Source organism: Streptomyces sp. WZ.A104 (assembly GCF_002382885.1).
Taxonomy (GTDB): domain Bacteria; phylum Actinomycetota; class Actinomycetes; order Streptomycetales; family Streptomycetaceae; genus Streptomyces.
In genome coordinates this window covers 1-56,974 of record NZ_NWVL01000042.1, presented here as the reverse complement: position 1 = coordinate 56,974, position 56,974 = coordinate 1, and the positions used below count along the sequence as shown (strand labels likewise).

The 56,974-nt window shown below is 68.3% G+C and carries 53 protein-coding genes, 1 tRNA gene and 1 pseudogene (1 of these 55 cut by a window edge); 22 read left to right on the top strand and 33 right to left on the bottom strand.

Going from position 1 to position 56,974, the window contains the following annotated elements; genetic code table 11:
• Positions 1-104, bottom strand: the 5' end (the start) of a protein-coding gene (locus tag CIB93_RS22315; RefSeq protein WP_096629240.1) for a sugar ABC transporter ATP-binding protein. The gene continues 1,498 nt to the left of window position 1, outside the view; the window shows 104 of its 1,602 coding nt (coding positions 1-104); the start codon lies at positions 102-104; its stop codon lies beyond the left edge, outside the window.
• Entirely contained in the window at positions 101-1,117 is a 1,017-nt protein-coding gene (locus tag CIB93_RS22310; RefSeq protein ID WP_096629238.1) for a LacI family DNA-binding transcriptional regulator, read from the bottom strand. The genes CIB93_RS22315 and CIB93_RS22310 overlap by 4 nt, the downstream gene beginning before the upstream one ends.
• Before the next feature lie 824 nt (positions 1,118-1,941).
• Between CIB93_RS22310 and CIB93_RS39000 the strand changes: the two genes are divergently transcribed.
• Entirely contained in the window at positions 1,942-2,190 is a 249-nt protein-coding gene (locus CIB93_RS39000) for a transposase (protein ID WP_257002316.1), read from the top strand.
• Here the strand turns inward: CIB93_RS39000 and CIB93_RS22295 are convergent.
• Together CIB93_RS22295 and CIB93_RS22285 are read right to left on the bottom strand one after the other, a co-directional pair.
• Positions 2,181-3,365: a low temperature requirement protein A gene (locus CIB93_RS22295; protein WP_257002314.1), complete on the bottom strand. Its 1,185-nt coding sequence runs from the start codon at positions 3,363-3,365 to the stop codon at positions 2,181-2,183. The genes CIB93_RS39000 and CIB93_RS22295 overlap by 10 nt on opposite strands.
• Positions 3,366-3,810: 445 nt before the next feature.
• Entirely contained in the window at positions 3,811-4,575 is a 765-nt protein-coding gene (locus CIB93_RS22285; RefSeq protein ID WP_096629259.1) for an SDR family oxidoreductase, read from the bottom strand.
• Positions 4,576-5,304: 729 nt separating this feature from the next.
• On the opposite strand from CIB93_RS22285, the gene CIB93_RS38995 reads away from it, so the two are divergent.
• Both CIB93_RS38995 and CIB93_RS22275 read left to right on the top strand, forming a co-directional pair.
• A complete protein-coding gene (locus CIB93_RS38995; RefSeq protein WP_257002313.1) occupies positions 5,305-5,427 on the top strand; it encodes a hypothetical protein in 123 nt (40 codons plus the stop codon).
• 689 nt (positions 5,428-6,116) lie between these two features.
• The gene (locus CIB93_RS22275; protein ID WP_257002312.1) at positions 6,117-8,195 is read left to right on the top strand and encodes an MMPL family transporter; all 2,079 of its coding nucleotides are present in this window, start codon (positions 6,117-6,119) and stop codon (positions 8,193-8,195) included.
• 271 nt (positions 8,196-8,466) lie between these two features.
• Here the strand turns inward: CIB93_RS22275 and CIB93_RS22270 are convergent, their stop codons facing one another.
• The 7 genes from CIB93_RS22270 to CIB93_RS22240 form a co-directional block, all read right to left on the bottom strand.
• Positions 8,467-9,057 (bottom strand): class F sortase, encoded by a 591-nt coding sequence (locus CIB93_RS22270; RefSeq protein ID WP_179500204.1) that lies wholly within the window; start codon positions 9,055-9,057, stop codon positions 8,467-8,469.
• Positions 9,058-9,179: 122 nt separating this feature from the next.
• Positions 9,180-10,829 (bottom strand): DUF4331 domain-containing protein, encoded by a 1,650-nt coding sequence (locus CIB93_RS22265; RefSeq protein ID WP_257002311.1) that lies wholly within the window; start codon positions 10,827-10,829, stop codon positions 9,180-9,182.
• Positions 10,830-11,114: 285 nt separating this feature from the next.
• Positions 11,115-11,615: a hypothetical protein gene (locus tag CIB93_RS22260; protein WP_143660076.1), complete on the bottom strand. Its 501-nt coding sequence runs from the start codon at positions 11,613-11,615 to the stop codon at positions 11,115-11,117.
• Between the two features lie 115 nt (positions 11,616-11,730).
• A complete protein-coding gene (locus CIB93_RS22255; RefSeq protein WP_143660075.1) occupies positions 11,731-13,020 on the bottom strand; it encodes a hypothetical protein in 1,290 nt (429 codons plus the stop codon).
• Between the two features lie 553 nt (positions 13,021-13,573).
• On the bottom strand, positions 13,574-15,271 hold the full coding sequence (locus CIB93_RS22250) for a nickel transporter (RefSeq protein ID WP_096629226.1): 1,698 nt from the start codon (positions 15,269-15,271) through the stop codon (positions 13,574-13,576).
• Entirely contained in the window at positions 15,268-16,620 is a 1,353-nt protein-coding gene (locus tag CIB93_RS22245) for a tetratricopeptide repeat protein (RefSeq protein WP_096629224.1), read from the bottom strand. Before CIB93_RS22245 ends, CIB93_RS22250 begins: the two co-directional genes overlap by 4 nt.
• Before the next feature lie 108 nt (positions 16,621-16,728).
• Positions 16,729-18,330: a DUF4331 domain-containing protein gene (locus CIB93_RS22240; RefSeq protein ID WP_096629222.1), complete on the bottom strand. Its 1,602-nt coding sequence runs from the start codon at positions 18,328-18,330 to the stop codon at positions 16,729-16,731.
• Between the two features lie 660 nt (positions 18,331-18,990).
• Between CIB93_RS22240 and CIB93_RS22235 the strand changes: the two genes are divergently transcribed.
• Positions 18,991-19,866: a DUF4394 domain-containing protein gene (locus CIB93_RS22235; protein ID WP_096629220.1), complete on the top strand. Its 876-nt coding sequence runs from the start codon at positions 18,991-18,993 to the stop codon at positions 19,864-19,866.
• Between the two features lie 235 nt (positions 19,867-20,101).
• Positions 20,102-20,401: a transposase gene (locus tag CIB93_RS39655; protein ID WP_096629219.1), complete on the top strand. Its 300-nt coding sequence runs from the start codon at positions 20,102-20,104 to the stop codon at positions 20,399-20,401.
• 98 nt (positions 20,402-20,499) lie between these two features.
• On the opposite strand, the gene CIB93_RS22225 is transcribed toward CIB93_RS39655, so the two are convergent.
• Positions 20,500-21,308, bottom strand: a protein-coding gene (locus CIB93_RS22225) for an IS5 family transposase (protein WP_373558787.1) whose coding sequence is annotated in 2 segments (ribosomal slippage) — positions 20,500-20,960 and positions 20,960-21,308 — 810 coding nt in all. Because the reading frame shifts where the segments join, the coding sequence is not laid out codon by codon here.
• Between the two features lie 31 nt (positions 21,309-21,339).
• Between CIB93_RS22225 and CIB93_RS22220 the strand changes: the two genes are divergently transcribed.
• Positions 21,340-21,801 (top strand): DDE-type integrase/transposase/recombinase, encoded by a 462-nt coding sequence (locus tag CIB93_RS22220; protein ID WP_179500202.1) that lies wholly within the window; start codon positions 21,340-21,342, stop codon positions 21,799-21,801.
• Between the two features lie 30 nt (positions 21,802-21,831).
• On the opposite strand, the gene CIB93_RS39460 is transcribed toward CIB93_RS22220, so the two are convergent.
• Entirely contained in the window at positions 21,832-21,996 is a 165-nt protein-coding gene (locus CIB93_RS39460) for a hypothetical protein (protein ID WP_306454825.1), read from the bottom strand.
• Positions 21,997-22,353: 357 nt separating this feature from the next.
• Positions 22,354-22,857: a DUF4383 domain-containing protein gene (locus CIB93_RS22210; RefSeq protein WP_096629215.1), complete on the bottom strand. Its 504-nt coding sequence runs from the start codon at positions 22,855-22,857 to the stop codon at positions 22,354-22,356.
• Positions 22,858-23,158: 301 nt separating this feature from the next.
• Between CIB93_RS22210 and CIB93_RS22205 the strand changes: the two genes are divergently transcribed.
• From CIB93_RS22205 to CIB93_RS22190, 4 genes and pseudogenes are all read left to right on the top strand, one after another.
• A complete protein-coding gene (locus CIB93_RS22205; RefSeq protein ID WP_096629214.1) occupies positions 23,159-23,740 on the top strand; it encodes a fasciclin domain-containing protein in 582 nt (193 codons plus the stop codon).
• Between the two features lie 145 nt (positions 23,741-23,885).
• On the top strand, positions 23,886-25,484 hold the full coding sequence (locus tag CIB93_RS22200) for a molybdopterin-dependent oxidoreductase (protein WP_096629212.1): 1,599 nt from the start codon (positions 23,886-23,888) through the stop codon (positions 25,482-25,484).
• A gap of 810 nt (positions 25,485-26,294) precedes the next feature.
• Positions 26,295-26,921, top strand: a pseudogene (locus CIB93_RS22195) (DUF4394 domain-containing protein); the annotation flags it as partial.
• Positions 26,922-27,499: 578 nt separating this feature from the next.
• A complete protein-coding gene (locus CIB93_RS22190) occupies positions 27,500-28,156 on the top strand; it encodes a fasciclin domain-containing protein (RefSeq protein WP_096629208.1) in 657 nt (218 codons plus the stop codon).
• Positions 28,157-28,404: 248 nt separating this feature from the next.
• Here CIB93_RS22190 and CIB93_RS22185 read toward each other — a convergent pair whose 3' ends face one another.
• Entirely contained in the window at positions 28,405-28,713 is a 309-nt protein-coding gene (locus tag CIB93_RS22185; protein ID WP_096629207.1) for a hypothetical protein, read from the bottom strand.
• Between the two features lie 492 nt (positions 28,714-29,205).
• Here CIB93_RS22185 and CIB93_RS22180 point away from each other — a divergent pair, with 492 nt between their 5' ends.
• Together CIB93_RS22180 and CIB93_RS22175 are read left to right on the top strand one after the other, a co-directional pair.
• Positions 29,206-31,308: a condensation domain-containing protein gene (locus CIB93_RS22180; protein WP_257002309.1), complete on the top strand. Its 2,103-nt coding sequence runs from the start codon at positions 29,206-29,208 to the stop codon at positions 31,306-31,308.
• 88 nt (positions 31,309-31,396) lie between these two features.
• Positions 31,397-31,942 (top strand): hypothetical protein, encoded by a 546-nt coding sequence (locus tag CIB93_RS22175; RefSeq protein WP_096629205.1) that lies wholly within the window; start codon positions 31,397-31,399, stop codon positions 31,940-31,942.
• On the opposite strand, the gene CIB93_RS22170 is transcribed toward CIB93_RS22175, so the two are convergent.
• A complete protein-coding gene (locus tag CIB93_RS22170) occupies positions 31,899-32,690 on the bottom strand; it encodes an IS5 family transposase (RefSeq protein WP_096629203.1) in 792 nt (263 codons plus the stop codon). The two genes, CIB93_RS22175 and CIB93_RS22170, sit on opposite strands and share 44 nt — an antisense overlap.
• Before the next feature lie 276 nt (positions 32,691-32,966).
• Here CIB93_RS22170 and CIB93_RS22165 point away from each other — a divergent pair, with 276 nt between their 5' ends.
• The 6 genes from CIB93_RS22165 to CIB93_RS22135 all read left to right on the top strand — a co-directional run bounded on the left by CIB93_RS22165 (position 32,967) and on the right by CIB93_RS22135 (position 38,986).
• Entirely contained in the window at positions 32,967-35,624 is a 2,658-nt protein-coding gene (locus CIB93_RS22165) for a condensation domain-containing protein (protein WP_373558786.1), read from the top strand.
• 5 nt (positions 35,625-35,629) lie between these two features.
• A complete protein-coding gene (locus CIB93_RS22160; protein WP_096629202.1) occupies positions 35,630-36,466 on the top strand; it encodes a hypothetical protein in 837 nt (278 codons plus the stop codon).
• A 470-nt stretch (positions 36,467-36,936) separates the two neighbouring features.
• Positions 36,937-37,143 carry a hypothetical protein gene (locus CIB93_RS22155; protein WP_096629200.1) on the top strand — a complete coding sequence of 69 codons (207 nt, stop codon included), beginning with the start codon at positions 36,937-36,939 and terminating at the stop codon, positions 37,141-37,143.
• A complete protein-coding gene (locus CIB93_RS22150) occupies positions 37,127-37,651 on the top strand; it encodes a DUF6879 family protein (RefSeq protein WP_096629199.1) in 525 nt (174 codons plus the stop codon). The genes CIB93_RS22155 and CIB93_RS22150 overlap by 17 nt, the downstream gene beginning before the upstream one ends.
• Positions 37,635-38,471 (top strand): helix-turn-helix transcriptional regulator, encoded by an 837-nt coding sequence (locus CIB93_RS22145; RefSeq protein ID WP_096629197.1) that lies wholly within the window; start codon positions 37,635-37,637, stop codon positions 38,469-38,471. The genes CIB93_RS22150 and CIB93_RS22145 overlap by 17 nt, the downstream gene beginning before the upstream one ends.
• A 293-nt stretch (positions 38,472-38,764) precedes the next feature.
• Positions 38,765-38,986 (top strand): hypothetical protein, encoded by a 222-nt coding sequence (locus tag CIB93_RS22135; RefSeq protein ID WP_096629196.1) that lies wholly within the window; start codon positions 38,765-38,767, stop codon positions 38,984-38,986.
• A gap of 149 nt (positions 38,987-39,135) precedes the next feature.
• Here CIB93_RS22135 and CIB93_RS22130 read toward each other — a convergent pair whose 3' ends face one another.
• The 9 genes from CIB93_RS22130 to CIB93_RS22090 all read right to left on the bottom strand — a co-directional run bounded on the left by CIB93_RS22130 (position 39,136) and on the right by CIB93_RS22090 (position 45,681).
• Complete coding sequence (locus tag CIB93_RS22130; RefSeq protein WP_096629194.1) at positions 39,136-40,545, bottom strand: DUF3987 domain-containing protein; 1,410 nt, start codon at positions 40,543-40,545, stop codon at positions 39,136-39,138.
• Positions 40,542-40,763: a hypothetical protein gene (locus CIB93_RS22125; RefSeq protein ID WP_257002308.1), complete on the bottom strand. Its 222-nt coding sequence runs from the start codon at positions 40,761-40,763 to the stop codon at positions 40,542-40,544. The genes CIB93_RS22130 and CIB93_RS22125 overlap by 4 nt, the downstream gene beginning before the upstream one ends.
• Positions 40,764-40,939: 176 nt before the next feature.
• Positions 40,940-41,659: a histone-like nucleoid-structuring protein Lsr2 gene (locus tag CIB93_RS22120; protein WP_096629191.1), complete on the bottom strand. Its 720-nt coding sequence runs from the start codon at positions 41,657-41,659 to the stop codon at positions 40,940-40,942.
• 218 nt (positions 41,660-41,877) lie between these two features.
• Positions 41,878-42,336 (bottom strand): HNH endonuclease, encoded by a 459-nt coding sequence (locus tag CIB93_RS39650; RefSeq protein ID WP_373558785.1) that lies wholly within the window; start codon positions 42,334-42,336, stop codon positions 41,878-41,880.
• A gap of 318 nt (positions 42,337-42,654) precedes the next feature.
• On the bottom strand, positions 42,655-43,005 hold the full coding sequence (locus tag CIB93_RS22110; protein WP_257002307.1) for a hypothetical protein: 351 nt from the start codon (positions 43,003-43,005) through the stop codon (positions 42,655-42,657).
• A gap of 114 nt (positions 43,006-43,119) precedes the next feature.
• Positions 43,120-44,028, bottom strand: a complete 909-nt coding sequence (locus CIB93_RS22105; RefSeq protein WP_096629188.1) for a hypothetical protein — start codon at positions 44,026-44,028, stop codon at positions 43,120-43,122.
• A gap of 15 nt (positions 44,029-44,043) precedes the next feature.
• Positions 44,044-44,397: a hypothetical protein gene (locus CIB93_RS22100; protein ID WP_179500201.1), complete on the bottom strand. Its 354-nt coding sequence runs from the start codon at positions 44,395-44,397 to the stop codon at positions 44,044-44,046.
• Positions 44,398-44,425: 28 nt separating this feature from the next.
• Positions 44,426-44,704, bottom strand: coding sequence for a helix-turn-helix domain-containing protein (locus CIB93_RS39645; protein WP_373558789.1), 279 nt, complete (start codon positions 44,702-44,704; stop codon positions 44,426-44,428).
• Positions 44,705-45,522: 818 nt separating this feature from the next.
• Complete coding sequence (locus CIB93_RS22090; protein WP_096629253.1) at positions 45,523-45,681, bottom strand: helix-turn-helix domain-containing protein; 159 nt, start codon at positions 45,679-45,681, stop codon at positions 45,523-45,525.
• Between the two features lie 140 nt (positions 45,682-45,821).
• Here CIB93_RS22090 and CIB93_RS22085 point away from each other — a divergent pair, with 140 nt between their 5' ends.
• The 3 genes from CIB93_RS22085 (at position 45,822) to CIB93_RS37495 (ending at position 47,662) form a co-directional block, all read left to right on the top strand.
• A complete protein-coding gene (locus CIB93_RS22085; RefSeq protein WP_096629185.1) occupies positions 45,822-46,394 on the top strand; it encodes a hypothetical protein in 573 nt (190 codons plus the stop codon).
• A 32-nt stretch (positions 46,395-46,426) separates the two neighbouring features.
• Positions 46,427-47,284, top strand: coding sequence for a site-specific integrase (locus CIB93_RS22080; RefSeq protein WP_096629184.1), 858 nt, complete (start codon positions 46,427-46,429; stop codon positions 47,282-47,284).
• A 63-nt stretch (positions 47,285-47,347) separates the two neighbouring features.
• Entirely contained in the window at positions 47,348-47,662 is a 315-nt protein-coding gene (locus tag CIB93_RS37495; protein ID WP_143660074.1) for a hypothetical protein, read from the top strand.
• A gap of 88 nt (positions 47,663-47,750) precedes the next feature.
• Here the strand turns inward: CIB93_RS37495 and CIB93_RS22075 are convergent.
• A tRNA-Leu gene (locus CIB93_RS22075) sits at positions 47,751-47,838 on the bottom strand.
• Positions 47,839-48,011: 173 nt separating this feature from the next.
• Here CIB93_RS22075 and CIB93_RS22070 point away from each other — a divergent pair.
• Positions 48,012-49,316: a DUF2254 domain-containing protein gene (locus CIB93_RS22070; RefSeq protein WP_096629182.1), complete on the top strand. Its 1,305-nt coding sequence runs from the start codon at positions 48,012-48,014 to the stop codon at positions 49,314-49,316.
• A gap of 81 nt (positions 49,317-49,397) precedes the next feature.
• On the opposite strand, the gene CIB93_RS22065 is transcribed toward CIB93_RS22070, so the two are convergent.
• From CIB93_RS22065 to CIB93_RS22035, 7 genes are all read right to left on the bottom strand, one after another.
• On the bottom strand, positions 49,398-50,498 hold the full coding sequence (locus CIB93_RS22065) for a sugar phosphate isomerase/epimerase (RefSeq protein WP_096629181.1): 1,101 nt from the start codon (positions 50,496-50,498) through the stop codon (positions 49,398-49,400).
• Positions 50,499-50,572: 74 nt separating this feature from the next.
• Positions 50,573-51,994 carry a nucleotide pyrophosphatase/phosphodiesterase family protein gene (locus CIB93_RS22060; RefSeq protein ID WP_096629179.1) on the bottom strand — a complete coding sequence of 474 codons (1,422 nt, stop codon included), beginning with the start codon at positions 51,992-51,994 and terminating at the stop codon, positions 50,573-50,575.
• Entirely contained in the window at positions 51,991-53,166 is a 1,176-nt protein-coding gene (eboE, locus tag CIB93_RS22055) for a metabolite traffic protein EboE (protein ID WP_096629178.1), read from the bottom strand. The genes CIB93_RS22060 and eboE overlap by 4 nt, the downstream gene beginning before the upstream one ends.
• 6 nt (positions 53,167-53,172) lie before the next feature.
• Positions 53,173-54,030: a TatD family hydrolase gene (locus CIB93_RS22050; RefSeq protein ID WP_096629176.1), complete on the bottom strand. Its 858-nt coding sequence runs from the start codon at positions 54,028-54,030 to the stop codon at positions 53,173-53,175.
• The gene (locus CIB93_RS22045; protein ID WP_096629175.1) at positions 54,030-54,677 is read right to left on the bottom strand and encodes an EboA domain-containing protein; all 648 of its coding nucleotides are present in this window, start codon (positions 54,675-54,677) and stop codon (positions 54,030-54,032) included. Before CIB93_RS22045 ends, CIB93_RS22050 begins: the two co-directional genes overlap by 1 nt.
• Positions 54,671-55,543, bottom strand: coding sequence for a sugar phosphate isomerase/epimerase (locus CIB93_RS22040; protein WP_096629173.1), 873 nt, complete (start codon positions 55,541-55,543; stop codon positions 54,671-54,673). The genes CIB93_RS22045 and CIB93_RS22040 overlap by 7 nt, the downstream gene beginning before the upstream one ends.
• Positions 55,540-56,974, bottom strand: a 1,435-nt coding sequence (locus tag CIB93_RS22035; RefSeq protein WP_373558784.1) for an SCO3242 family prenyltransferase, incomplete at its 5' end; no start/stop codon positions are given. The genes CIB93_RS22035 and CIB93_RS22040, both read right to left, overlap by 4 nt.

Below are 56,974 nucleotides of genomic sequence, written 5' to 3'. Positions count from 1 at the left end.
TCGACGCTGTCGAGCGCCACCACGCCGGGGAAGGTCTTGCGCAGACCCTCGATGCGCAGCAACTCGTCTGGTGCGGCCACCAGTTGCTTGTCCGGTGCGGTCACCGGTCGCTCCTCTGGTTCGGTGCGGCCCCGCCGCACGAGCGGCGTACGACGAGGCGGGCGGGCAGGGTGACGGACTGCGGGGTCCGCCCTTCGATCAGGTCGGCCAGCGCGCGCACGGCGGCCCGTGCCAGGTCCGCGGTCGGCTGGGCGATGGCGGTGATCGGCGGATCGGTGTGGACGAACCATGGGATGTCGTCGAAGGCGGCGAGCGCGATGTCGTCGGGGACCCGCAGCCCCCGCGCCCGGATCGCGTCCAGCGCGCCGAGCGCCATCAGGTTGTCGGCGGCGAACACGACCTCGGGCGGCTCGGGCAGGGCCAGGAAGCGTTCGGTGGCGCGGTGCCCGCTGGCCGCCTGGAAGTCGCCCTGTCCGATATAGGCGTCGGGCAGGGCGAGCCCCAGCGCCCGCATGGCGTCCCGGAAGGCCTCGACGCGCTCGTTGCCGGTGGTGGTGGCCGCCGGCCCGGCGATGATCGCGAGCCTCCGGTGACCGAGACCGTGCAGATGGGCGACGAGGTCCTTGACCGCGCCCGTACCGTCGGCCCGGACGACGGGGACGTCGATGCCGGGAATCCAGCGGTCCACGAAGACCATCGGCGTACCGCTCAGGGCCACCTCCCCCATCAGCGGGGAGCCGCCGTCGGCGGGCGAGACGAGGAGCCCGTCGATCCTGCGGTCGATGAGCGTGCGGATGTGGTGGTCCTGGAGTTCGGGCCGCTCGTCGGCGTTGCCGATGATCACGCTGTAACCGAGCGCGCGGGCCTCCTCCTCGACGAAGCGGGCCAGCTCGGTGAAGTACGGGTTGAGCACGTCGCTGATGACCAGACCGAGGGTGCGGGTCTGGGCCGTGCGCAGCGAGCGGGCCACCGCGTTGGGCCGGTAGCCGAGCTCCTCCACGGCGGCGAGAACGCGGGTGCGCGCCTCCGCACTGACGGACGGATGGCTGTTCAGCACCCGCGAGACCGTGGCGACGGACACGCCCGCCTCGGCCGCGACATCCTTGATGCTCGCCATGTCCGGACCACCTCCTTGTGGTTTCCGTACACCTCGAATCCCCTGGGCAGCCCGGTCGCGCGACGCCATGGAATCGATTACACGGATGATTGGAATCGATTACATGGCCGAAAACAAGACCCCACCTCGCGTCCGAGACCGGATCGTGACAGGGGCGCGGTCACACCAGTGGCGGCTCGCGCGTCGGGGGCGGCTCGCGCGTCGGGGGCGACTCGCGTCAGGGGTGGCTTGCTTCAGGGGCGGCTCGCGCCAGGGGTGGCTCGCGTCAGAGGTGGGGGGGAAACGCAGGAGACCCCAGCTGACCTGGGGTCTTCAGTGGCGTCCGAGGGGGACTTGAACTCTCCCCTCCCGCTGTTTCGGGCGGTTTCAGACCGCTGCTGGCCATGCGTTGGTCACGCGGCCAACCTTCCGCTCACTCTGGGGAAGCCGAGTACCTTTCGGCGTCGGGCCCGTCCCGTGGAGCGGTCGAGCAGGCGAAGCTCCCAGGGTCCGGTGTTCACGTCGAGGTCCTTCCCGAACCCGACCCACTTGCCTGCCATGCGTCGGCCCGGACTGCCTCATGATTTCGTTCTCTTGCTCCAGCAGCCGGATGCGCTTGCGGGCCTCGGCCAGCGCGGCCACCTCACCCGACGCCGCTGCCGGCCTGATGCCCTCGTCGATGCCTTCGCCGACATCTGGCGGCGTCAAGCAGTCGGAAGGCCCGTCCACTGGCAGCAGCACGCCGACGTTGCTGGGGTCACCGAATCCGGCGGACGGGCTCGAACTCGTCCGCGGGGTGGCCGAGCGGATGCTCCGGGAACTGATCGAGGCCGAGCACTGCGAGGATTGGCGCGGAGCGGAACGAGCGCACCGACACCCGGACCGCGTTACGCAATGGCCACCGGGACAAGAGGCTGACCACTCAGGCCGACGACCTGGACCTCGCGTTCCCCAAGCTCCGGTCGGGGAGTCGTGATCGACGCCTTGCCGTGACACCGATGCCCGCAGGGAGGGTCGCGCGGTCTCGTTCGGAGCACCACACTCCGCAGGGGGGAATCGCGGGGCGTCAGCCGGTGGGTTCGTCTCAGGCGTGACGAGTCGCGGCAGCGGCGCGTGCCCCCACGAGGAGGGTTGCGGCGATGAGGACTGTCGTGAGGACTCCGGTGACGAGCACGGGGGTGGGTGAGAAGGTCGCGGCCAGGATCGCGAGGACGGCGCTGGGGTGAATGATGTCGTTCGTGTTGCGTACGTCGGAAGCCCGGTGGTGCAGGAGCCAGACGACGGTGATGTAGACGGCGACGGGGATGGTGTAGGCAGCTGCGGCAGTGCGGTCGGTGAGGTGGCCGTGGCCGGTGGTGTGGGCGACGTTGAGTGCGAGTCCGGCGCCGACGGCTGCGGCGGAGGCGAAGACGGCGTAGTGGCCGTAGCCCCACATCAGGGCGGAGCGCAGGCTGGTGAGCCTTCGGGGCGCGTCCTGGGCGAAGTAGTACCACCACAGGGCGAAGACGGTGAGAATGCCGCCGACGACGAGGGTGGCGATGTCGCCGAGCGCGGCGTCTCCGTCGAGGGCGGTTCGGACGGCAACCGTGGCCGCGGTAATCGACTCGCCGAGGACGATGATGGTGAACAGGCCGTAGCGTTCCGCGATGTGGTGCGGGTGCCACGTGGTGATGGCGGCCCGCTCGGCCCAGGCGGGGACGGCGAGTTCGGCCAGGGCCAGGACCGCGAACACAGCAAGGCCCCCGTCGCCGGGAAGGAACAGACGCCCGACCCAGCCAGCCTGGACCACGAGGATTCCGGCCGCGTAGCGCAGGCAGGTGGTACGGCGGTCGGGGTCGGAACGCGCGGCGCGCAGCCACTGGGTGACCATCGCAAGGCGCATGACGACATAGCCCCAGGTAATGACGGTGAAGTCCTGGCGCTGGAGGGCTTCGGCCGCACCGGCGGCCATGATCAGAGCGCCGGTGATCTGGACCAGGGTGAGGAGCCGGTAGGGGACGTCATCGTTGTCGTAGGCGGAGGCGAACCACGTGAAGTTCATCCAGGCCCACCAGATCGCGAAGAACACCAGGGCGTAGCCGAGGATGCCGTGGCCGATGTGTCCTTCGGCCAGTTCGTGCTCGAACGCCACGGCCGCCTGGGCCACGGCGGCGACGAAGCACAGGTCGAAGAAGAGTTCCAGGGCGGTCGCGCTGCGGTGCTTCTCGTCCCGTGGGCGGGCGATCATCGGCCGGTACCAGGCGTCGGCGATGAAAGGTGTCTGGCTCATGGGCGTGTGATCCCTGCGGTGCGGTGAGGAGCATGGTGGCGTCGGCGGGGGTGGTCCGATTCAGGCTTGACCGGTCTCGAAGCGGGTTGGTCCTGCCGACGGTTGTGGTAGGCCCGACCGGGTACGCATGCGTTCCCAGGTGGACTTGCAGGTGACCACCAGGGACCGCCCATCGGGAGACAGGCTCTCCATGCCCATACGGCCGTCCCGAGAAGAGGATCTCCCTTTCGGTCCAGCCGTTGGTGCCTTGGCCTGTCGCGTCGTCGGACATGGTGGCGTCCAGCGCGAGGTCGGCAGGGAACGCGGCCTTGTCGCCGGCGTTGACCGCGGCGACGAACGCGGCCACGACGGGGGCCGGGAACTGGAAGACCTGGGAAGCCTCCGCAAGCATCGGACGTGAGGGCGGCGGCCGGACAGCATGGCGCCGCCGCCGCAGTGGTGCCGGTCAGCGGGTGGTGTAGCCGCCGTTGAGGAAGATCGTCTGGCCGTTGGCCCACCAGCCCTCGGTCAGCAAGTGCCGCACCCACGGCACGATGTCCTCGATCTTGGTGAGGTCGCCGTTCATCGCGGAGGACTTGTGGTAGGCGACGGAGTCGTCATCCTCGGCGGGATAGAAGAATGCCGTGTCCATCGGTCCCGGAGCGATGGCGTTGACCGAGACGTTCCGGCCGAACAACTCCTTCGACAGGGCACGAGTGAAGTGCTCGACCGGCGCCTTGCTGCCCGCGTACGACGAGTACAGGCCTGTGTACGCGGCGAGCAGCGACGTGACGATGGTAATGATCTTCCCACCGTCCTCGATCCGCCGGGCGGCCTCACGCATCACGAAGAACGCCGCCTTGGAGTTGACCGCGAACATGCGGTCGTACTCCTCCTCCGTGATCTCGGTCAGCGGCTTCTTCAATACCATGCCAGCGGTGTTGATGCTGTAGTCGAGCTTTCCGAACCGGTTCACGACCTCGTCGAGGACCCGCTCCACTTCGGCGACCTTCGTCAGATCACCCTGAATCGCGAACGCCTGGCCCGGCCCCTCGTTGATTTGTGCGACGACATCCTCGGCCTTGGCCCGAGAGGAGTCACTGTTGTAGTGCACCGCGACCCGGGCGCCCTCCGCGCCGAGGGTGGTGCTGATCAGTCCGCCGAGGTTGCGGGACGCGCCGCCGACGAAGGCGACCTTGCCGTTGAGCGTCTTGTCCGGGGTATTGACCATGGATGCCTCCTGCGTTGCGCCGAACGGGAAGGGCAGGGCTCCCCCGACGAACACCAGGGCCATGCCATGCTCAACGAAAACACCGCAGCAAACCGCGCGCATCTTTAGCTGAGCTGCCCCGAGTTTCGTGGAGTCCGGTGATTTTGTTTCAGGCGGACTGCGGGGTTCGCTCCTGGCTCCGCCAGAAGGCTTCCTCGTACTCGCCGGGCGGGACGTTTCGCCGGTCGGTGAGCTGCCATCAGCGGCGGGCGGCGTCGCTCACCGCAGACCTGCAGGACTGGCCGGGGTCTACGCGAACCTGCGGCGGCTGCCGGAAGGGCGTGTGGTCATGCGGCAGCACCTCGGCCGGAGAGCGGCAGCCGCGCCGGCCGATCACCGGCCGCCGCTGCGCTGCTCAGGGGGCTCGAAGAACAGGCCGTGGCCGCGAACGCCGCCGATACGTCAGGGCAGCCGACTTCACCCGGGCCCACCAGTTCGTCGACCGCTCAGGGAACATCCCCCTGATCCGAAGCATCCCTCGCCCCGGCCAGAACTGTCATCGAAGATTTCTGGGACGGCTCGGCCGCCGTCGACGCCACACCGATCCGAACCTTCTCCAGTGGCGTCAGCGCCAAGAACCCGAAGACCGCCACCGGCCCCGACAGCCTGGTACGTCCACAATGGCAACCCCCGCGGCCCGCAGCCGACCCGTGTCCGGCGCGGTGAAGCCCTGGGTATGAATGGTCCCTCGTGAAGTGGAACACAGGGGCCATCGAACTGGGCCGGGTCGTGGTCGGAGAGGGCAACACCTACCGTCTCCGGAAGCTCGCCGCCTCCGGTGCGGGCCGGCTCGGCCTGTCATCCCTGGTCTGACCTGGGGAATCTCTCGGCTGTTGATCACGCGGTTGGTCACGCCAGAGCCTGGAAAAGCAAAAAACCCCTGATCAACAGGGGTTTTAGCTGGTGGCCAACCGACACTATCCGCTGGCCTGCGCTGATGGGCCCCTCTGAAGGTGATCGTTCCCCGCCGTAGCAAGATCAGTTCCCAGACGTCGTGGTAGCCGGTGTGCGCGGCGTTGTGCTCTTCGCGTCCGTGCTGCTCGCGAGAGGTTTCTCTGTACCCGTCTCGCCGCCTCACGCTCGCCCTTTCGTGCGGGGAACGCGATCTACAGATCTACTCGCTTGATGGGATGGCACCGGGGGGCCGCGGCATCGGGCACTCGTCGGTCAGTTCGAAGCGTGGCGGTCGACGCGGGCGACTCAGGGAGTTGTGGCACGGCAGGGCCTGCCGTCTGCGACCTCGGTCCGCCGCTCAGCCTTCTACGCCTTCTACCGGCATTGGAAGGGTGCGGCGTTGACCCTCAGGTGCTTCACAGGAGGAGCCCGCGAGGATGCTGCCCTGTGGGCACATCGATTCGGGAAGTTTGGGCTGTTCGGGTGGTATCTGGACGCAGGGCCCATCCTGCCGGGTTCTGGCGCCGAACTGCTTTCGTACATCCATCCCACAGGGGTTCGCGGGCTTCGGCGTGCCGCCGGGCGGCGTCGGCCGCCATGATCGGGAGGTGGCCGTCGTCGTGCGGAGGTTCACCCGGGCAGGGTCGCTGGCCGTGCTTCTGTTATGGCTGGTCTTGGCCATCGCTACCGGCCCCTACACCGTTCGTCTGGGGGAGGTGGCACGGGCCGGTCCGGAGGTGCAGCTGCCCGCCGGTGCGGAGTCCGAGCAGGTGGCCCGCGTGCTCAACCCGTCCGGCGTGGCCGAGCCATTGCCCCTGGCCGTGGTCTGGGTCCCCCGTCAGGAGGGTGCGCGGATCACGCCGGGCCAGGAGGCTGTGGCACGTGAGGTCACTGCCCGTGTTGCCGGCCCGTCTCTCGTTCCGGTTCTCGCCGAGGACAGCCGGGCCATGATCGTCGTGGTCCCCGGGGGGCCTGCCGATCTGCGCGACCGGCTCGCGACCGTCAGGGAGGCGGCCGCGTCGGTCAGTGGAACGACTGTGCACCTGGCGGGTCCCGCGGCCGCCCAGGTGGACCTGGATGATGCTTTCGCGAAGATCGACGGGACGCTTCTGGCCGTTGCTCTGGGCGGCGTCCTGGTGATTCTTCTGCTCGTCTACCGCAGCGTGCTGATGCCGCTGCTCGTGATCGCGGGCGCGCTGCTGGCCCTGGCAGCAGCATGTGCTGCCCTGTACGCACTGGCTCGGTCGGGCCTGTTGCCGATCGACGGTCAGACTCAGGGAATCGTGTTCGTGCTGGTCGTGGGAGCGAGTACCGACTACGCGCTGCTGCTGGCTGCGCGCCACCGCGAAGAACTCGCCGGGCAGCCGGACGCCGCTGCGGCGATGGCCGCCGCGTGCCGGGCCACCGCACCACCGGTCCTGGCCAGCGCCGGCATCATCGCCTGCGCCATGATGACACTTACTCTCAGCGACCTGCCCGCCGAACGGGTACTGGGTCCGGCCGTGGCGATCGCCATGGTTTGCTGCGCCGCCGTGTCGCTGACCTTCCTCCCGGCGCTTCTGGTCCTGTGCGGCCCACGGACGCTGCGGCCTCCTAACGGGCGGGGAGCCGGGAGCCGTTGGACGGCCACTGCTCGTACGCTCGCGCATCGCCCGCGCCGCGTATGGGTGGGCAGTCTTCTGCTGCTGGCAGCGGGAGCGGCCTGCGCGCCGCTCCTCGCGCCGAGCGGCGTTCCCCTGCACCAGGCCCTGCCGGCCGGTGCGCCCTCCGTGGCCGGGCATGAGGTCCTTAAGCGCCACTTTCCAGCCGGGACAGCGAGCCCTCTGACCATTGTGGCCCCTGCTTCCGGGGCCTCCGGCGTACGCAACCAGGTTGCGGCGACTCCCGGCGTGGCGGCCTCCGCCATTGTCCCGTCCGGAGCGGAGGGCAGGGCGCTGATCCTGGCAACGCTGAGCGACACACCGGACAGCGCCCGCGCCCGTGAGACGGTGACCCGGCTCCGGGCCTCCCTGGCCGGTACAAAGGTACTGGTCGGCGGGCAGAGCGCGCAGCACGCGGACCTCCAGGAGGCATCCGTGCGTGGCCAACGGCTGATCACACCGTTGGTGCTCATCGTGGTCCTGGTCCTGCTCGTCCTGTTACTGCGCTGCGTGCTGCTGCCGTTGCTTCTGGTCGCAGCGGCCTGGGCCAGTCTGTTCACCGCCTTCGGCACAGCGGCGCTTGTGCTCCGTCTGGTCACCGGCGCCAGCGTGACCGAGCCCGCGGTGATGCTGTTCTCCTTCGTCTTCCTTGTCGCGCTCGGAGTGGACTACAACATCTTCCTCGTCCACCGGATCCGCAGTGAGGCAGTACGGCACGGTACGGCTGCCGGGGTGCGTACGGGGCTTGAGACCACCAGCGGCGTCATCAGCGCCGCCGGGCTCATCCTGGCCGCCACCTTCGCCACCCTGACGGTCATGCCCTTGCTCTATCTCGCCCAGATCGGCTGCATCGTCGCCATCGGGATCCTGATCGACACACTTCTCGTACGCCTCTTTCTCGTGCCGGCCCTCATCCTCGATCTCGGCCGCCGCGCCTGGTGGCCGACGTTCCTTCCCGGCGACCGGCCCCGAACCGGTACCACTGCCGCCTCAGACCCGCACCCTGGCGACCAGGGCCGCCCTGCGGTCTCCAGACCTACGTCCTGAACGCAGGCCAGGCGAGAGAGCTCAGTTCCTCGGGAGCCGGTCATGGACGCCGACTGCCGCATGCCGCGCGGGAGCAGCCTCGTGCGGTGAAGTGTCTGTGCGTTCGAGGAGAACGACGAGTCGCGCTGGAAGTGTCCCCGCACTGGTGGTCTGGAGCGCGCCCTGTCCCGCCCGGAACAGGCGCCTGCTGGTCTCGCCCGCCACCGGCGGCGCTGGTGCGCATCACCTGTCTGGGGTCCGAGGACTTTTCGTCCCGGTACTCGCCGCTGGTTCACGCTGTGGTGGCGTAGATGACGAGGTTGCTGCGGTACTCGCCGCGGGCTCGGTCGTAGGTGCCGGAGCAGGTGATGAGGTGGAGTGCGGGCGGGCCGGTGGTCGCGTAGACCTTGCTGTCGGGGAAGGTGTCCTTCGCGTACTGGCGCAGTGCCTGGACGGTGAAGGTGATGTGGGAGCGGTCGTCGCTGGCGACAGTGATTTTATCGCCCGGGCGGAGTGTGGAAAGGCCGTGGAAGGCGCCCGGGCCGGTGGCAGAGTCGACATGACCGACGACTATGGCCGCTCCCGAGTTACCGGGTATCGGTCCGTCGCTCCACCAGCTGACCGTTGAGGGGTCTGGGGGGACACCGAGACGGCCGTCCTGCTGGACCCGCACGCCCGTTAGGGGCTGGTCGAGGCCGATGGCGGGTATGCGGATGCGCACCGGGGGCGCCGCGCTTGCCTGTTTCCCGGGCTCGGCGGCCTCGGCGGGTCCGGTGTGCACCGGCACACTGCCCAGGGCGAGAGGGCCGGGTGCCCGTGCAGTCTCCGTCACCAGTTCGGATATGCCGAGACAGGCCGAGGCTATGCCGAAAGTGATGGCCAAGGCCCCGACGGCTCTTTTCAGGGGGACAGTTGGGCCGAGCCGCAGGAGGTGTCTGCCTGGGTGGTGGCCCGGTCGCCCGCCCCGCCAGGAGCGGGGCGGGCGACCGGAGAAGAGCGGGCTGTTCATGCCTGGCCGACGCCGCGTCGTCGGCGCAGGGCAAGCACTCCGGCCATGGCCAGGAGTGCCCCGCCGCCCAGGGCGGTGACGGGTACGACGGGGAAGCCGTCGCCGGAGGCGAGGCCGCCGAGGCCGGCGCCGACGCCGCCGTCGGGGTGGAGCGAGTCGGCCTGGTTGACGGCCGCGGTGTTGGGCAACGCCACGTACGGGAAGGTGTCACCCGGCTCGCGGTAGGGGGTGTCGACGGCGTCGCCCGCTGCCAGGGCGGGCACGAGCTTGCCGGTCTGCGCGGCGCCCTGGAGGGCTTGGAGTTCGATGTCGACGACGTCGTCGTTGAGTCGGCGGCCGTTGGGGAATCCGGCCAGGTCCTTGCCGAGGACGCCGAGGCGGTTGGGCTTGGCCGCGGGCGGGACGGACATGTTCAGACGCAGCATCTCCGCAGGGACGACGGCGGCCTTGTCGACGTCCTGGTTGAGGCGCTGCGAGTTGAGGTCCGCCTTGATGGGGCCGCACTCCTTGCAGATCCCGGTAAGGAAGATCTCGACGAGGTCGTTGCGCGGGGTAGCGGGGGCCGGGATCTTGTAGATGCTCTCGACGAGCTTGGGGACGATGGGGTCCTTGACCTTGTCGACGACCGGGGTGATCGTGGCGTCCTTCTCCGGGCTCAGCGCGTTGAAGGCGTCCTTGAACTTCAGCGGCACGACGACCTCGTTGACGAGCGGGTTGCCCAGCCGGGAGACCTGCCGCCACTCGTCGGCATTTCCGTCCTTGGCGGGCTCCCCCTGCGCCTCCTTCGCCTTCGCGTCCTCGGTGCCCTTGCCACCGGCGCCCGTGACGTCGGCTCCTCGGCGGTCGGTGGTGGACCACACGCCGATGACGGGGTTGCGCTTCGTGTCGCCCTTGAGTGCCAGCGTCGACTTGGGCACCTGGACGGCGAGAGTGTTGACGTTGTAGCCGGCCAGCGTGTTGTGGCCGGTCTCGGAGAGGTCGCCCCCGTACAGGAGGTCGAAGATCCGCAGGTCCAGGAAGAACGGGTCGGACGCCTGGCCGGCGAAGGCCGTTCCGCCGCCCGGCAGCGGAACCACGGCCTCCTTGCGCAGGGCGGCGTAGTCGGGCATCGACGCATTGCCGACGTTCGAGGGTGCGACCGGGGAGTCCTTCAGGAGCGTCTTGGTGGTCCCGCTGCTGTCAGTGACCTTCAGGCTGTAGGTCTGCCGGAAGTTCAGGGTCTCGTCGTTCACCGACTTCACGACACCGGTGTTGTAGAGGAACTGGTCGGCGTCGTCGCGGACGTGGTCGGTGAACTCCCACGTGTACGTCGTGTCCGGCTTGCCGTTGCCGTCCGCGTCGATCTTGATGTTGTAGCGGGCGTCCTCGGCGAACGGGTAGAAGTTCGGTCCGCCGCTGGGCTCCTGGAACGGGAGCCAGTTGGCCACCAGGGTGACGGTGTCGGGCTTGTCCGGGCTGGTGAAGGCGTAGACGTCGGTGTTGTCCGCCCTCGGGTCTCCGGCGATCAGCGGCGCCTCACGGTGGCTGGAGGCCGAACTGGAGGCGGGAGTGAGGCCGGTGACCGCCGCGGCGGTCAGCAGGGCCAGTGCGCCGGTGGCGGCGAGGGTGCGCTCGGCCCGGCGGGATGCGGGGCGGCGTCGGAGCATGCGGGGAGCGTGCATGGGGGTCCGTTTCCGGTGAGAGCCGCTTGCCCTCCGGAGAGTCCAGGCGGGGCGGCTGGGAGCTGAAGCTTCCAAGCGCCGTCCGGGCCCGCAGGAGCTCGCCCTGGAGCGACAAGGATCGCGCGGTAAAAGTCCCATAATGTGACGCTGGGCTGCACCCAGGTCACCATGCGTGTGCTGCGCCCGCAACGGCGGCGGAGCCGAACGGGGGCGTGTACTGGCCAGAGCCCGGCCCGGCGTGGCGGGGTGGAGTCGCGGCGCGACGGAGGCTCAGGCGTGCGCCATTTCTCCCGCGGTGGCAAGGGGTAGGGAGTGCAAGGCGTGCACCAGGCCGGGCCAGGCGGAGACGTGTGCGGCGACGGCGGGATCGGTACGTTCCAGGAACGCGAGATGGCGGACGGCGTGCGCTACGACGTGGCCGACTTCCAGGTCCGGAGGGGACGGGTGGCCCGGCCTGGATGAGCGGGCAATCCTGTGCGGTTCCGGGAGCAGGGTGCCGGGCTGGTCCGGGGCGGGGTCCGGGTGGACGAGGTAGGTCAGGGTGATGCCGCCCTCGCGAGTGGCCCGCCAGCTGGTCGAGTGCACCAAGTGCGTCTCGTCGTGTTCGCCAAGGAGCGCGAGACCCCTCGCGGCATGGTCCGGGCTCACCCCTCTGCCGAGTGCCGTGATCAGCCGGCGATAGGTGAAGCCCTCGCGTGGATCGTGCCGCAGCAGCACCACTTCGACGGCGACCGGCGGCACATCAGGCGCTTCGTGCGAGGCGAGCGGCATCGTGCACGGCTCCAACGTCGGCGGGAGAGTCCGGAGGGGAGGGGCCCCTCTGCCGATCTTATTGCAAAGCCTATGCAAGTGCGCAAATCGACTTAAAGGGGTCCACTGGTTTTCTCTACGCCTGCGAACGCGTGCCGGTCTGCTGGTCGTCGGTCTCTTCCTCCCACCACCATTGGCTACTCTCTGCGGTGTCGGTCAGCCGGACGCCGCCGGCTGCCAGGGCTTCACGCAGCTCGTCCGCCAGGTCGTAGGCGCCGTCCGCACGCAGCCTCCTGCGCAGGCCGAGAAGGGGCACCAGGATCCGCCCGAGGGTGTGCTCCGGCTCGCTCAGACCACGCCCGGCGTCCTGGGCGAGGCGGCGGATCATGCCGTGCAGGACCGTGCGGGCCCACTCTCCGCCCTGGTCCTCCTCCATGTCGGCGCTCCACGCGGCGATTACCGACTCAAGCTCCACCGCCGCCTCGGCCATGGTCCGGGCGTCCCGCGCTTCCTGCGCTGAATCGAACCGCAACTCCGCTGCCGCAACGGCCTCCTGCAGTGTCGCCGCACCGCCGGTGCCGGCCGTGGCGGCGTGGCGGGCGGCGCCGGCACCCTCATCGGTTTCGGCAGGACGGCGAGGCAAGGGAACCACTGCGGGTTGCGTTCCTGCCACCAAGTCGCGCAGTTGCTCCACGGGCAGCGTGGTGCCGCCGGGCACCAGGACGCTCGCTCCCCGCCGCCGGATCGTCATGACACCCCGCCCCCACACACGTACCAGCGAGGTACCGAGATCGACGATGACAGCCGTGTGCTCATCGATGCCGAGGACGGCGCTCTCGTCGGGGAGTTCGTGCTCCAGGACGGTGAGGCGGGGCTCGCCCAGATAGCAGAAGCGGGTGTCGTGCGTGCCTCCCTCGGCGTTGTCGTAGTGCGGGATCACCGCGACCGGCAGGCCGAGCACCCCGAGCAGATCAAGCCCGGTCAGCCACGCGGGAGGATGCCCGGCTTTGTACACCTCGTAGACGGGCAGCGCCGCGAATCCCACCGTGCACGCCGCTGCGGAGGCCATCACCGTCACGCCGTGCCCGCGTGCCACCCGTTCGCGCAGGATCTCGCCCAGGCGCAGGGTGTGCCACCGGTTCAGCGCGTACGAGGGGCTGCCGGGCCCCGAGAACACCCAGTCCGCCCTGCGCACCAGGTCACGGACCTTGTCCGCGCCGCCATCGCCCGGCGTACCGCTCGAAGGGGCGTCCGCGCCGCTGTCCGGAGCGACCACTGTCGCGAGGCTCACGGAGCGTCGGAAGTATTCGCGGGCACGGTTGGAGATGTCGTCGCGGTTGACCTGGAATCCGTACGGTGTCTCCAGGATCACCGCATCAGCGTCGCCGCCCAGGTGCGCGACGAGTTCCCGGTGCAACGTGACCATGGTCGGGCTCGTCTCGCCCGAACCCATCAGAGCCAGAACACCCCCACGAGCATCCACATCCCACCCCTCCCCCTCCGCTCAGGGTGAGCGGACCCCTATCCGTACCCCAAGCGCACCGCCCACATGCCGCCGCGCACCCCTCACCGGCCGCCGACACGCACGGAAAGAAGTGGCAAGCAGATCGGAAACCGCCCGGGTGCGTACCGGGCGGCGTTCTCCCCTGCTTCTCCGGACTCAGCGAGGGACGTGGACCATCCGGCCGCTCTCCCTGCCGTTCTTGCCCTCCTGGCGGCCTGCGCCCTCGTATGCGTCACCCGCCGACTGTGCCGGAGCAGCCCAACGTCGACGCGCTCGAAAGCGCGCCTCGGCCTGCTGGTTGCCGTCGGCGGGCTGCTGTTCACCGCAGCCTGCTGCTGAGTCCGAAGGTGGCGCAGGGCCAGTTCTGGTTCATGCTCTCCGGCTTCATGCGTGGCTGCCGTCTACGCGGTGAAGGGGCACGCGCTTGCTTCGCGCCCCGCCGCGGCCCCGAGACGTGATCCGTGAAGGCCCTTCGCTACCCGTTCCCCGTGGCGGCCCGCAGGGTAAGGCCGAGGCCTACGCAGACGACGAGGAGCGCGGTGATGACGGGGCCGGTCCGTACCAGCTTCCGGAGGAGGGGGTTGCGGCGCAGAGTTCGAGTCCGGTCATGGCTCTCGATGCGTTCACGCAGGCGGACGAGGAGGAGTCCGGCGAGGGTGAGCGTGGCGGCCATGCCGAGGCCGTAGCCGATGACGAGGAGGACACCGAAGGCGGTGCGCCCCAGGGCCACCGCGCCGAGGAGCACGACCAAAGCGGAGGGGCTGGGGACGAGTCCGCCCGCGATGCCCATGCCGACGAGGCCCGACCTGCTTGCACGCCGGGTGCTCTTGGGGGGTGTCGACGTGCTCGACGGAAGGTGCTCGTGGTCCGGCGGGGCGAGGGTGGCGACCCTGACGTCCGGCCGGAGGTCCGCGGCTGGTGCGGTGCCGGGCTCGGTGGGCGATGCGACGGGCCCGTGATCGTGCGGGCCGTCCGGCCCGTGGTCGTGGCCATGATGGTGGCTGGCGTCACCATGGCTGTGGCTGTGGCTGTGGCCCGGCCCGTGGTGATGGTGGTGGCCGCCGTCACTGTGGCTGTGACCGTGGTGCGGTCCGTGGTGGTGGTGGTTGTGTTGCGGCCTGCCACGAACGGCTCCGTTGAGGAGCCACAGGCCGATGCCTGTGACGAGGAGTCCGCTGGCGGCTCCGAGCCACATCAGGACGGATTCGCCGGCCAGGTGGGTGGAGACCGGCAGAGCGAGACCGAGAACGAGGACACCGGCCGTGTGCGTGAGGGTCACCGTGGCGCCGACGGTGAGCGCGTCGCGTCTGGTGCCGCGGCGGCCTGCGAGGTAGGCGGCCATGATGGTCTTGCCGTGGCCGGGCATCGCCGCGTGGGAGGCCCCCAGGACGATGGCGAGGAGCAGAGCCAGCAGTCCCACCGGGAGCGTGATCTCGCGGGCCCCGACGAGGGCGTCGAAGGCCCCGGTCACCTTGGCAAGCGCCGCGCTGATCACGCCCGCGCCGGGGAGGTCCGCCACCGCCGGCAGGGTCGCCCCCTGTCCGGGCTCGGTGTTCAGTGCCGCTGTGCGCTGGTCGAGCGCGGAGGCGAGGGGATCTTCCGGGTACTGGCGCAGTTCGCGGGTCGCGGACGTGGCGGGAACGTCGCTCCGGGTGATGCTGAGGCCCTGGCCTGTGGCGGTCATTTCGTGCCAGCCGACGCGTCGGGTGTCGTAGTCCGTCTCAGCCCGGATCTCGGCGGGTGCGCCCAGCTCGGCCGGGGCGCTCAGCCGGCAGGTGAGGCGACTGGTCTGCAGACCCGCCTCGCCCTTCTGGTACTCCAGGGCGGCCGAAGACCGACTCCAGTCCACTGCCGTTCCGTCCACGTTCAGGTGGAGCTGCCCGCTCAGCGAGGAGCAGGTCTTCTCAGCGTAGGCGCGCGATTCGCCGTCGCTGATCGTGCCGTCGCGGTCGGCGTCGACGGTGGGGCGTTCCTGGAGGGCTGCGATCTCCGCGCGGTCCACCACGATGTGGGCGTCGATCCGGTCGGGCCGAAGGACGAGGCCCGTGTGGTGGTTGACGCTGAAGTTACCCAGGGGGTGGGCGGTTGCGTGGGGGGCTGCTGCCACGCAGGCGAGGGCGGCGAAAGCGGTGGCGGCCAGGGTAGTGACGGTTCGGCGCAGGGTGTGGTTCATGGTGTGGTGTCGATTCGCTGGAGCAGGGTGCGGGCGGCATCGGCGTGCAGAGGGTGGAAGGCCGGCTCGCGCAGCGCCTCGGTCAGGTCGCGGCGCGCTGCCTCGGTGTCGCCGAGGGAGTGGTGGATGGCGGCACGGTGGTAGCGGAAGAGCGCGCTGCGAGTGCCCTGGGCCAGGGCCTTGTCGGCCTGGGCGAGGGCTTCGGCATCCCGGCCTGCCTGGTGCAGAGCCCAGGCGTACGCGTCGTGGACGGCGACGAACGGGCGTGTGCGAAGGGTCTGTTCGGCCATGGTGAGGGCCCGCTTCGGGTTGCCGTGGTCGGCTTCGAAGAGGATCGCGTCGGTGTCCGCCGGGTCGCCGGCCGCTTCCCGGATGCGGTCCTGGGCGCGCAGGAGTTCATAACTCTCTTCGGCCCGGGCGCCGTTGCCCAGTGACTGCTCCAGTTCGCCCAGGCCCAGCAGGTAGTGGGGCAGGGGGGCGATCGCGATGGCCGCCCGGTAGTCGGCAAGAGCCTTGGCGGTGTCACCCAATGCCAGGTGCGCGCGGGCCCGGGTCTCCAGGAGCGCCGAATCGCCCGGGGCGGCTCTGAGCGCGGTCTGTGTGCGGGTGAGGGCTGCCCGGGGGTTGGCGTTCTGGAGATCCAGGGTGGCCAGGACGTTGTGGGCGAACGCCCGCTCGTCCCCCGTGGCCGCTGCCGCCAGGGATCTGCCCATCAGGGCGCGGGCCCGCTCGGTGTCTCCCTTGAGTTCGAAGGCGTAGGAAGCGCGGGCGAGGGAGGCGGCGTCCGGCCGCAGATCCGCCATCTTCTGCACGGCGGCGTCGGCTTCGTCGTAGCGGCCGAGCTGGGTGTACGCGTCGGCCAGGACCCCGTAGGCGGAAGAGCTGTACGGGCCGCTCGCGGTTGCTTTGCGGGCCCATTCCAGTGCGGTGGGGAAGTCGTGGCGGGCAGCGGCCAGGGCGCCCATGGCGATTTCCGCGTCCGTGTTTCCCTCGCGCTGGACGGAGAGCGAGGTGCGCAGCGCCTTCTCGGCCCGGTCATAGGTGGCCGGATCAGCGGTGGTACGCGCTTGCTGGACGTAGGCCATTCCCAGGGCGGCCCAGCCGCCTGCGTCTTTCGGCAGCCGGGTCACGCGCGCCTGGAGCGCCTCGATCGACCCGCTCGGCGCACCGACGGGCTGGCCGTGGGCCGAGGGTGGCGAAGAGGTGGTGCCGCCGGGTGTCAGCATGACCGCCCCGACGGCGAACATCGTCGCACCGAGGGCCAGGGTGATCGCGATGTTCCGCACTCGACGGCCACCTCGTGCCCGTGGTGGCGGCGCGGACTGGGAAGTGGTGTGGTCCGGATGCACGAAAGGTCCTCCCCTTGTGTCGGGCGTCGACGGCGCGGGTGCCCGGGCCGGTGCAGCGCTGCCCTGGCCCGGGCACTGTGAACGCCGTGCGTGTGTGGCGCTGCCGGGTCAGCTGTCCTTGTTGCGACGGCGCAGGCGGAAGCCGCCGATGCCGAGGAGCAGCGCACCGGCGCCGGCGAGCGCCGCGGCCTGGGTGGTCTCCATGGCGGGGCCGGCCGGGCGGTTATGTGCCGAGGTCTGCTCGGCGTTGCGGCCGGCCGCGTCAGGGCCGCGGTTGACGTGCTTGGTGTGGGGCAGCGCGACGTAGGGGAACGAGGCGCCGAAGGGGACCTCGTTGGTGTCGACCTTGTCGCCTTCCGCGAGCGCGGGGACGAGTTCGCCGGTCTGGGCGGCGCCCATGACGGCCTGGAGCGAGATGTCGATGACGTCGTCGGCGAGGCGGCGCCCGTTCGGGAAGCCTGCCAGGTCGCCCGCGAGCACTCCGAGGCGCTGCGGTTTCGCGGTGGGCGGCACCGTCATGTTCAGGCGCAGCTCCTCCGCCGGGACGATCCTCTTGAGTGGCGCGTCCTTGTTGAGGCGGTGCGCGTTCAGGTCGGCCTTGATCGGACCACAGGCCTTGCAGATGCCCGTCAGGTAGATCTCCGCGAGGTCGTTGCGGGGCGTCTTGGGGGCGGGGATGCCGTAGACCTGCTGGATGAGCTTGGGCAGGATCGGGTCGTACACCTTGTCGACGACCGGCTGGACGGTGCGGTCCTGGCTGGGGTTGAGGGTGTTGAAGGCGTCCTTGAACTTCAGCGGGACGACGACCTCGTTGACCAGCGGGTTCCCGAGGCGGGAAACCTGCTTCCACTGCTGCCCGGCAGCCTTGTCACGGGAGTCGTTGACTGTGACGCCCCCGCGGTCGGTGGTCGACCACACGCCGATGACCGGGTTGCGGGAGGTGTTCCCGTTCAGGGCGAGCTGCTTCTTGGGGACCTGGATGGCGATGGTGTTGACGTTGTAGCCGGCCAGGGTGTCCTGGCCTCGCTCGCTCAGGTCGCCGCCGTACAGCAGATCGAAGACGCGGAGGTCGGCGAAGAAGGGGTCCTCGGCCTGGCCCGCGTACGTCTTGCCGCCGCCCGGCAGACCGAAGGTCGCCTGCTTGCGCAGGGCCGCGTAGTCGGGCATCGACGCCTTGCCGGTACGGGACGGGGCGGCCGGCACACCCTTCAGGACGGTCCGGCTCTTTCCTCCGGTGGTGACGACGAGGTCGTAGACCTGGCGGAAGTTCAGGTCCGGGTCGTTCAGCGAGGTGACCGGGCCGGTGTTGTAGAGGAACTGGTTCGCGTCGTCGCGGTAGCTGCTGCGGAAGCGCCAGCTGTAGGTGACATCGGCGACGCCGTCACCGGTGTTGTCGATCTTGATGTTGTAGCGCAGGTCGTCGCCGAACGCGTAGAAGTTCGGGCCGCCGTTGGGCTCCTCGAACGGGATCCAGTTCGCCACCATCGTCACGGTGTCGGACTTGTCGGGGCTGGTGAACGCGTACACGTCGGTGTTGTCCGCCCGCGGGTCCCCGGCGATCAGGGGGGCCTCACGGTGGCTGGAGGCCGCGCTGAGGCCGGGGGCGAGGGTCATCGCTCCGAGCCCGGCGGCCAGGGTGGTGCTGCCGAGCACGAGCAGGGACTTGTCCAAGACGCGCCGCGAGCGCGGCCTGGCCTTCGAAAGCTTCACGGCATTCCTTCTGTCTGCTGCCCCTGCCTCTCACCGCGGCCGTGAGGGCATGCGGTGGCCAGGGGGGTGGGCTGATGGGATGGCGTGCGGCACCGCGCCGGAACATCTCGCGCCGACCGTGCCGACGGAAAGGACGCACGCAACAACCGGCAGGGCCGGGACCCGGCCACACCGTCAAGCGTCGCTCCGCCGTAGACAAGCACGCCGAAACCCCATTCCGGGCCGACCAACCTGACGTCGTCACGTCAGCCGCGGGGGCCGATTCAGACGAAAGGCCCGGTGGGAGCGGCAAAGCAGCGGAAAAGGTGCCGCGCAGAAATGACGACGACACAGACGCCCGGCACTGGGCCGAAAGAGTCACGCAGCTCTTGCTGCAATCTATGTGCAACAGCCACCGCCTAGCAGTATCACTGGCACAGCGCGGCGGTGTCGCTGGAGCACCGCGCTGAGGAGGGGACCACGGCAGTCGGCCGTGCACTCATCCCCGCAAGTCGGCGGCCGCACATACCGAAGGCACGATGAGATGCCAACCGCCCACCCGTCGCACGACTCCAACGGAGTGAACCCGAACGCCTCACCCAATCCGCGCGTGCCACAGCCTCGTACGACTTACGACTCGCCGACTTTTCGCGTCGGCGCCCTCTCTTCTCCGGGAGAATCATGCGTAAGCGCAAGACCGCTATCGCCGCCGTATCCCTGGCCGTGGCAGCGGCCCTGGCCGTCCCGGCACTGGCCACCGCGGACGGCCGCCACGGGCACGGCCCGGACCACGGAGCACACAAGGCGCTCACCGCCATCGGACTCACCGCCGACCAGCACCTGGTCCAGTTCGACGTCGACCGGCCCGCCAAGCCGATGAACATCGGCAAGGTGTCCGGACTGCGCGGCGACACCAAGATCGTCGGCATCGACTTCCGCGTCCAGAACGAAAAGCTCTACGGCGTCGGCGACAAGGGCGGCATCTACACCCTCAGCACCATCAACGCCAAGGCCATGAAGGTCTCCCAGCTCACCGTTACCCTCTCCGGCAAGCACTTCGGCGTCGACTTCAACCCCGCCGCCAACCGGCTCCGCGTCATCAGCGACACCGGCCAGAACCTGCGCCACAACATCGACGACAACGCCGCCCCGCTCTCCACCATCGCCGACGACACTCTCACCAACCCCACCACACCGCCCACCACCGCCCGCGGCGTCACCGCCGCCGCCTACACCAACAACGACCTCAACCCCGCCACCGCCACCACCCTCTTCGACATCGACACCACCACCGACCGCGTCTCCCTGCAATCACCCGCCAACGCCGGCACCCTCGCACCCACCGGCAACCTCGGCATCAACGCAGGCCCCGACGCCGGCTTCGACATCCACACCTCACCCAAGGACGGCACCAACCACGGCTTCGCCACCCTCAAAACCGGCGAAACCATGCGCCTCTACCACGTCGACATCCTCACCGGCGCCATCCAGGACCTCGGCGCCTTCCCCCGCCCGAAGCAGGTCACCGACCTCGCCCTGCCCATCGACCAGGGCTGAGCCGACCGAGGGGGCCCGTGCGGTGGTCCGACACAGTCGGACCACCGCACGAGTTCACCGCACCCGGTGCTCGCTCTCACACCTGTGATTACGTGACAGCGCAGCCCGGTGCACGCCGGGGCGCCTGCGGGCGGCCGATCATGACTCTCCGTGGGGGTAGCAGGAACGTGAATTTTCCCCTTGATTGTGGACACCTGGAGACTGGGACCTGAGGTTCCAGAGGAAGTAGCACCAGGTGGAAAGCAAGTGCACGAAGCGGTACACCGAGGAGTTCAAGCGGGACGCGATCGCGCTCGTCGACTCCTCGGGCAAGACGGTCACGGCTATCGCCCGGGAATTCGGCATCAGCTCGGAGTCTCTGCGCGGCTGGTACCGCCGGGCCAAGGCCGACCGGGGCGAGGGCGCCCCGGGTCGAGCTGACCAGCGCCGAGCGCGAGGAACTGCACCGGCTGCGCAGAGAGAACCGCGAGCAGCAGCAGACGATCGAGATCCTGAAAAAGCGACGTCCTTCTTCGTGAGGGAGAACGACCGGTAACCGCGTTGTACCGGTTGATCCATGCGGAGAAGGCGAACTACCCGGTCATGCTGCTGTGCCGGGTGCTGCACGTGGCCCGCTCCTCCTAAGAAGTCATCTCATTTGGTGAGCCTGCGGTAGCAGATGAGGGTGCAGGCGATGCTGGTGAAGGCGAGGAAGTGGTCGGCTTTGCGTTCGTAGGGGCGGTGGAGTCGTCGGCATCCGGCGAGCCAGGCCATGGTGCGTTCTACGGTCCAGCGGTGGCGGCCCAGTCGTTGCGTGGACTCGACTCCCTTGCGGGCGATGCGGTGGGTGATGCCGCGCTCGCGTAACCATCGCCGCAGGTGGGCGTAGTCGTAGCCCTTGTCGGCATGGAGCTTGCCGGGCTTGCGCCGTCGCCGGCCGCGGCGCGAAGAGATCGGCGGGATGCCCTTCACGAGCGGGATCAGGGCCTGGCTGTCGTGCAGGTTGGCCCCGGAGATGCCGATGGATATGGGCAGACCTGATCGTTCCGTGATCAGGTGGATCTTCGAGCCGTACTTGCCCCGGTCGACAGGATTCGGACCTGTCAGGTCCCCCTTTTCAGGGCCCGCATGTTCACCGAGTCGATCGCGCAACGCGACCAGTCCAACTCGCCACGAGCACCGAGCTCGTCGAGGACCAGGCGGTGGAGCCTGGCCCACACCCTGGCCTTCGACCACTCCGAGAACCGCCGGTGTGCAGTCGCTCCGGACGGGCCGAACGACACCGAAGGCAACTGCTGCCAGGTACAACCCGACGTAGCCACGAACACGATCGCGGCCAGCACCTCCCGGTCACCGTGCCGACGCCGACCACCGCCCTGAGGCCGCGACGGCGCCTCCGGCACCACCCGCTGGAACAACTCCCACAACTCGTCCGGCACCAACCGCTCAACGATCCCCACCATGACTCACAGAATACTGAGTCATCCAAATGAGATGCCTCTAAGCCGGCTCTACCTCGCCTGCCGGCTGGACCTGGCCACCCGCGAGGTCGTCGGCTACGCGATGGCCGACCGCCACCGCGCCGAGCTCGTCGTGGACGCCCTCGACATGTCCCACGGCCGAGGCGGTCTGGAGCCCGGATGCGTGATCTACAGCGATCGCGGAAGCGAGTACACCTCAGCTCAATTCCGCGATCGAATACGGGAGCTGGGGCTACGGCAGAGCTGCGGGCGCACCGGATCGTGTTTCGACAACGCCGCAGCGGAGAGTTTCTGGGCCCTGCTCAAGGAAGAGATCGGAACCCGGACCTGGCCCGACCGGGCCACCGCCCGCGCCGAGGTCTTCACCTTCATCGAGACCTTCCACAACTGCCGCCGTCTACGCAAGCACAAGATCTTCGGTTACCTCACCCCGGCCGGGACCAGGGAGCGACATCAACACGCCATCGCGGTATAACGAACGAGTGTCCAAGATCATGGGGAAACTTCAGTTCTTGTCCAGGCCCGCGACGCCGACGACATTGGCCTTCCCCGTGTGGTCGGCTGCGGTATCGGCGGCCTGGGCCTTGCACTTGGCGCACCAGGGCACCCAGAACCAGAGCACGGTCGGCTTGCCCGCCAGGGTGCTGCCGTCGAAAGGCTTGCCGTCCACCGTGGTCGCGGTGAACCGGAGCCCCCCGGCACCGCCGGCCCGGAGGTTGCGTCGCGGCTGAGGCCGGAGACGGCCGGCGGCTGCGCGGATGGAGGGCTCCAGTGTGGTCGGGATGGGAGTGACTCTAGAACTGCCTTTCCGCTCCGCGGGCCCGTCAGAGCGCACGGTTCGATGACGTGAGCGGGATACGGCCCTTCCGGCGAGCCCGTGAACCTGGCCACGTGGGAGGGCGGCGTTCCGGTGCCGAGATCCACAGCCAGTGCCAACGTGCCCGCAGCGAAGTTGCGGATGTGTATCAGCCCTTCCCCTGCGGTGTCCTGCCGCGCTCTGCGCCAGCCGGGACTGTGGCCCGGCGTGCTACTGCTGCTCGTGGCGGGCGCGCCAGTACGGGTTGTCATGCGGGAGGCTCGCGCTGACCCGCCCGTACATGCCGAAGGTCATCAGGAGGACACCCATCACGAAGCTGAACAGGACGTTCTGCAGCTCGAAGGCAAGGAAGTTGTAGTCGCTCTCCAGCAGAGCCAGGTTGGCGAACCCACTGACGATGAAGGCCACTCCGGTGACCATGTTGAGCGTGGAGGCGAGGTTCCCGCCGATGACCGCACCGGCGAGGAGGACGACTCCGATCATGATGGAGAGGGTGCTCAGCGCACCGTTGGTGTTCAGCCCCAGAACTGTGTCACCACCGGTGCTGAAGAAGCCGATCCGGTCCAGCAGCCCGAGTACGCCGAACATCACGAGGAACGCTCCGAAGAAGCCGGCGCCGACACCGTAGACACGACTGAGCCGGTGGTCCACCGGCAGGTGTTCGTCCAGACGGGCGCCACGCAGAGGCATTCGGGGCAGGTGAATGGTTGACATCAAAACCTCCTCGGTTTCCGCTGCCCCCACCTATGTGTAATTCGGTGCAGACCTGTCGAAGGATGGGGTGTGGAACTGCGGAATTCTGCTGTCAGTCCGGTCGGGGTTCCATGGCTTCGCCAGGCGCCGTGTGGTCTCCTCTGCTTCCATGGAGGGGATGGCATGGGGTGGCAGCGAGAAAGCTCATCGAGGTGGAGTGGGCCGGACAGTGGGCCCCGGATCTCCCCGCCCCCGCCGAACCGGCAGCCATGAACTGCACGGGCCCGAACAGTGGCCCGCCCTCCCCGAGGAGGAACCCTTCGTGAAAGCTCCCCGTATCTCCCGCGCGGCGATAGCCGGTGCTGTCGCCATTGTCCTGCCTGTGTCACTGGGTGTCATGGCGCCACAAGCGTTCGCCCAGACGGCCACGCAGGATCCCTACGGTCCTGCCTGCTCATCCGTGCCCAAGGAGGGCAAGGGAAGCCTGGACGGCATGGCGCAGGACCCGGTCGCCACTGCAGCGTCCAACAACCCGGAGCTCTCCACCCTGGTCACCGCGGTGAAGAAGGCCGGTCTGGTCGACACGCTCAACAACGCGGAGAACATCACCGTCTTCGCACCGAGCAACGACGCCTTCGACAAGATCCCCAAGGCGGACCTCGACAAGCTCCTCGCGGACAAGGAGGAGCTGACCAAGGTGCTCACCTACCACGTGGTCGGTGAGGACATCACCCAGAAGCAGCTGGAGGACGGGTCGTTCAAGACCCTTGAGGGAGGCACCCTCACCACCACCGGATCGGGTGAGGAATTCACCGTGAACGATTCAGCGAAGATCGTCTGCGGAAGTGTTCCCACAGCCAACGCGACCGTCAACATCATCGACACCGTTCTCACTCCGCAGTAGCCCCCTTCGGGCACCCGGCGCAGAGCCCGGCGATCGCAACGGGCTCTGCGTCTGTTCGTACCGGCTGCCCGAATCGCCGTCACGCCGTGCCCTCAGCGGGAGCCCGAGGGTGCGGCGTCCCAGTTCTCCGGTGAAATGGACGCACATGAAGAGCACGAAGGATTCCCGCCACCTGTGGGTCAGGGTTCCGCTGGCCGCGCTGAGCGGTCTACTGGCGGGGTTCGCCGCGCTCGCCGTCGCGGAACTGGTGTCGGCCGCGGTGCGGCCTGAATCGGGTCCGGTCACGGCTGTCGGCGGAGCGGCGATCGACCGTACCCCCACAGCTGTCAAGGACTGGGCGATCCGGAACTTCGGCGAGGACGACAAGCTGATCCTCCAGCTGGGCATCCTCGCCACCCTCGCCGTGCTCGCTGTGCTCCTCGGTGTGGTGGCCTTGCGGTTCCGCAGAGGCGGTGCTGCGGGCGTGCTGGCTTTCGGGGTGATCGGCGCCGCCGCGGCCGTGTCCCGCCCTGACTCGACCGGCGTCTCCGACGCACTGCCGTCCGTGGTGGGCGCGATCGTGGCCGCAGGGCTGCTCTTCCTGCTGATCGGACGGCTGACCACCCCCCAACGGGCAGGAGCCCGAGCCCCGGACGAAGAGACCGGGTACAAGGGGTGGGACAGGCGGGGCTTCCTGGTCGCGGCCCCGGCCGCAGCAATCGCCTCCGTCGGCGCGGGTGCGCTGGGACGGCACCTGAACCGTGCGAAGGCGCAGGATGCGGTGGCCTCGCGGTCGCAGGTGACGCTGCCCGCTCCGGATTCACCTGCCGCCCCGATCCCGGCCGGAGCCCAGGTCGGAGTGCCCGGCGTCAGCCCGTTCACCACGTCGAACAAGTCGTTCTACCGGGTGGACACCGCCCTGGTGATCCCCAAGATCGACGCGGCCACGTGGAAACTCCGCATCCACGGCAAAGGCGTCGCACGGCCCCTGACCGTGACCTTCGACGACCTGCTCCAGCGAGAGCTGATCGAGCGGGACATCACCCTCACCTGCGTTTCCAACGAGGTCGGGGGCCCCTACATCGGTCACGCGCGATGGCTCGGGACACGCCTGGGCGATCTTCTCCAGGAAGCCGGGGTGCGGCCGCCCTCCCGGGGAGGTCCGGCGGATCAGCTGGTGGCACGCTCCGTGGACGGCATGACGCTGGGCACGCCGGTCGAGGACGTCATGGACGGTCGGGACGCCATGCTGGTGGTGGGGATGAACGGAGAGCCATTGCCGTTCGTCCACGGCTTTCCGGTCCGGATGCTCGTCCCCGGCCTCTACGGGTACGTGTCCGCCTGCAAGTGGATCGAGGACATCGAGCTCACCACGTTCGACACCTACGACCCGTACTGGGTGAAACGGAAATGGGCGCGCAGGGCTCCTGTCAAGACCCAGTCCCGCATCGACACACCGAAGCCGTTCGCCCGGCTGGAGCCCGGCACGGTCATGGTGGCGGGCGTCGCCTGGGCCCAGCGCCGTGGAATCGAACGCGTCGAGGTGCGGATCGACGACGGGCCGTGGCAGGACGCCGATCTCGCGGCCGAGGCCACCATCGACACCTGGCGCCAGTGGTCATACCCCTGGAAGGCCACCCCGGGCGGACACACTCTCACCGTCCGGGCCACCGAACGCGGCGGAGCGGTCCAGACCGAGAAACGCACCAAAACCGTTCCCGACGGAGCAAGCGGCTGGCACTCCGTCGTCGTCACCATCGACTGAACTCAGCAACATATCCGGGCGAACCAGTCGCAACACCGGCAGGTGGCCCGCCCTTTCAGGTCCGCCCCACCCGCTGACGGCATGTGACGGACGGCTTCCGCCCTGCAGCCTCACAAGCGCGTGCCGGTGCGCTGGGGCAACGGCCTGGGGAAGAATGAGCTGCCCGCCGGAGCTCCCGGGCGGGCGGTGTGACGGCGTGCCACGGGGCCCGCTTTGAATGCCTTCGAACTTGAAGGTTGGCCTGCGCAGACACAGCCGCCGCCGTCCGCACGCTGCCGCGGAAGTGGTCACACCTGCGGCAGGCGCCCAGGGTTTCACCTCGTCGACCGGTACCGGACCCGAGCGGGTTCGATGGCCTTCCCCTCCGGCTGATGCGCCGCTTTTCAACTCCTCCCAGCCCCTGTCACCTGTGAGCGGCGGGCATGAGGCCGTCTCCCGCTGGGGTGGACCTCGACCGGAACAGGAGGATCTCGTACGGGGCGCACAGCACGCGGCATCGACAGCACGGAGAACGGTAATCCGTTTCCACCCCGGGCGAGGGGCAGCCCTCATGCGGGTGCCGACTGGATGGGTGTGCACCGCGCACGGCAGCGCCGCGCACGTGGTCTCGTCGTCCTGGGCTCCCAACAGAGGGAAGCCGCATTCTGTGAAGGAGAAGAGATGCGCAGACCGGTTCTCGCCGTGGCCCTGATCGCGGTTGTGGCCTCCGTCGTTCCTGTATCGACAGGCGCCTGGGCAGCTGCCCGACTGCCCGCTCAGGGCGGCCCCACACCGAAGTGAGAAGCCGAACGGAGCAAGGCGAAGGGCGAACTGTCGGTCATCGGGCTGACCGCCGGTCAGCGCCTGGTTCAGTTCCGCACCGGGTCCCCGTCCAAGCCCCGGCCGCTGGGCAAGATCAGCGGTCTGAACAAGGACACCAAGCTGGTCGGCATTGCCTTCCGCGTCCAGGACTCCAAGCTGTACGGCATCGGTGACAAGGGCGGCATCTACACCCTGAACACCCGCAACGCCAAGGCGGCCAAGGTGTCCCAGCTGACCGTCACCCTGGCCGGCCGCTCCTTCGGCGTCGACTTCAACCCCGCCGCGAACCGCCTGCGCGTCATCAGCGACACCGGCCAGAACCTCCGCCACAACATCGACGACCCGGCCGCGCCACGCACCACTACCGCCGACACCCCGCTCACCAACCCCACCACGCCCCCTACCACGGCCAAGGGAGTGACCGGCGCCGCCTACACGAACAATGACCTGAACCCGGCCACCTCCACCTCCCTGTTCGACATCGACACGACGAACGACCGCATCTCGCTACATTCACCGGCCAACTCCGGCACCCTCGCACCCACCGGGAACCTCGGAGTGAACGCCGGATTCGACATCTATTACTCCCACCGGACCCAGACAAACCACGGCTTCGCAACACTCAGCGTCAACGGCGTCATATGAACGGCGCCGACTGGGGGCCGGTGCGGTGCTCACACGGACGGTGAGAAACCTGTCGGCAATACCCGTAACTACGAAGAGAGTTACCGCGGGGCGCCCAGGAGAGTAACGCCCCGCGGCAGCCGCTCCTCGCGGACCTTCAACCGCGAAGAACGGTGCGGCTCCCCATTCCCCATGGCTTGCCGCAGCACATGCGGTGCCTCCTCCAAAGCGCCGCACACCGTGCATTCGCCACCGGGCGCATCCCGGATTGGTCAGAGATCGAGAAGCCCACCGGACGGGCCAAGCCGGCTACCGGGAGCGACAGCAGCAACGACGGCCACATCTTTTTCGCCAACACACCAATCCGAAGAGCCGGTTGCCTCGAATAGCAGGCATGACGATCAACGAGACGCCTGTGGCCCGACACGGACCCAGCGATGTCCCCGCCACGCGCCGGAGACAACCCCTCTGATCATCTTCCCCGCGTCCCACCGCGCTTGTCGACGTGAACCTCGCCGCACCGGGACCGAACCCCCTGCAGCCCTCAGACAGCACTGAGAGCGGCTACCCGAGTACACAGGAGAATTTCCGTGAACGCCTTCCGCTTCCGCCGCGCCGCCGTCGCCGTCACCGCCGCCGTCACCCTGCCCCTCGCACTGGCCGCCTGTGGCGGGGACGACAGCTCTTCCGACGCGGCCGCCGACAAGGTCAGCAGCTCCGCGCCCGCCAAGGAGAAGTCGAGCCCGGCGACGGACGAAAGCACTTCCGTGGACGGACCGTTCGGGCCGGCATGCGCATCGGTTCCGCAGGACGGGGCAGGGTCCTTCGACGGCATGGCACAGGACCCTGTCGCCACCGCCGCATCCAACAACCCGGCCCTGTCCACCCTGGTCACCGCGGTGAAGAAGGCCGGGCTCGTCGACACCCTCAACAACGCCAAGAACATCACCGTGTTCGCGCCGACCAACGACGCCTTCGCGAAGATCCCGAAGGCCGACCTCGACAAGGTGTTGGCCGACAAGAAGATGCTCACCGACATCCTCACCTACCACGTCGTCGGTGAGAAGCTCACCCCGCAGCAACTGGAGAGCGGCACCTACGAGACCCTCCAGAAGTCCACCCTGGCCACCAAGGGCTCCGGCGAGGACTACACGGTCAACGACAACTCCAAGGTCGTCTGCGGCAACGTCCCCACCGCCAACGCCACCGTCTACATCGTCGACACCGTCCTGATGCCGAAGGCGTAACACTCCCGCGGCCCGCGACGACCGGCACGGTGACGCGGCAGCATAAGACCGAGGCATTTCGGGCGCGCGGACATCACCGCCGAGGCCCAAGGCACCATCTGCTCGGGCCCTCCTTCCGCACCGACAGGATTTGGCGGCAAGCGGGCGGTTCCGGCCCCAAAAGCACCCGGTCGCCGTTGGCCTTGGAATCACGAAGCTCCCCCACGCAACAGCGTGGGGGAGCTTCGTGATTCCAAGGCCAACGGCGTTCAGGGCCGCACGGTGCACAGAGCGAGGAGACAGAGGTTGAATCCCTGGGTATTGCTGGGGCCTGTGTGGCTACCGGGGCCGGATTCGCCGACCGTGCACCGGGCCAGCAGGCAGAGGTTGCCGCCCTGTATCCCCCGGTAGAAGGCGAGCGGACCGGTGGACGTTCCGCCTTCGCGCGCAGTGTGTGCCTGGCGAGGTGCCACGTCGGAAGAGGAGGCCGCCGAGGCGGCGGGAGCGGAAGCCAGCAGCACGGTGCCGACGAGGGCTCCGACGAGCGGCCACCGCAGAGCAGGAAGAGGAATCTTCATGAAGTTCTCCAGTTCAATACCGGGACATGGAAACACAGTGACCGAACGAATGTCCGAGCATCGCCTGTTCGGTGCGAAGCCTTCTCCGGATGGGTGCCTGGCGTAAAGCCGCCTGGGATTAGCCGATACGCGCCAGTGAACTGCAAAAGATCGCCCCCTCGCAGTGTCGTGCGCCACATGGGCAATCCGAGAGTGAAGTGACTTCGAACGACTGGTTTGAGGGCCCCGTAGGGGCGAAGCCGGTGCAACGGAGGCTGTCAGCGTGCCAAGGCCCTCAGAAGTGAATGCTTCGCAATCGCGATGCGTGCGTGCCCGACTCGTTCCGGGCTTTCCCGCCAAGCCATCCGCCGCCGCCCCGTAGCTCGCCTGCGGCGCACCGCCGATCTCCCAGGGCCGGCAGTTCTCACAATCGGCTCCGCCCGTTCCGCTCCGCCCTGCTGCACATGCGCGCCCTGGCCCATGCCGTCGTAGGTCTCACCGAGGTGAAGACGCGTGACCGACGCACCGCATACCCGAACCCCGACGGACCCCCTGCGCCTGACCGCAGCTCAGCAGGGGGTCTGGTTCGCGCAGCGTCTCGACCCGGCGGATCCGGCGTACAACATCGCGGAATACGCCGATATCCAGGGCCCTGTGGAACCGGAGCTGTTGCGTCGCGCTGTCGGCCACACCGCGGCCGAGATGGAATCTCTGCGTACCACCTTCGGTGAGCGGGACGGGGTTCCCTTCCAGCGCGTACTGGAGAGCACGTCCATATCCGTGCCGTTGGTGGACCTCTCCCACGAGAGGGATCCGCACGCCGAGGCTCTGCGGCGGATGCGACTGTGTCTGGCTGAACCCGCGGACGTTACGGCGGGACCCCTGGTCCGCCTGACTCTCTACCGCCTCTCTCCCTCTCACCACCTCTTCCACCAGCAGGTGCACCACCTGGCCCTCGACGGCTACGCGGCCATTCTGGCTCTCTCCCGTATCGCCGAGGTCTACACCTCTCTCGTCCTCGCCCCGGACGCCCTCCCCGAGGTGCGGCCCGCAGGTTCTCTCGCCACCATCATCGAGGAGGAGGACACCTACCTCGCGTCCGAACAGGGCGCCCGGGACGAAAGGTTCTGGGCAGGGCACCTCGTCGGCGCCCTCCCGTCCGAGCCTCCTGCGCCATCCGGCGCGAAGAGGTACGGGACAACGTCGGTGCGACGGGTGTACGGCCCGGCGGAAACGGCACGGCTGAAGGCCGCCGCCAAGCGAGCCGAAACCGGCTGGCCGACGTTCGTCATGGCGGCCCTGGCGGTGTGCCTGCACCGGGAGAAGGGGCTCGGCGAGGTCATGCTCGGCCTGCCGGTCACCGGTCGGCGCACCCCGGTGGCGCGGGCGACACCTGCCATGCTCAGCTCGATCCTGCCGATGCGGCTCGCGGTCTCCCCCGCGGACCGGGTGGCCGATCTGGCGCGCAGGGCCTCCGCCGAAGCCCGTTCGGTGCTCCGTCACCAGCGCAGGCCGACCGAGACACTGCGCCACCAACTGGGGCTGACCGACACGACGACGGCGCTGACCGGACCGTCCGTCAACATCCTCGCCTTCGACGACGCCCTGCGATTCGGCCTCCACCCGGCCACCCTGCACAATCTGTCGATCGGCCCGGTCGAGGACCTGGCCGTGGCCGTACACGCCTCCTTCGGCGACGGCGGCATGCACGTCGATCTGCTGGGCAACGCCGCACACTACGGCCAGCAGGACCTCATGGGGCCGCATGAGCGCCTGTGCCGGGTCCTCGACGCGTTCGTGGAGGACCCTGAGCGGACCATCGGAGCGGTAAGCCCCGTTGATCAGGACGAACAGCGGCGGGTGCTCGGCCTCGGCGCCGCTCGGCTGTCGGGAAGCGACGCCCCGGAACCGTCCCCCGTGACCGAGCAGTTCGCCCGGCAGGCACGGATCACTCCGCACCTCACCGCCGTCGTCTGCGACGGCGTGTCGCTCACCTTCAACGAACTCAGCCACCGGGTGAACCGCCTGGCGGCCGTGCTCACCTCGCGGGGCGCCCGGCCCGGCACCCGGGTCGCGGTGGGCCTGCCACGCTCCACCGATCTGGTGGTGGCGATACTCGCCGTGATGCGGACGGGGGCCGCGTATCTGCCGCTCGACCCCTCCTACCCGGCGAACCGGCTCGCCTTCATGATCGACGACTCCCGGCCAGTCGCCCGGGTGGCGACCGCGTCCTCGGCGGGCACGATCGACCCGCGGGGTTCGGTTCCGCGCATCGACCCCTCGACGACGGCACCGACCGGTGCGAGCGGCGAGCCGGTCGGTCCCGCACCGCAGGACGCCGCGTACGTCATCTACACCTCCGGGGCCACCTGCCGCCCCAAGGGTGTCGCCGTGGAGCACCGTTCCCTGAGTAACCTTCTGGAGCACCACCGCCAGGAGGCTCACACGCTGGCCGAGGAAGCCCTGGGGCGACAGCTGCGGGTCGCGCTGAGTGCCGCGACCTCCTTCGATGCCTTCTGGGGCCCGGTGCTCTGGATGGTCGCCGGACACGAGTTACACATCATCGCGGACGACGTCCGCCGCGATCCTCAGACGCTGTTGTCTTTCCGAGTCTGACGACTGTGTTTTCGCTGGTCAGGGGTAGGGGCGGCGTCGGTGTGGGAGTGATGGGGGTGTCGTTTCGTCGCTCTCGTGGAGGTCGTGGATGCCGTCGGTTGTCGGACTGCTGGAACAGCACGAGCTTGCCGCTCGTCGTCGTGTGGACGGGCTGCGTGAGGAAGCGGACCGCATCCAGGCCGAGCTCGCGATGGCCGAGCGGGAGTGGTCGGAGTGGACGATCGCCCGTGAACGTGTCGGTGCGGTGCTGTCCGCGCCGGACAGTGACTCAGCCGGCGTCGCCACCGACGTGCCGGAGGGTGTTGTGACGGGAGCCGGGGTGCAGGCGTCTGCGCCTCTGGTGGTGAAGGCGAGGTCACAGGTTCCGATGTGGCGCGAGGGGCTGACCCAAACGGCACTGTCGGTGGACTACCAGCGCATCCTGGCCGCGATCGATGACCGGATCCGTCTCGGTCAAGGGCCGCTGACCTGTCAGGAGATGGCCGCCGTGTTCGGCCTGGATGTGGTGCCGGCCAAGGTGGAGGGGCTGCGGTCGAAGGCGAAACGCCTGGTCTCACGGGGCTGGCTGGCCGAGCCGGCCCCGGGCCGGTTCACGCTCGCGCGGAGCGTGAGCGGGCCAGGCGGCGGGTCATGATCATGGTCATCGACCAGTAGATCATCGCCTCGGCGCTGCTGGTGGATCGTTCGAAGTCACGGACCAGGCGGCGGCTTCGCATCAGGTGCGCGAAGAGCCGCTCGACGATCCACCGCTTGGGCAGCACCACGAATCCGCGCATGTCGTCGCTCCGCTTGACGATGGCCAGGACCAGCGCGAGCGCGGCCAGGCAGTGTTCGACGAGGCTGCCGGTGTAGCCGCCGTCGGCCCAGACGAGTTCCAGCCGGTGGTGAGCGTCGGTCACCCGCTCGAGCAGCACCTTCGCGGCAGCGCGGTCGCCGATGTCCGCGCTCGTGACCATCACGCCCAGCAGCAGGCCGAGGGTGTCGACGACCACGTGCCGTTTGCGGCCGTTGAGCAGCTTGCCGCCGTCGAAGCCGCGACTGTCGGCGCCGACCACGGCGTCCGCCTTGACCGACTGCGAGTCGATCACGCCGGCCGTCGGCTCCGCATCCCGCCCCGACTCCTGACGGACCCGGCCGCGCAGCCGGTCGTGGAACTCCCTGACCAGCACGTGGTCGCGCCAACGGCGGAAGAACGCATAGACCCGGTCCCACGGCGGGAAGTCGGTCGGCATCGCCCGCCACTTGATCCCGTTGTCCACGAGATAGCGGACCGCGTCCAGTATCGCCCGGTGGCAGTACGCCTCCGGCTGCCCGCCCCGACCTCGCATCCACCCCGGCACCGGCAGCAGCGGCCGGACCACGACCCACTCCGCGTCCGTCATGTCCGAGGGATACCACCGAACACGCTCCGGATGATCGGCCGCATTCCCGAACCGGTGAGCGACACAATCACACGACAGAGCAGCCGAGTTGAACTCCACCGGCGCGAGCACGTACAACTGCGGCAACAGGGTCTCCTGGATCTCGGTTGGCTTCGCAACCCCGAGCTACCAAGAGGCCCTGCCTTCATGCCCACAGCCAGCCACGGTCACCCGAACGAGACTCCCGTTCGACGCCCACCCCTCACGATCGGAACGACAACAGCTACTCAGGCCCTGGTGCGCTACTTGGTCGACCATCGTGTCGACGCGATCGAGACGACCCCCACGTACCTGCGGCAGATGCTGGCGGCGGGCCTGCTCACCTCGGAGAGCCATCGGCCGCGTGTCATCGCCCTGGGCGGGGAAGCCGTCGACGACGGGCTACGGGAGGAACTGGCAGCCGATCCCGACCTGCTGGTCTTCAACTTCTACGGCCCCACCGAGACCACCGTCAACGCCGTCACCGCCCGAATCAGCGGTGGCTCTCCCGTGATCGGGCGCCCCGTCTCCGGAGCCGGGGCCTACGTGCTGGACCCGTCCCTGCACCCGCAGCCCAGGGGATCGGTGGGCGAGCTGTACCTGTCGGGCGAGGGCGTGGCACGCGGATACGCGGGCCGGCCGGGGCTCACGGCGGAACGCTTCATGCCGGACCCCTTCGGCCCTCCGGGCGCCCGGATGTACCGCACCGGTGACCTTGCCCGGTGGAGCGGGGACGGCTCGCTGGAGTTCGTGGGGCGGAGCGACCGGCAGATCAAGGTGCGCGGTGTGCGGGTCGAGACCGGGGAGGTCGAGGCCGCACTACGATCCCTGCCCGGTGTCGAGGACGCCGCCGTCGCCCTGACCACCGCGCCGGACGGTCCCGAGCGGCTGGCCGCCTTCCTGGTCGCCGGAGCCGGTGCGCCCGATCACGCGGAGGCGCGCGACGCGGTCGCTGCCCTGCTGCCCGGCCCATCGGTGCCGACGGCCTGGGCGACGGTGGAGCGTCTGCCGCTCACCCCCAACGGGAAGCTCGATCTCGCAGCTCTGCCGCCGGCGCTGCCGGTCGCCTCCGACGGCGGTGTCCCGCGCACTCCGTTGGAGGCCCGGATGTGTGCGGTCTTCGCCGCATGCCTGTGGATACCGCGCGTCGGCCGCGACGACGACTTCTTCGCGCTGGGCGGCCACTCGTTGCTGGCGATGCGGCTGATCGGTCGGATCCGCGGTGAGTTCGGCGCGGAGGTGCCGATCAGTACCCTGTTCTCCGCGCCCACCCCGGTCGGCCTGGTGGCGGCGCTGGGCGAAGCCGCCGCGGCCCGGCGGCCGGTGACGGCGGCCAGGCCCCGTCCGCAGCGGCTGCCTCTCTCGTTCGGGCAGCAGCGGCTGTGGCTCCTGGAAACGCTGGGCGACGCGGGCGCCTCCTACCACCTGCCGGTGGTGCTGCGTCTGCGCGGGGCCCTGGATCGCGAAGCCCTGGAACTGGCCCTCCACGATGTCCTCGAGCGGCACGAGACGCTGCGCACGATCGTGGCAGAGAACCCGGAAGGCCCGTGCCAGAAGATCCTTCCGCCCGCGCGACTCCCGCGCCCGCTTCTGCGGGTGATGGCAGCGGGTGAGCCGCTGCGCCGGGACGCCGCACCCTTCGATCTGGCATGCGAGATCCCTTTGCGCGCCCGGCTGTTCCCCTTTGGGGCCGAGGACAACGTCCTGCTCGTGACGCTGCACCACACCGCCGCGGATGGATGGTCGATGGGACCGCTCATGCGGGATCTGGCCACGGCCTACGGCGAACGCCGCTCGGGGCGGAAGCCGAGCTGGGGCCCACTGCCTGTGCAGTACGCCGATTTCGCGCTGTGGCAGCGTGACCTGCTCGGAGATCCGGACACGCCGGACAGCCTCGCGCGCCGCCAGCTCTCCTCCTGGGCGGAGTCTCTGGCCGGGCTGCCGGAGGAGTCGACGTTCCCGACGGACCGGCCGCGCCCTGCCCGCACGTCCGGCCGGGGCGGGCGCGTCCCCGTGCGGATCGGGGCGCAGGACCACCGGACGCTGGTGAAGCTGGCCGGAGACTGCGGGGCGAGCTCCTTCATGGTGCTGCACGCGGCGCTGGCCGCCCTGATGTCGCGCCTGGGCGCGGGCGACGACATCGCCGTCGGCACCCCGGTGGCGGGGCTGACCGACGAGGCGCTCACTGAACTGGTCGGCTTCTTCGTCAACACGCTGGTCCTGCGGGCGGACACCTCCGGCTCCCCGGCGTTCCGTACGCTCGTGGAGCGGGTGGCCCGGACCGACGTGGCCGCCTACGCGCGCCAGGACGTCCCCTTCGAGCGGGTGGTCGAGGAGTTGGCGCCGCCGCGGTCGCTCGCGCGCCATCCGCTGTTCCAGGTGATGCTGAGCCTCAACAACACCCCCACGCCCCGCCCGCGTCTCGACGGTCTCGCGGTCACCCACGAGACGTCCGTGGGGCGGTCGGGCTCCAAGTTCGACCTCAGCTGGAACCTGTCCGAGCACCACGACGACCAAGGCCGCCCGGACGGGATCACCGGTGAGCTGGAGTACGACGAGGACCTCTTCGACCGTACGACGGCGGAACGATTCGCCGACCACTTCAGCAGCCTCCTGAGCGGCCTGCTCTCCGCGCCGGAACGCCCGATCACGGGCGTCGGGTTCCTGACCCCGTCACAGCGCGCGGCGGCACTGGGCGAGCCGCCGCCCAGCCCGCGCAGGCCGCTCGGCGAGCCACCGGAGACGTGGACGGGCACGGCCGACGACGACTGGACGGTGCTGGACGTCCTGGCGACCCGCGCGGCGGCCGCCCCGCGCCAACCCGCGATACCAGCCGCCACCTTCCCGCTCTCGTTCTCGCCTTCACCGTCCACAAACCCGGACACGACCCTGCCGGCAACGCCATCACCGCACTGAAGGACATGCGCCGCCGCAACTACCCCACTGGCTGGCTCGCAGCCGACCGCGCCTACAACGCAGCCCTGCCCGAAACCTTCCACATCCCCGTCCGCGACCTCGGCTACCGCCCCATCTGGGACTACCGCATCGACCAGCTCGGCATCCAGGGCAGCCACGCCGGCGCTCTCCTCATCGACGGCACCTGGTACTGCCCCAACCTCCCCCCGCCCCTGACCACCGCCACCGCCGACCTCCTCACCAAGAAGATCGACAAACACACCTGGCGCGCGCGGGTCGATGCCCGCGCCTCCTACCGCCTGCGCCCCAAAGCCGCCCCCGACCACCGAGGCGCCCGACGCATGCTCTGCCTTGCGGCAGGCACCCACCCCACCGTCGCCTGTCCCGTCAAGCGCCGCAGCCTCGGCCGCGACCCCCGTCTTCCCCTCATCGACGTCACCCCCGCCCCGGCGGGGCACCCCGAAGTCTGCCGCCGTGAGTCCCTCGCCTTCACCCGGGACATCGGCATCCGTCACTGGCAGGAACTCGACCACGGCCTCGCCCCCTGGGTCCACCACTACTTCTGGCTGCGCAACCGTGTGGAGCACTTCAACGGCTACGCGAAAGACCACGAAGCCATCGAACACAGCCGCACCCGCCGCATCCGCGGAATCGCCGCCCAGTCCCTCCTCCTCTCCTTCCAGATCGCCCACGCCAACCACCGCAAACTCGCCGCCTGGCTCGACACACTCCAGACCAACGGTCTCCCCGCGCGGCGACGCCCCTCCAACCGCCACAAACTCAAGAACCCTCACGACTGGACACCCAGCGGCTACCTTCCCGATACCGCCCCGGGCGCCTGACCCACCCCACCCCTCACACCCCACCTGAACAGCACAAACACATCTGGCCCTCTGCAAACCCGCAGAGGGCCAGATCGCGTCCACCACAACAACAGAGCCGGTCAAAGCGACAAAGTGTCGCTTTGACCGGCTCTGTTTGGTCGGTTGACCCTGGTGTCCGAGGGGGGACTTGAACTCTCCACTCGGGCACCAGCCCTCTTCGTGTCTGACCTGGGGAAACGTACCCCAGAGGCCCACTTCTTGACCACCAGGGTTGGTCATGCGTACCTGCTGTTTCGGGCCGTTTCAGGCCGCTGTTGGTCATGCGTTGGTCACGTGGCCAACCCTGCCCGCACCCTCTCGGTCCCGTCGGTGAGGTCTCTTTATGCAAAGACGCGCATAGTCGCGTTCATGCATAGACGACGACAGCGCCACCCTCGTACGGTCTTGGTCAACGGCCCAACCGGGCCGACTCACAAGGGGGTTTCGGCATGGCACGCGAGGAACTGACCCGACTTACCGGCAACGGGAACGGCAACTGCAACAACGACGACTGCCCGAACGTCTACCAGACCGCATCGGGTTCCTTCGTCGTACAGGGGGACGTGTCCCAGGCGTTCACCGCTCCGGATGGGGAAGGGCTTGTAGAGATCCCTGAGAGCGTACTGAGGGAGGCGTTCCGTGCTCTTGGATGGTGAAGCCTGGACGGCCAAGGTTCGGGGCTTCAAGAGTGAGGCGTGGCGGCTCGAAACCCTTCCCGTGTACCGGGTGCCGAGCGAAGACGGCGATATCCGGGATTTTCTCTCCGGGCAGCGGATCGACCCTGACAACTACTCCTCTGTCTATACGGAAAGCCTGCGGAAGATCAAGGCGGAGGGGAAGACCAAGGGGCGAGTCCATATCGTCACGCAGCCGCTCACGGACTATCTCCGCTTCGAGTTCATGTACTACAACGTGCACTCTCAAGCTGGGGACGACATTCGCATCCTCGATGTCACCGACCGGGTCAACCCCCTTCAAGGGGTGCCCGACTTCTGGCTTTTCGACAGGTCGGAAGTTGTCCTCATGAACTACGCAGAAGACGGTACGCAGATCAGCCGAGAACTGTACGACGGCGACCCGACGCCGTACATCGAATATCAGCGCATAGCGCTCGCAGAATCTGTGCCATTCAAGGAGTACGTCAACGGTGGCAATCGAGCCTGACGAGCTGGACCAGTCGGGACGCGAACTTGCGGCAATGCTCAAACATCTCCGCAAACAAGCCGGACTCTCAGGAGTCCGGCTTGCTGCGCGTTGCAACATGTCCCAGTCCAAGATCAGCCGAATCGAGAGCAACAAGGGCCGACCCTCACTCTTGGATGTCGAGCAACTTCTACGGGGCCTTGAAGCCACCCCCGCCATCGCTGCCGAAGTGATGGCCCTGGCACGGATAGCGCAGACCGAGTGGCAGGACGGCCGGACGCTACGCCGGAAGGGCCTGGACAAGAAGCAGCTACAGCTAGCCGGACTCGAAGCGTCCTCGACCACCTTCCGCTACTTCCTGCTGTCCATGGTTACCGGTCTGTTGGCCACACCTGAATATGTAAGAGCCAGTCTGGCGAAAGCACCGCCTGAGCAGCAGACCAAAGCCGTGGCCATGAAGCTCGACCGACAACGAATCCTATTCGACCGCTCGAAGCGCTTCACGTTCATTCTTACCGAGCAAGCTGTCAGGTACCCCCTCATCCCACCTGATGAACTGGCAATACAGATCGACCGACTTGCATCGCTGAGCCGCCAGCCGAACATTCAGCTCGGAGTGATCCCCATGGGTGTGCACTTCGGCTTCGGGTCGCTAAATACGTTCACGGTATATGACGAGACCTTGGCGACGGCGGAGCTGGATCTAGGAGCGATCGTCTTCCGGGACAGCCGGGATGTGCAAGATTTGATTAGCCGATTTACTGGCTACGAAGAATGCGCACTGTTCGGGGAATCGGCGCGCGAACACCTATCGACCTGGGCGGAAAGCTGCCGCAGATGATCTTTACCCAACAACGCGCATAAGCGATAGGTCATGTCGATATGAGAGCGACACTGGTGGGGTTCGAAAAACTCGGTCGGAAAGGCGCACGGTGTGAGCGAAAGGCAAACGACCATGACCGGACCGGTACACCTGACCCTTCCCAAGCCACCTCCGAAACCGAAGGTTGGTTGCGGTGTGTGTGAGGCGCTGGCCGTTCAGCGCCAGTCGGCACGCGACAGAGGTGATCTGTCGGCGGCGACGGATGCTGATGTCGAGATCAGTAACCATCCGCACAGGACGCGGCGGCCGAGGTGAGCCGGTCCGTCCTGCGGTACGTCCGGCACCGGATCACGCAGCACCCGGACACTGACGTCACCTTCGAGGCGGAGTGCCTGCACTGCAAATGGCAGGCTCAGCCGTCGACGGACACTGCGGCGGTCGATGTGGAGTGCATGAGCCATACCGGCCGGAGCAACCATCGAGGCTTCCGGCGCATCTGCACTTCCTTCGCCATGGTGGTCCGGGACGAGTAGTCACAAGCCCCTGCCCCGCCCGTGTTCGCGGCGGCGCGACGCGGTCGGGGCAGGTACCGGCCCGACGTTCCGAGAAGCACAGGTACTGACCAACGAGTGAACGCCCCTGCCATTCGCGGCAGGGGCGTTCATTTGGTTTGTTCGGGTGATCAGAGGAGCGCGTGGAAGGGGTTGGGACCTCTGGCCGGTTCCGGCCGCTTCGCTGGCGCGGGCTCCGGTGACTGCTTCGGTACTGTTCTGTAAGTGTCGATCTGTACGACCGTGGCGCGCTTCTCATCACGCTCCGGGTCAGCCGGCCGCGACAGAGGGCTACAGGAAAGGTCGCTCCGGTTCTGCTTACGGTCCGCGCTGGCCGGCTGGGGCACAGCGTGAGCGGAACTGTCGTCTCGGAGTGTGAAGACGGTGGCGGGTCGGCCTGTCCTGCCCGACCGTTCCACGGACACCCTGATTCCGGGAAGTGCCTTGACCTCACCGGCGGTGGCTCCCACGTACGGGAGTACCTGTGAGGACGTGGCCCGTCCTCCGTGCAGTTCGATGCGGGCCCGGACTTTGTCGGTGAGGCTGAGGGGCTGACGGTTCATCTTCGGGGACTTGGCCCCTTTGGTGATCCGCACAGTGTCCTGGACGGAGCGTCGGACCAGACTGAACGCGGCCGACAGGATCTCTTCCGTGAGGGACTCGGAGCACTCGGAAGCGGCCAGACAGGCAGCAACCCTGAGGGTCTGCTCTGCGGTCCGCTCGATGAACACTGCCTGCCCCTCCGGCAGAGTCTCACCCAGGATGCGGGCGTAGCGGCGGACGATCCGCCACAGCGGGCGGGCGTCTTCTGAGAGTGTGATCACGCGGGGGCGTGCGGTGGCCCACCCGTAGGCATCGGACAGTTCGCTGCCGTCCACTTGGGGCAGGCTCACGCGGTCGTCGTCCAGCATCGGGACGGACCGGAGGAGGAAGGGCAGGATGCGGTTGTAGGAGCCGCCCGCTGCTTCTGATTCGCCTACGTACTTGGTCCAGTCGGACGGGGTGACGTGGCAGTGCATGACCATGGCGGGGTCGCGTACTTCCTGTGCCTCTTCCTTGGTGGTGTTGCGGAGCGTCGCCCCGTCCCACGCCGCGCGAAGCTTGGTGGTGAAGGAGGGGTCGCGCTTGACCCTGCGGAGCACTTCCGACCATTCCTCTTCGACCACCAGGGTGCGCACGTCGCACCCGGCCTCTGTCTCTGCGGTGGCTTCCTGTTGGTTCCACAGGTGGTTGACCAGACTGGCCCCGGAGGTGATGCCGGATGTGGAGTGGGTGGCCAGGAAGCGGCCAACCGGCTTGTCCAGGACGTGGTGCGCGGCTCGGAGTGCCGAGCCTTTGCCTCTGCCTGTTCCGGCGACCAGGGCGGACCACAGGAGCACGGGGCGGGTGTTGCCCCGCGAACTAACCCTGACGGTTCCGCCGATGGCAGCGGACCACATCGACAGGGAAGCCACGTACACCCCCAGTTCATCCGTTTCGAGGGAGGGGGAAATTTTACGGACCGCACGGCCGATGGGGCCGTGAAGGACAGGGGTGTTCATGCTGCTGCCTCTTCCTGGGAGTTGGTTCGGTTGAGGGGGACGACGGACCGCCACCGGCCCCCGTCCTTGGTCTGTTGGTGGGGTTCCTTCGCTGTCCTGCGCAGCAGGGGGAGCATGTCGCCGCCGTCCGCCGGAATGATCACGGCGGTACATCGCACTGCCTTGTCCAGGGGGATGCGCCGTGCGACGGAGGCAACCGTCAGGAGGTCGTCACTCACGATGCCCGTGCGGTCCTTGCCCCGGGGGGTCATCCAGGTGACCCATGCCCCCGGTGTGCACGTGCCCTTGGACGGTTTGGAGCCTGCCCCGTATCCCTTGGCGCTCTTCCACACGCTCAGGTCACGGGGCCCGGGGTGACGGCCGCACTCAGCGGCCGTCACCGTAGGCGCGGCACTCAGGCCGCTGCCGCTTTTCCCTCTGAAGCGTCCCTGTGCGACAGATCAAAGGCGTGCCTCACGTGCATGGGGATGCGCCCCTTGGTGGGTATGTCGTATCCGTTGGTCCGGGCCCACGCCCGCACGGCCCTGTTGCGCTCCCGCTCGCTCATCTCTTTCGGGCCCACCTTGGCAGGCTCAGGGAGCGGGTCACCGCCCACCAACTCACCGGCACAGACGGCGGACTTGAGCCGTCCGGGTTCCCGCACATCCATGCACCCGATGCCCCGTTCCGCAGCGTCCCGGAGCTTGGAACCGTTCCGCTCGCCACCCTCACCCAGGATCAGCAGCACAGTGGACTCGTCGGCGCGGCCCACCACCTGATACCCCAGGTTGCGGACCGCTTCCCGCGCCGTCTCCCAGTCATATCCGGGCACCTCCCCCGCGATCATCACGGACGGTACCGGGCCAGACTCCGCCACTTCCTCCTCTACGTCGGGCTCCGCCTCAGCAACAGACTCAGCGGCAAGTTCCACAACGGGTTCAGGGGAAGCGTCGTGCACTCCGGCCCCCAAAGCGTCCACCAGATACCGGGCGAAGGTGGCGTTGTGCTCAGTACAGAGATCCCACGCACGCACTCCCAGCGTCAGCGTCTCTGTCGCCTCTTCCTCGCTCCCGTCACGCGCAATGTGCGCATCACAGAGAACCTTTTCAACAGGGACCAGAACTGTCTTGCGCATGCCGCCGCGTTCCTTTGATAGAGAGAGTGGCAGCGGGACACCGGAGCACTGCTCTAACGACTCACCCGCTTAACCCCTATTCTCCATCACCCGTATCACGGGATGGTATCTAACAGATAACTGAGGCATTACTCAATATGAATTGAATGGTGGGGTAATGCTTAATTGAAAAGAAATAGGACCCACCGGGGGTGCCATCCTTTGGTCGCGTTTGCCAATCAAAATACGGAACGCATAGCCCGAAGGGGCGGAGGGGGCGGATAGCCCGCCTCGCGAGCTGCAAGCTCCTTTCCTCCTAGGATTTCTTTCCTCCACCGATCAATGAACACCTTGCCCTCTGGGACGCCGAGCCAGGTGTTATTGATGAACCATTTGATCCGCTTCTCGTTGGCCATTTCGGCACTCACTGCTTCTATTCGTTCAATAGCTCTGATTTGCTCTTCGTGGATCACTTTGCAGGCATCTCGAATCGTCAGACATTTCCAACCCCTGGGGTTGGCATCTATTTCCATAAGCCAGCGAGGGAATAGCCTGTCCCCTTTGCTTTCATTGCAAGCCGTGCACGCTGGAACAAGATTCTTCCAGTGATGTGGGCCGCCTTTGGCTAGGGGGATAACGTGATCCATTACCTCGGACTCTGCGTCTTCGCAATAGACGCAGAGTCCCTCGTTGGCCATAAGCACCATCAGGTGCACCCACAACTGAAACCGACCCCGCCCCACTGGCCCTCCCGACTCGTCTTTAGGGGAAGATAGTTGACTGCACTGACAGTCGGCCGTGTTGATCTGCCCCTCGGCAGACGAAGCAGCGGTTCCGATCGTGCTCCAGATCGCTGCCCCAGGGCCGCGCAAAGCCCGTCAACTCCCAACCTATGTGGATCGCGAACTCTTGCACGCAGCCGGGGCACTGTGGATCTGACCAGGGGCATTCAATCCCAGAGAGGTGTGTTCCGTCGTGGGTTACGGCGGCTCCAGCCTTGGCTGCTCTGCGCGCGCTCACTGATCACCGCCCCCGTTCTGGAATGTCCATCCCAGTCGCTTCATGCCGTCTGCGGTGAGGCCGAGCGCGTTGGACAAATGCCGGAATTCCATCTGATGGTTGGCATTCGCTGATCCGTCCAGAATCTTCCCGAAATACGTCAGCATCACGGCCACGGCCGGGATGAATGACTCGTCCCACATGGCGGCCTGCGGCGACTGCCACCACTGTCGCCACTGGTCACGCTCGGAATCCGTCCAGTCGCGAATCATGGGCAAATCGGGAACCGGTAGGCCATGATCCCATGGAAGCTCTATCAAGCCCTTAAACCGGGAGTGTGGTGAATTGGGGTTGCGCATCTTGGGCATGGATTCCTCCGGTTTCGGTTACGTGGTATCGATGGCCGGCCTTGAGCTCTCATCGGCGGAGCGTGAACGGGCTGGGGGCCCGCCACGTCGGCAGGGCCCCCAACTGATATCGAATCAGGCCGCAGTGGCCCATTCAACGGAAGCCTTGACGATTCCCTTGGTCGGCTTGGACTCATCAAATGTGTTGTCAACCTTCTTGGTGTCCAGCTCTGGGTATCGGACGATCTTGCCGCCGTACAGGTGCAGGGTGTCGATGTAATCTGCTCGGTACTTCTCGGACTGGCCCTCACGGAAGCCGGTGAACTGAGAAGCGTAGGTGGCGAACTCCGAATGACCCGCAACAATGTCCACACCTGTGGGCATGGCCGTGGTGGACAGAACGGTGAACCCTGCCAGACGGGCCACAACACCGTTCGCGGTGACACCGCTCTCGCCGTAGGCGGCAGCGTTGGCAACGGCCGGATGCTCGATCAGGTACCGCTTCACGCGGGGCGAGACGACCACGTAACGGCCCGCCGGGATGTCGTTGTCATCCAGGACCAGCATCATGTCCAGGATCGCGCCGTAGAGCGCCTGGGGTGCATTCTCGGCCGCCTTGACCGCAGGGAGAGCCGTGGCGCTCTTGGCGATGATGCCGCCCATGAAGGTGTCCGCCTCACGGGCGAGGGAACGGATCATCTGCTGATTGATCGGAGAATCAAGGCCCCCGGCGAGCTGCACCCGTTCCACGTCCTCGACCAACACCTGAAGGTATTTCGCCTCGGTGATGTTCAGCTTTTGGTCAACAGTTTCCGGGCGCTGAGAAGTCATGCCCTCCGGCAGTGTGTAATCCCCCACGGTCGGCCGCAGAAGCGAGTTGATATGAACCACATCGCCCTTCTTCCGGATCTCACCCGCGTACTTGTTATTACTCACGAGCTTGGAAGCCCACACCAGCAGCGGATCGAACTGGGTCAGAAGGTCAGAATCCCAAAGTTCCGGAACGAACGAATGGGTGGCAGGGTTCTGGTAGGCAAATGTCATATAGATACTCCTGGGTCAGCGGTTACGAACATCGAGAGAAACAGGGCGACGCTGGGAGAACGGGCCACCACTGCGGCTGTGTCCCACACCTTCAAGCTGCGGGAAAGACGGCGGGCTGGGCTTGAAAGAGGCCAGGGCCCTGTCCATGGCCTCGGCCGAAGGATTACCGTCCGCACCGAGCAGCTTCGAAGCATCCAGATAATCAACGAAACCATCAGGAAGACTCACACCGGCCTGGGCCGCATGAACCCTGATCTCGGCCCGTGCCAGCCTGGCCGAATACTCCCGCTGCACCTCGGCCCGGACAGCGTCGACCCCATCGGCCGGCACAGGCTCCGGAGAACGGGAAACAGTCTGTGGGTCGCTCACGGCGACACCTCCTAAGTAATCGTTCAGTTCACTCAGTCTGAGCAGAGTGGTGATCAAGAAGCAGAGAGACAAGCGGCGTACACAGATGCCGGGATGCCTGCACCAGAGTGCGAAGGCTTGGCGTCGTCTCGCCGGACTCCCACCAGTAGACAGTGGAGGGAGCGATAGACAGTGCGTCGGCCAGTTCCTCCACTGACAGGCCGAGCGTGACACGACGGGCAGCAAAAGCGTGCCGATCAAACATGGAGAACTCCAGGTAACGCGTTGCAGAATTGCGAATCTTAAGATGCTCGCGCGCCGGTCGCAGCCGCGCTCTGACGTGAGGAATTTCCCTCCCTCACCCACGGCTGGGAGGGAAATACGCAGCGGCAGAGGGAGGCTGAGACAGACCTGAACGCATCGAGGGCCCCGGCCGGAGATCCGAATACCGCCGAGCCTGGCGAGGTGGGGCTTGTTACTGGACTCATGACAGAACAAGCCGCCCCTCCTGGGGGGGCGGCCTGTAATGATCAAATCTATGGAACTGTGTACCGGTGCTCGCTTCGGCTCGCCCCGGCTTCAGCCTGCTATTTAAGAAGGGGCGTAGGACTCGCCCTTGATATCAAGGGGCCGAGGCCGCCGTTTCGTTAACGCCTCGCCCCCCGCCCACCCGCACGCCATGTGCCCACGCACCGGAGGGGAACGGGCTCCCACCCCTGGCGATGTTGTCGCACTCCGCCTCCCAGCGCTGAGCCTCACCCGGCGAACTGAACATCCAATCTCCGTGTTCGGCATCCCATGGGATGTTGTTCCCGTGTGTGGCGCACTCCTCCCGCTTCTTCTTCGAGGGTGCATCCATCGACGCCACTGTGCCCGGAATCAGCAGGCACCGAGCCGAAGCGGACGGAGCCAGCAACCCGGCCCTGATCAGGCTGCACCGCGCCTGGCGGTACCGACCCGCGCTGTATGCCTGCCCCTTCTCATTGGTCAGGATGAGTTCCAGTTCACCGGACCCCAAGGGTGCATGTCCGCCCCTTTGTATCCGGTCCAGAGCGAGCAGCCACATGCGGGTTTCAAGATGGAGAACGGTGCTCCCAATGGCAGGGTTCGAGCGCTCGGGTCGGTAGACCTTGGCAAATCGGTAGCTCACTGCGTTCCCTGCCTGTCCAGCCAGCGGTCCAGATCCACGGGTCGACAGCGGAGAGACTGGCCCACCTTTCGGAATGGGATCTGTTCGGACTTCCAGTTCCCGTACACCCAGGAACGGGGTTTGCCCAGGTAGGCGGCCACGTCATCAACGGTCATGAGCTTGGTCAATGTGTCTCTCCTGCTGGCCGGTGGGTGGCTGCTTCCGCCCGTTGCTGTCCGGCCTATCTCCAGAAGTACGCCCATCCACCCTCTATGTCAAACCTAGGTGTGCCCACCCGGGGTGGTAGGGTGAGGGTATGAGTGAACACATCGAGGTCATCCAGGACGTAGGACCATGGCGCATCCTCATGCGCTGGGCTGCCGACGCCGACCCGGCCAGTGGGCCCACCCGCGTCCTCATCACCCCGCACCCGGACGCCGACCCCGCCGCTACTCAGGGTGGCGTGGCCTCCACGGTGCTGCGGCAGGTTGACTTCAAGAAGGCGGGCGACCAATTCCGCTCCGCAAGGCCGACGGACACGGAGCCCGACGTCAATCAGGACGCCGAAGGGGAGGGTCTGCGGTGGCTGCTGGACTCTGAGGGCATCTCGGACGCCTACCTGGCCTTCCTTGCCGAGTCCTACGTTCGTGCCGTCGCACAGGCCCTGCCCAACGTCACGGCACATCTGGCCGGACTAACCAACAAGCGCCCAGAGACGATCCGGGGCCACCTCAAGGAGGCCCGGAAGCGGGGCCTGTTGACCACGGTTCCCGGTAAGGCCGGAGGTCAACTCACCGAAAAAGCAAGGGAGATCACTTGGGGCGAGTACCTCGACAAGGTCACTGATCACCTCATGGGCAACGACCAGAAGGGCAACCCGCACACGTGACAAAGCGCGGCAATGGGCTCGGGGGAACTCCGGTGGAGATCCCGCGCAAGGGCAGACCGAACACCTGGGGCGTACGCACGCCCCTCCACTTCAACAAGGCGACGGGGAGGCGGGAGCGCTATTGGATCGGACGCGAGTACCCGACCAAGACGGCAGCAGAGAAGGCGCTGCGAAAGTGGCACACCGATCACGATGCGGGCAAGGTCGCGTCCCGCTCGGACATGAAGCTGGGTGACTGGCTGGACAAGTGGCTGGCGAACCACAGGAAGGAGGGAACGACCGTGGCCGGATACGAGACGAAGATCCGCCTGCACATCAAGCCGCACATCGGCGGCGTGAAGCTGTCCGAGGTCACGGACGACACCCTTGACGATCTGTACCGGCTCCTGGAGACCGTGCCGTGCCCGACCAACAAGGGGAAGCCGCTGGGGGCCAAGAGCGTCCGGCACATCCACAACATCCTCTCCGGTGCCCTTGGGGCGGCCGTGCCGAAGCTGATACCGGCCAACCCGGCGGCGACGGCGCACCCGCCCACCGCGCGGCAGATACGGGCACAGGAGCAGAGGTATCCGACCGTGGACGACGACCAGACAGGGCGGTTCCTGGGCTCGGTGTGGGAGCCCTGTGGCAACCGGGCCTGTGACGGCGGCCTGGCTCACCACTGTCTCCGGGACGCTCCCCTGTGGACCGTCTACGCCTCTACGGGTGTCCGGCGCAGTGAAGCCCTGGGGATGAAGTGGTCCCTCGTGAAGTGGGATGAAGGGTCCATCGAGCTGGGTTGGGTCGTGGTCGAGGAGGGGAACACCTACCGGCTCCGGAAGCTCACCAAGGACGGCGACGACAACGCCGTGATCTATGTGGACCAGTCCGTGATGAACGTCCTGAAATGACAGAAAGAGCGCCAGGAGGCGGAGCGTAAGCGGCTCGGCTCCGCATGGGTCGATCATGACCTGGTGTTCGCCCGTGATGGCTTCAAGCTCTACCGGGGCGAGGCAGGCGGGCCGCAGGACCCGGAGAAGGTCTCCGCGCGGTGGCGCACCCTGCGTGCCCGGTTGAAATTGCCGGAGGACTTCCGGATTCACGACTGGCGGCACAGCAAGGTCACGAACGACCTGGAGGCCGGGGAGAACCCCGTAGAGGTCTCCGCAAACGTCCGGCATCACTCGCCTGGCTACACCATGGCCCGGTATGGGCACTCACGTAAGGACGGAGCGCGGAAGCTCGCCGCCTCCGGAGCGGGCCGACTCGGCCTGTCATCCCTGGTCTGACCTGGGGAATCGCTTGGCTGTTGGTCACGTGGTTGGTCACGCCACAGCCCGGTAAAGCAAAAAACCCCACGTGAAGTGGGGTCTTAGCTGGTGTCCGAGGGGGGACTTGAACCCCCACGCCCGATAAAGGGCACTAGCACCTCAAGCTAGCGCGTCTGCCATTCCGCCACCCGGACAAGGTGTCTGCCGTTCGCGGTGTGTTCCCCGCGGCGACATGGAAAACAATACCAGGGGTTCGGAGCGCGTTTCACCTGCGTATCCGTGGCATACCCGGTGGTCAGTGCGGTGCGGCGGGCCGGTGGTCGGCGCTTCCACCGTCTGGGGAGGTCGCGGGGCTACCTTCGCGTCCATGACTGATCGCGGCTACCGCCCGCCCCGTCCGCTGTCCCCTCTGCGCGAGCACCTGCGCGACACGTTCTGGTTCGCCCCGACCATGGGGTTCGTCTGTGTGTTCGTGCTGTGGCTGGGCGCAACCGAGGTGGATGACGAGATCGTCTCCCTGTTCCAGCGGGAGGAGGCGTACGACGAGCTCGCCGAGCTGATCTCGTTCTCGCAGGACGCGAAGACGATCGTCACCACGATCAGCTCGGCCATGATGACGTTCATCGGTGTCGTCTTCAGCATCTCGCTGGTCGCGGTGCAGATGGCAAGCGGACAGCTCACGCCCCGCGTGGTGCGGATCTTCGTCAGGAGCCGGATCAGCAAGCTGACGCTGACGGTCTTCCTTGCGACGTTCCTGTTCTCGCTGCTGGTCCTGTCCTCGTACGAGAGCGAGACCGACCCCAGGCGGGTGGTCTCGGTCCCCCTGGTGCAGAGCCTCCTCATCCTGCTGCTGCTGGGGATGAGCCTGCTGCTGTTCGTCATCTATGTGAGCGCGACGCTGCGGCTGATGCAGGTCGGGCCGGTCGTCGACAGGATCGCGCGCGACTCGTTCCGGGTCCTGGGCAGGATGCCGAGGGGGCCGCAGGGGGCTGATGAGCTGGCTCCGGAGACCGCGCGGGTGATGCACGAGGGGCGCGCCGGGGTGCTGCGGGACGTGAACACGGCGCGTTTGGTGCGGGCCGCCCGGCGGCAGGACGTCGTCCTGCGGCTGATCCCTCGGATCGGGGACTTCGTGGTGCCGGGGACGCCGGTGCTCGCCGTCCACGGCGGGACCGTACCGCCGCGGAACCGGTTGCGGTACGCGGTCTCCGTCTCGGTGGAGCGCACCCTGCACCAGGACCTGGCGTTCGGACTGCGCCAGCTCACCGACATCGCGTTGCGGGGCCTGTCGACGGCGGTGAACGACCCCACCACCGCCGTCCAGTGCCTGGACCGGAGCGTGCAGATCCTGGCGGCGGTGGTGCGACTGCCGCTCGGTACGGTCCACCACCGGGACCGGGCCGGGCGGGTGCGGCTGGTGCAGGACGGTCCGGGCTGGGAGGACCTGGTCGACCTCGCCTTCGAGGAGATCCGCTGGTGTGTGGCCGGCAGCCCCCAGGTGACGCGCCGACTCGTCGCGGGGCTGGACGATCTGCTCCTGCTCGCCCCCGAGGAGCGGAAGAAGCCGCTGATCAGGCACCGAGCCCTGCTCGTGCAGACCGTGGAGCGCACGGTACCGGTGACCGCCGACCGGGAGTTCGCCCTTCTTCCGGACCGGCAGGGCATCGGGTAGGAGCACGTCACGGCGTGAGGGGGGCATGGAGGGTGGGGCCGGGACCGCCGGAGGCCTCCGGCGGTCCCGGCCTCTCGCGCGTCAGTCGCCGCAGCGGCCCTCGCGCAGGGAGTGCAGGTGCTCGCTCGACTTGCGGGCGAAGGCGAGCGAGTCGACCGGGTTGTCGTGCTCGGCCTGCCAGTGGTGGTAGGAGCGGCCGCGGTGGGTCCGGTTGGTGACCTTGGACAGGAACGTCTTGTAGTCGATGTCCCCGTCGCCGACGTCGGACATGCGGTACCCGTCGCGGGTCGAGTCGTCACGGACCCCGTCCTTGACGTGAAACAGCGGGTAGCGGTCCGGATGCTTCAGTACGTACTTCAGGGGGTCGAGCGGGGCCGGGGTCCCGTCCGCACGCTTGCTGAAGCGGAACTGGGCGCAGTAGGCCCAGTAGATGTCCATCTCCAGGTGGACCAGGTCCGGGTCGGTCTCGGCGAGCAGCACGTCGTAGAGGCGCACGCGCGGCTTGTCGGTCGCGAAGGAGAACTCCTCGGCATGGTTGTGCTGGTAGAACTTCATGCCGCGCTTGCGGGCGGCCGCCCCGTAGATGTTGAAGTCCTCGGCCGCCCGCTTCCAGCCGTCCACCGTGGAGCCGTAGCGGAAGGGGCCGGAGGGCGTCCCGATGTGCTTGAGTCCGAGGGCCTGGGCGTCGTCGAGCACCCTTTCCAGGTTCTGGGCGAAGGTGTAGGCGCCGGGGTTCCCGTCGTCGTAGTAGCCGACGTGGCTGCCGATCGGGTGGAGGCCGTGGTCCCGGGCCAGCCGCTTGAGCTGGGCCAGGGTGATGGGGCCTGCCGAGCCCTGGGTGTAGCCCGCGAGTTCGATCTCGTCGTAGCCGTACTTCTCCAGCTCGGCGAAGACCGGTGCGAAGCCGAGCGTGGAGATCTGGTCGCGCAGACTGTAGAGCTGGATACCGAGGCGGCCCGGGGGCAGTACGGGCTTGCCCTTCCCCTTGCCGTGACCGTGGTCGTCTCCCTTGCCGTGGCCGTGGCCGTGACCGTCGCCCGGGCCCTGGCCCCTGTCCCGGCCGGCGGCCTGGGCGCTCGCGGTGCCGATGATCGTGGCGGCGGTGGCTCCGGCGGCGACGCCGAGGACGTTGCGGCGGCTCAGTCTGCGGGCGAGTTCGGTGTCCTTGGAGGTGCGGCTCATGTTCGCGTGGCTCCCTTGAGTGACCTGTCGGATGGGGTGACTGGTGGGGTACGAGGTGCGGTGCCGGGTGGTTGTCAGTGCAGTCCGGCAAGCTGGAGGAGCAGGGACTTCACTTCGATGGCCCTGACCCGGTCGGTGAACGCGTGGGGGGTGGAGCACAGGATGAGCGGACCTTCGTCGTCGCTCGCGGGGAGGCGGCCGTGGCTGCCCCGAACAGGTGAGGGGGCCAGGGGGACGACCGCCATGCGGTAGCGCAGGCCGAGCTTCTTGCGGGCGACCGCCGAGACGGCCTTGACCCGGACGTAGGGGTCCTCGGGGTCCATGAAGAGCTCGACGGGGTCGTAGCCGGGCTTGCGGTGGATCTCTACGAGCTGGGCGAAGTCGGGAGCCCGTGCGTCGTCGAGCCAGTAGTAGTACGTGAACCACGCGTCCTTCTCCGCCACGGCGACCAGTTCGCCGGAGCGGGGGTGGTCCAGGTGGTGCGCCTTCTTGCCCTCGTCATCGAGCAACTGCTCGATGCCGGGCAGGTCCGCGAGGGCGGCCCGGGTCGCCTCCAGGTCCTCGGGGCGCCGTACGTAGATGTGGGCCAGCTGGTGGTCGGCGACGGCGAAGGCCCGGGAGGCCATCGCGTCGAGGTACTCCATGCCGTCCTGCGTGTGCACCTCCAGCAGGCCCGCCCGGCGCAGCGCCCGATTGATGTCGACGGGGCGGCTCACGCGGGTGATGCCGTATTCGGAGAGCGCCACGACGGTACGGCCTTCGGCACGGGCGTCGGCCAGCAGCGGGGCCATGGCCCGGTCGAGGTCGGCGGCGGCCCGGTGGGCGCGCGGGTCGTCGGGGCCGTAGCGCTGGAGGTCGTAGTCGAGGTGGGGCACATAGCAGAGGGCGAGGTCGGGGGTGCGGGTGGCGATGATGTGCCGGGTGGCGTCGATGATCCACTGGGAGGAGACGAGGTCGGCACCGGGTCCCCAGAAGTGGAAGAGGGGGAACGTGCCGAGCTTGTCCGTGAGTTCGTCGTGCAGGGCGGGGGGCCGCGTGTAGCAGTCGGGTTCCTTGCGGCCGTCGGCGTAGTAGACGGGGCGCGGGGTGACCGTCCAGTCGGTGTCGGCGCCCATCGCGTACCACCAGCAGATGTTGGCGACGGTGTAGCCGGGGTGGGCGCGGCGGGCCGCGTCCCAGAGTTTGTCGCCCTCGACGAGCCCGTTGTGCTGGCGCCACAGCAGGACGTCGCCGAGCTCGCGGAAGTACCAGCCGTTGGCGACGATGCCGTGTTCGGCGGGCATGGTGCCGGTGAGGAACGTCGACTGGGCGGCGCAGGTGACGGCGGGCAGGACGGTGGCAAGCGGGGCCTTGGTGCCCCGCTCCCCCATGGCCCGGAGGTTCGGCATATGGGCCAGGAGCTGCGGGGTGAGGCCGACGACGTCGAGGACGAGGAGGGGAGTGGGGCGGCTCTCGCCGCCCGCCCGGGGTGGGCGGTCCGTGCTGTCCGTGGTCATGGCAGCTCCTTGAGGCCGTGGTCGACCAGGAGGTCGCGGGCGAGGGTGAGTTCGGCGGCGATGCCTTCGGCGAGCTGGGTGCGTGTGCGGGGCCGCAGTTCGACGGGCAGCGCCTGCCAGGTGTACGTCTCCACCTCCAGGTGTCTCGTCAGCGGCACCGGTCCGCCGACGAGGCGGGCGAGCGCGGCGCGCAGCACGGGCAGGGTGGAGGTGAGCGGGGGCGCGGGCGGTGCGTGCAGCGGTACGTGGAAGTGGGCGCGCCAGGGCGTGCTGTCGGGCAGCGCCCGGCCGCCGATCGCCTCGTCGAGGTCGTCGGTGCCGCGCAGCCCGGCCGCGGTGCTGGTACGGGTCTGGTGCAGGAAGCGCGGTTCGGCGAAGGCGGCGAGCGCGGTGCGGACCTCCGGCAGGTGGGGGCGTTCGGCGTGCAGGGCGACGGAGAGCTGGGACTTGACGACCCGGATGCCGGCGGCGGTGAGTGCGCCGAGCGCGGTGTCGGGGTCCTCGAAGGAGGTGGCGAGGTGGCAGGTGTCGACGCAGATGCCGATGCGGTCGTGGGCCACGGCGGTGAGCGGGGTGATGGCGTCGGCGGTGGTCTCCACCGTGCAGCCCGGTTCCGGTTCGAGGCCGATCCGGATGGACTTGCCGGTCAGTTCGGCTAGCGCGTCAAGGCGCTGGGCGAGGGTGTCGAGGGCGGCACACGCGGTACGGGCGGCCTCGGGGTCTTCGCCGTAGGGGGTGCGCCAGGCGAGGGGCAGGGTGGAGATGGTGCCCTCGGTGGCGTCGTCGGGGAGGAGGGCGGCGAGAAGGCGGGCGAGGTCGGTGGTATGGGCGAGGCGTTCGGGTTCGGTCCAGTCCGGCCGGTAGACCCGGTACTTGACCTCGTCGGCACCGAATCCCTCGTAGGGGAAGCCGTTGAGGGTGACGACTTCGAGGCCGCGGCTGTCGAGTTCGGCGCGCAGCGCGCGGAGTTCGGCGGGGTCGTTGACGAGCGCGCGGGCCGCGTCCCGGGCGAGCCAGAGGCCGATGCCGAGCCGGTCCCGGCCGAGGAGGCGGCGGACCGGTTCGCAGTGGTCGCGGAGCTGGGCGCGGACGCCGTCCAGGGTTTCGGCGGGGTGGACGTTGGTGCAGTAGGCGAGGTGGACGGTGGAGCCGTCCGGGTGGCGGAAGCGCATCGCCTCTCACTCCCCGCCGCGCAGTATGGAGTTGCCCTCGTGGAGCGGTCGGCGCTGGTCGGGCTCGGCGGTGTCGAGCTGGAGGCGGCCGCTTCGTCCGTAGAAGGCGACGGGGTTGCGCCACAGGACCTGGTCGACGTCGTCCTCGGTGAACCCGGCCTTCAGCATGGCGTCGGCGACCTTGCGGGTCTTGAGCGGGTCGCTCTTCCCCCAATCGGCGGCGGAGTTGACGAGGATCTTCTCGGTGCCGTGGTTCCGGAGGATGGTGACCATCCGGTCCTCGTCCATCTTGGTGTCCGGGTAGATGGAGAACCCGGCCCAGCAGCCACTGTCAGTGGCGGCCTTTACGGTTGTCTCATTGAGGTGGTCGAGCAGGACGTGCTCCGGGGGGAGGTGCGATTCGCGAATGACGTCGAGCGTGCGGTGCAGGCCGGCGAGCTTGTCGCGGTGCGGGGTGTGGACGAGGGCGGGCAGCCCGTGGTCGGCGGCGAGCTGGAGCTGGGCGGCGAGGGCGTGGTCCTCGGCCGGGGTCATCGAGTCGTAGCCGATCTCGCCGACGGCGACGACGGAGTCCTTGACGAGATAGCGGGGCAGGGCGTCCAGGACGGGGGTGCAGCGGGGGTCGTTCGCCTCCTTGGGGTTGAGGGCGAGCGTGCAGTGGTGCGCGATGCCGTATTGGGAGGCGCGGAAGGGTTCCCAGCCGAGCAGCGCGTCGAAGTAGTCGAAGAAGCTGGCGGGTGAGGTGCGGGGCTGGCCGAGCCAGAAGGAGGGTTCGACGAGGGCGCGGACGCCCGCGTCGTGCATCGCCTGATAGTCGTCCGTGGTCCGGGACGTCATGTGGATGTGGGGGTCGAAGATGCGCATCAGGACTCCTCCGTGGGGGCGGCGGGGGTGGTGAGGGCGAGGACGGTGCGCAGGTCTTCCGGGACCGTGCGGCCTGCGGCGGTGCGTTCGGCGGCGAAGTCACTGAGCATGCGGGCGAGTTCGGCGTCCCCATGGGCGCGTTCGCCGAGCCGGGCGACGGCCTCCACCGGCACCCCGGTGAACAGGCACTTCAGCACGGCGTGCCGCCAGGCGTGCGGCTCCAGGTGGGCGGCGGCGTAAGGGCCGACCGCCGCGGTGATCAGCCGGGTGTCGTTGGTGCGCAGGGCGTCGTCGACGAGCGGGAGGGCGGTGTCGCCGAGGTCCAGGAGGTGCAGGGTGAGCAGGACGGCGCGGCGTTCGGCGGCGGTGCCCTGTTCGTAGAGCCGGGCAACGTCCCGCAGCGAGGCGCGGGCCGCGACGAGGAGAAGGGAGCGTACGGAGTCGGCGTGCTCCGGTCCGCAGTGGCGGCCCGCCGCGGCGTAGCGCAGCTCCCATGAAGAGGGCGCGGAGGAGATGGAAGGGGTGGAGGAGGTGGCGTGGGGAGAGGGGGTGCGGGTGCTGGGGGCGGTTTCGGTGAGGGCCTCCGCGAGCCAGGTACGGGCGGTGTCGTCCAGTTCGGTGTCGAGTTCCTCGCGGGACTTCAGCACGGGGCGGCTCCCTTGGTTGCGGCGTCGCCCGCCATGGCGTTGCGCAGGAAGTCGAAGGAGGTGCGGGCCAGTTCGGGGCCCGCGTGCGAGTGACGGGGCAGTTCGACGACGGTGAGGCCCCGGTAGTCGGACGCGGCGAGAGCGGCGAGCACGGGCGGGAAGTCGATTTCCCCGTCACCGAACGGGAGGTGCTCGTGGACCCCGCGCCGCATGTCCTCGATCTGGACGTGCCGGAGCCAGGGGGCGGAGTCCCTGATGCACTCCACGGGGGTCGCCTCCTCCAGGCACTGGCAGTGACCGATGTCGAGCGTGAGGCCGAGGGGCCCCGGGTTTCCGAGGAGAGCCCGGAGGTGGTGGAAGTCGGCCAGGGTGGCGAGGAGGTGACCGGGTTCCGGTTCGATCGCGAGGGGGACGCCGGACCGGTCGGCGGCTTCGAGAACGGGGGCGACCGTTTCGGTCAGGCGTTTCCAGGCGGTGTCCGTCGAGGTGTCCGGCGGGGTGATGCCGCTGAAACAGTGGACGGCGTGCGCACCGAGTTCGGCTGCCACGTCGAAGGCGCGGACGAGGAGCGCGGAGCGGACGGCCCGGGCGTCGGGGTCCGGGTCGAGGAGGGAGGGGCCGTGCTTGCGGCGAGGATCGAGGACATAGCGGGCACCGGTCTCGACGGTGACCCGCAGCCCGAGGGAGGTGAGCCTGCGCCGGACCTGCCGGGTGCGTTCGGCGAGGTCCGGGGCCATCGGGTCCAGGTGCATGTGGTCGAGCGTCAGCCCGACGCCCTCGTAGCCGAGGTCGGCGAGGAGCCCGAGGGCGTCGTCGAGGCGGAGGTCGGTGAGCCCGTTGGTGCCGTATCCGAGGTGGAGGGTCATGTGAGGCTCACCTTCCGGGCGAGGGTGCGGGCGAGCGGGACGAGCCCCATGACGACGAGACCGGTGACCGGGGATCCGGCGCGGGCGGCGAGCGCGGCCTGGAGCGGGATCATGGCCCGGATGCCCCCGCCGACCGCCCGCTGCGTCAGGGGCGGGGACGGGTTGAGCGCGGCGTGCAGGAGGGGTGGTCCGGCGGTACGGAGGTAGACCCCGGTGAACGCGGGGACCAGGAGACGGAGGGGGGCGGCGGACCAGGTGGGTCGGCCTGGGCGGTGGTGCCTCGCTCCGGGGGATGGCGTCCTTGTGTTGGGGGAGGTTGCCCTTGTGCCGGGGGCGAATGCCCTTGTGTTCGGGGAGGTTGCCCGCCTGAAGGAAGCGGTTGCCCGCCTGCTGGAAGCAGTCGTCCCTGCCTCGACGGTGGTTGCACTCGTGCCGGGTGGGTCGAGCGTCTGTCCCAGGGGCTCTCGCAGCACCGCCGCGGCGAGTGCCGCCGTGGTGGCCAGCACCGCGAGCGGTGCGCCGGGCGACCCGCCCTGCGCTTCGTGGCGCGACACGGCGGTGACGCCGTAGGTGTGCGCGCCGAGCGCCAGGGCGGCGGGCAGGGCGGGCAGGGCGAGAAGGGATGCGGACAGGGCGCCACGCACCGGTGCCGGAATACCTGCCGTCGGCGCGGAGGTTCCCGCCACCGGCGCCGGGGCCGCCGCCACAGAGGTTCCTGCCACCCAGGACGCCGCTGCGGCAACGTTGTCGGGCCGACGACCGCGCCGACCGGATGCCGCCGCACCGGTAGCCCCCGTCCCCGTCGCCGCGGCCGTCGCGCCCAGCAGCAGGTCCAGGGAGCGGGCCGCTGCCATCGCCGCAGGGCCCGCCTTCGTGTGCTTCAGGTGGAGGTCGTAGGCCCAGACCGTGGCGGCCAGGCCGGTGGCGACGGTCAGCGCGGGGCGGCCCGCCCGTGCGGCCAGGGCCAGGCCCGCCGCCGTCAGCACTCCGGCCGCGCCCAGTGCGGCGGCCGGGCTGACGCGGCCCGAGGGGATCGGGCGGTGCGGGCGGTCGACTGCGTCCTCGTCGCGGTCGGCCCAGTCGTTGAGGGCCATCCCCGCCTCGTACAGGCACAGCGAAGCGCCCATGGCGAGCGCGGTGCCCCGGCCGGGCCGGCGGCCCACCGCGGCCGCTCCGGCCAGCGCGTCACCGGGCACGGAGAACAGGGCGGAGACGCGGAGCAGTTCCGCCCAAGCCCGCAGACGCGCGGGGCGCGGGGCCCGGGCCGGGTACGCTCCCCGACCGGCTGCGCGGGGAGCGCCGCTTCCGGGGCGTACACCCGAGCCCCGGACCGCGGCGGCACCCCGGCCCCCGGCCCCCGGGCCCGAGGCCGAGGCCGAGGCCGAGGCCGAGGTCCCGCCCGGGCAAGGGCCCGAGGTCCCGCCCGGGCCC

Bases quoted from the DNA above. Each gene is read 5' to 3' on its own strand.
- CIB93_RS22310 (WP_096629238.1), bottom strand. From the start codon at position 1,117: ATGGCGAGCATCAAGGATGTCGCGGCCGAGGCGGGCGTGTCCGTCGCC.
- CIB93_RS22295 (WP_257002314.1), bottom strand. From the start codon at position 3,365: ATGAGCCAGACACCTTTCATCGCCGACGCCTGGTACCGGCCGATGATC.
- CIB93_RS22285 (WP_096629259.1), bottom strand. From the start codon at position 4,575: ATGGTCAATACCCCGGACAAGACGCTCAACGGCAAGGTCGCCTTCGTC.
- CIB93_RS22265 (WP_257002311.1), bottom strand. From the start codon at position 10,829: ATGCTCCGACGCCGCCCCGCATCCCGCCGGGCCGAGCGCACCCTCGCC.
- CIB93_RS22260 (WP_143660076.1), bottom strand. From the start codon at position 11,615: ATGCCGCTCGCCTCGCACGAAGCGCCTGATGTGCCGCCGGTCGCCGTC.
- CIB93_RS22255 (WP_143660075.1), bottom strand. From the start codon at position 13,020: ATGGTCACGTTGCACCGGGAACTCGTCGCGCACCTGGGCGGCGACGCT.
- CIB93_RS22250 (WP_096629226.1), bottom strand. From the start codon at position 15,271: ATGAACCACACCCTGCGCCGAACCGTCACTACCCTGGCCGCCACCGCT.
- CIB93_RS22235 (WP_096629220.1), top strand. From the start codon at position 18,991: ATGCGTAAGCGCAAGACCGCTATCGCCGCCGTATCCCTGGCCGTGGCA.
- CIB93_RS22220 (WP_179500202.1), top strand. From the start codon at position 21,340: ATGCCTCTAAGCCGGCTCTACCTCGCCTGCCGGCTGGACCTGGCCACC.
- CIB93_RS22210 (WP_096629215.1), bottom strand. From the start codon at position 22,857: ATGTCAACCATTCACCTGCCCCGAATGCCTCTGCGTGGCGCCCGTCTG.
- CIB93_RS22200 (WP_096629212.1), top strand. From the start codon at position 23,886: ATGAAGAGCACGAAGGATTCCCGCCACCTGTGGGTCAGGGTTCCGCTG.
- CIB93_RS22185 (WP_096629207.1), bottom strand. From the start codon at position 28,713: ATGAAGATTCCTCTTCCTGCTCTGCGGTGGCCGCTCGTCGGAGCCCTC.
- CIB93_RS22175 (WP_096629205.1), top strand. From the start codon at position 31,397: ATGCCGTCGGTTGTCGGACTGCTGGAACAGCACGAGCTTGCCGCTCGT.
- CIB93_RS22170 (WP_096629203.1), bottom strand. From the start codon at position 32,690: ATGACGGACGCGGAGTGGGTCGTGGTCCGGCCGCTGCTGCCGGTGCCG.
- CIB93_RS22160 (WP_096629202.1), top strand. From the start codon at position 35,630: ATGCGCCGCCGCAACTACCCCACTGGCTGGCTCGCAGCCGACCGCGCC.
- CIB93_RS22155 (WP_096629200.1), top strand. From the start codon at position 36,937: ATGGCACGCGAGGAACTGACCCGACTTACCGGCAACGGGAACGGCAAC.
- CIB93_RS22130 (WP_096629194.1), bottom strand. From the start codon at position 40,545: ATGAACACCCCTGTCCTTCACGGCCCCATCGGCCGTGCGGTCCGTAAA.
- CIB93_RS22120 (WP_096629191.1), bottom strand. From the start codon at position 41,659: ATGCGCAAGACAGTTCTGGTCCCTGTTGAAAAGGTTCTCTGTGATGCG.
- CIB93_RS39650 (WP_373558785.1), bottom strand. From the start codon at position 42,336: ATGGCCAACGAGGGACTCTGCGTCTATTGCGAAGACGCAGAGTCCGAG.
- CIB93_RS22110 (WP_257002307.1), bottom strand. From the start codon at position 43,005: ATGCCCAAGATGCGCAACCCCAATTCACCACACTCCCGGTTTAAGGGC.
- CIB93_RS22105 (WP_096629188.1), bottom strand. From the start codon at position 44,028: ATGACATTTGCCTACCAGAACCCTGCCACCCATTCGTTCGTTCCGGAA.
- CIB93_RS22090 (WP_096629253.1), bottom strand. From the start codon at position 45,681: ATGACCGTTGATGACGTGGCCGCCTACCTGGGCAAACCCCGTTCCTGG.
- CIB93_RS22085 (WP_096629185.1), top strand. From the start codon at position 45,822: ATGAGTGAACACATCGAGGTCATCCAGGACGTAGGACCATGGCGCATC.
- CIB93_RS22070 (WP_096629182.1), top strand. From the start codon at position 48,012: ATGACTGATCGCGGCTACCGCCCGCCCCGTCCGCTGTCCCCTCTGCGC.
- CIB93_RS22065 (WP_096629181.1), bottom strand. From the start codon at position 50,498: ATGAGCCGCACCTCCAAGGACACCGAACTCGCCCGCAGACTGAGCCGC.
- CIB93_RS22060 (WP_096629179.1), bottom strand. From the start codon at position 51,994: ATGACCACGGACAGCACGGACCGCCCACCCCGGGCGGGCGGCGAGAGC.
- eboE (WP_096629178.1), bottom strand. From the start codon at position 53,166: ATGCGCTTCCGCCACCCGGACGGCTCCACCGTCCACCTCGCCTACTGC.
- CIB93_RS22050 (WP_096629176.1), bottom strand. From the start codon at position 54,030: ATGCGCATCTTCGACCCCCACATCCACATGACGTCCCGGACCACGGAC.
- CIB93_RS22040 (WP_096629173.1), bottom strand. From the start codon at position 55,543: ATGACCCTCCACCTCGGATACGGCACCAACGGGCTCACCGACCTCCGC.